Source organism: Exiguobacterium sp. s70, assembly GCF_018618315.1.
Classification (GTDB): domain Bacteria; phylum Bacillota; class Bacilli; order Exiguobacteriales; family Exiguobacteriaceae; genus Exiguobacterium; species Exiguobacterium chiriqhucha.
The window spans coordinates 401,103-457,338 of sequence record NZ_JACSLV010000001.1 but is presented as its reverse complement, the minus strand read 5'-3'; the positions used below and the strand labels follow the sequence as shown (position 1 = coordinate 457,338).

Below are 56,236 nucleotides of genomic sequence, written 5' to 3'. Positions count from 1 at the left end.
GCCGACCGGGGACGTCGTCTTCTTTTACGACGAGCGCACGTTCCGCCAAGATAAAGCTATCCGCGAGATTGAAGAGGCGAACCGGCGATGAACTGTCTCGTCTGCCGGAAACCGTTCGCCGTCCCGTGGAGCCCGGCGACGTTGTTGAAGCGAGACTGGGTCTGTCCGGACTGTGAGGGAATGTTGACGCCGCTCGTCGCGGGTTGTCCGCGCTGCGGTCACCCGACCACGGACGGGGCGACGTGTCCTGACTGTATCCGTTGGCTCGCCCTTGGCCTCGACTTGACCGTCCGTTCGCTCTTCGCTTATGACGAGGCGGGAGCGAATTGGCTCCACCGTTATAAGTTCGGCGGCGACGTCGTTCTGGCGAGACAGCTACGCAATGTGCTGCGGGCGACGCGAGAACCAGGGGTCGTCTACGTCCCGATTCCGCTCAGTGAGAAGCGGATGCGGACACGGCGTTTCAATCAGGCGGAGCTGCTCGCAAGGATGATTGGACCGACGGAGCAGGTGCTCGTCAAATCCGAGGTTTCGAGTCAGCGTGAACTTGGGAAAGAAGAAAGGCGGCACCGTACGAATCCGTTCGCTGTACAGCACTTGCCACGCTGTGGCAAAATTGTCCTCGTCGACGACGTCTATACGACGGGGACGACGCTCCATCAGGCGGCGCTCACCTTGCGCCGGGCCGGGGCGGAACAAGTTTCTGCCGTTTGCCTGTTCCGGACGCTAAACAAATTAAAAATGCGTCCGATATAAAGGACAGAGGTGAATGACTGTGGAAGCAACAACTTGTCAAACGTGCGGACGGCTGTTCATGAAACAAAGCCGCTCGCCATACTGCCCATCCTGCGCGGAAGTCGATTTCCAAAACTTCTTGAAAGTCCGGGACTTCATCCGCGAACCCGCCAACAAACAGACGACGATCGGAGCCCTCGTCGAAGCGACAGGCGTCTCCGAACTTGATATCACGCGATACATCCATGAAGGACGCCTGATCATCAAGGACAATCCGTCACTGAACATCGCCTGCATCCGTTGCGGCAATCCGACGAACCAAGGAAAGGTATGCGCGGACTGTCAGACCGACATGCAGCAAGAACTGAAAGGGCTACAAGCCACCGCCACGAAACAGAGCGTTCGCGCTTATCGTTTGGATTAACAACTGAGAAGAGGGGGGACACGTATGCGCATCGATTCTGCAAAGTGGGTACACTTACCGAACACTTACGAGAAGAAAACGCAACCTGAGACGAAGCCCGAGCTGACACACCAAACGGACCAATTATCGATATCGGCCGAAGCCCGCGCCCGATTTGAAGAACCGGTGAAACACCCGGAGCGCCTGGAAAAAATCAACGCCTTGAAGGCGGAGATTAACGCCGGGATGTATTCACGGGACGCGCGCGACATCGCCAAACGCTTTCTACAAGGATGAATGAAAGCGGGGTCCGAGGGAGACCTTCGCATAAATAAGATGGCACGGAAGCTGACTAAACAAGGGACACCCTTTCTTTAGTCGGCTCTTTTTTTGGACAAAGGAGAGACTTATGCTCACATTACATACACGTTTACTCGAACTGGCTTATGACAAAGAACGACTGCTCGTCAACGGGGATATGCCCGCTTTTAGCGCACTCGTCAAGGAAGAGGCGATGATTCTCCGACAAATCAAACAAAAAGAAGCGGAACGACTTCAAGGAACGCTCGTTTTGGACGATGAAGAGAAGGAAGCGTTACGACCGGTCGTTCTCGAGCTGAAACGGCAGAATGAACTGAACGCCGTCCTGCTCGAACAGTCGCTCCGGTATATCGAATGGCATTTGGACATGCTCATGCCAGAGGCAGATGATTTCACGTACGGTCAACAGGCGCTCGAGACGCGCTCGTTCAGCCGGGATGTATAAGGAGGAAGTTTGATGGGTTCAACATTTATGGGATTAGAAACGGCGCGACGCAGTTTAACGACGCACCAATGGGCGCTCCAGGCGACGGGGAATAACGTCGCCAACGCCTCGAATCCGGGGTACTCGCGCCAACGCTTGTCACTCGGCATGACCGAACAACTCAGCGTCAACTTCGGGGGAACGAAGGCCGGGCAGTTCGGGACTGGTGTACGCGGCGAGACGCTCGCCCGAATCCGCGATTTGATGATTGATCAGCAATACCGCGACGAGTCGGTGAAGAACGCCTACTACGCGACAAAAGAGGCGGCGTTCGGTCGGATGGAGGATATCGTCAACGAGCCTTCCGAGACAGGACTCGCCAAATCGCTCGACTTGTTCTGGGCCTCGCTCCAAGACTTGTCGGTCAACCCGGATGATGCCGGCGCACGTAGTGTCGTGCGCCAACGGGCGATGACGCTCGCGGAGACGTTCAACTACATGTCGTCCTCGCTCCAAAAAGTGCAGGCCGACCTCGCCTCAGAAGGTGACGTCGTCGTCAAGAAAGTGAACGACTTGATGACGAAAATCAGTCAGGTCAACCGTCAAATCGGGGATGCGGAGCCGCTCGGCGTGCTTCCGAATGAACTGTATGACGAGCGTGACCGCTATATGGACGAGCTCGCCCAATACATGGACTTCACACGCGTCCCGGTCGACTATACGAACGGTGAGTCGCGCGGTAACTCACAAAAAGTCGCTGAGGGCCGCATCGACATCATCGTCTCAATCAATGGCGTCGACCACAAACTCGTTGACGGCATCAACGGCACGGTCGGATCGTTCGACGGTCTCGATATGACCGATGCAAGCGGAGCGGACGTGGCACTCACGCACGCCACGATGCCGAACGGCAAATGGAAAGCGCTCGTCGAGATGTACGGCACGGACACGCCAGAATCAGGTAGCGTGAACGGCGTCTACGCGACGATGCTGAAAGACTTAGACGAGATGGCCGGCAAGTTCGCCTCGGCGTTCAACACGGCCCACAGCAACAACAGGGACGCCAAAGGAAACGCCGGCACGGCGAACTTCTTCGATGGGACGGCGAGCGCTGCGACGATTAAAGTGAGTAACGCCGTCATGAACAACCTCGACTTGATTGCCGCGTCTCAAGACGGCAATATCGGGGACGGCAGCGGGGCCCTTGCTCTGGCGAACTTGAAGTCGGCTACGCTCAGCTTCGACGGATCGGTCCAGACGGACACGTCGATCGGCAAATACTATCAGAACGTCATCGGCAACATGGCCGTCGCCGCCGACCAGAGCGGACGCCTCGCCAAGAGCACGTTCGCGCTTATGGCGAGCTCGGACCAGCGCCGCCAAGCGGTGAGCGCCGTGTCGCTCGACGAGGAGATGACGATGATGATTCAATATCAACACGCTTATAACGCGGCGGCCCGCAACATCACGGCCGTCGACGAGATGCTCGACAAAATCATCAACGGCATGGGTGTCGTAGGGAGGTAATGCTTGATGCGAGTCACACAGACGATGCTCACACAGACGAACTTGAAACATTTATCGAGCAGTTATAACAAGCTCGCCCAAGTCCAGGAACAGCTCATCAGCGGGAAACGGATTCAGAAGGCGTCCGAGGACCCGGTCGTCGCTATGCAAGGTATGCGCTACCGGACCGAGGTTCGCGAGGTCGACCAGTTCCGCCGCAACGTCAGCGAGGCGACGAGCTGGATGGACTTGACCGATTCGACGTTGAACGAAGTGACGGAAGCCGTCAAACGGATTCGTGAATTGACGACACAGGCGGCAAACGACACATACGAGTCGTCGCAGCGTCAAATCATCCAGAGTGAGGTCAATCAGTTGATTGAACACATCGGCTCGCTCGCGAACGCGAAGTCGGGCGAGAAATATATTTACAACGGCACGAAGACGGACCAGCCGCTCGTCGATATGGACGCCTTGAAGGCGTTCCTTGCCGACCCGAACGGGGACGTCAACAGCATCTACCCAGGCGGGGCACCTGCCGCGAGCGGGAAAGTCGCCTTCGAAGTATCGAAAGGCATCACCGTTCAAGTGAACATGCAGCCGGAGACGGTGTTCGGGAGCGACGTGTTCGCTGGACTCCACGACCTCGTCTCGAAATTGGCCGACCCGAACACGTCTGGTGAAGTGCTCTCGAACGAGCTCGCTGACCTCGACGTCATCGCCCAAAACTTGATTACGGAGCGGGCCGAACTCGGCGCGCGTGCCAACCGGTTAGAACTCGTCGACAACCGCCTGCAAGAACATGAGATTATCGCCAAGACAATCATGTCCGATAACGAGGACATCGACATCGAAAAAGTCATCATGGAGCTTAAGTCTCACGAGACGGTGCACCGGGCCGCACTATCGGCCGGGGCGCGTATCATCCAACCGACGCTCCTCGACTTCCTCCGGTAAGCGATGAATATCGCCCGGCTTGAGATGCGGCAGACGCAGGCCGCCATCCAAATCACGTCGAACCGGCCCCACCTCGAGATGCGGCAAGGCCGGGCCGATGTGTCGATGACGCAAGGCAAGGTCGAGATGACCCAACAGACGACAGGCGGCACGCTCGAGATTGACTCGTCGGTCGCGCGCAGTGAAAGCAACTTGAAAGCCGCACTCGAGCTCGGCCGCCACTTCGGTCAGCTCGGGGAGCAGGCAGCCCGGGAAGCGACATCGACCACGGCCCGGGACGGGGACCGGCTCATGCGCATCGAGAACGGCAACCCGATTGCCGCGATGGCCGCCGAGAAGACGAGCACCCCGTACCCGGTCGTCGACATGGACTTCATGCCGAAGTCGCTCGACCGCGTGAAGTTGACGTATACGCCGGCGGATGTCAAAATCGAGTGGAACCTGACGCCGGCACAGATTGATGTATCACTCACCCCGGCCGACATCTCGTTCACGCCATGGACGACGGACATCTCGCTCCGTCAACAGGCATCGCTCGAGATGTGGCCGGTCGGTGGCATGTATGATGAGACGCGTTGAAAGTGAGGACAACCCATGTTCATTGAGACAGACTATTTTGGCAAAATCGAAGTAAATGAAGACGAGACGATCTCGTTCGTCAGCGAGATTCCCGGGTTCCCGGAATCGAAGACGTTCGCCCTCATCCCGTACGGCGACGAGCTCCCGTTCTGGTCGCTCCAGTCGCTCGAGGATCCGGCCTGCGCCTTCGTCGTGACGAACCCGTTCTGGCACAAGTCGGACTATGCGTTCGAGTTGACCGACGGCGCGAAAGATCAGCTCGGCATCGATGAGGCGGAACACGTCTCGGTGTATGCCATCGTGACGCTCCGCGATCCGTTCGACGCCTCGACGCTCAACTTGAAGGCCCCGATCGTCATCGAGACGAAAGAGCGGCGTGGGAAGCAGGTCATCTTGGATGACGTCTACCCGGCTCGGTTCCCGCTCGGCGGTCAGAAAGAAGAGGTGCGCTGATGCTCGTATTGAAACGAAAACAAGGCGAGGCCATCCATATCGGGGACGATGTGACGCTCACCGTGCTCGCCATCGAAGGCGACCAGGTCAAGCTCGGCATCGATGCCCCGCGCCATATCGATATTCATCGCCATGAGGTGTACGTCCAGATGCAGGCCGAGAACGAATCGGCCCGCGACAGCGCCAACTTGATGAAACAGATGATGCAAAACAAGTCGGAAGCGTGAGCTTCCGGCTTTTTAGCTGTCCTAAAATTTGGATAGGGTGACATGTGTCACTTTTGTACGATAGGATAGGAGGAAAGAAATGGCGGGAGAGGACAAGGCTTGGGTCAAGTCATCAACATCTTTTTCATCAATGTCAGTATCATCTATCTCGTTTTATCGCTGGCCCTGTATCTCATGCGCCAGCTGTTGCCGATTCAGGCAGGTTCTCCTTATGCGGTCCGCATCTGGTTCGGTCTCGCCATGGGGCTCGCGGCCGTACTGTTGACGGTCAACTCGTTTCAAGTCGGAGAGGCACGGGTCGACCTCCGGATTATCCCGCTCGCGCTCTCAGGCGCCTATGCCGGACCGGTCGGAGTCGCCGTCACGATGGGGCTGACTCTTCTCGGTCGCTTCGGTCTCGACGGCATGACCGACCAATTCATCCGCTCGTTCGGCACGCTTGGCTTGTTCTTCGTGTTGTCGCTCGTGTTAAATCGACTGGTGATGCGACGCGGTCACTTGTATTCGGCCTATCTCGTATTCGGGGCCGTGCTCGTCTTGTTTCGGATTGCTGGTAATGTCCCGATCCAAGCGTTCACGACCGTGTTCTTGCCGTATTTCGTCATGACGTTCCTCGGTGGCTGGATGTGTTACTGGGTCGCGAAACAGATCGAGACGCACCTACGCATGTTCCGGCTGCACGCGCAGCGGGCGACGATTGACGAGCTGACGGGTCTCCCGAACCGCTATATGACGCTCGAACGGTTGAACGAGGTCGAGATGTCGGGTCTCCCTTGGGCGCTGTTCGTCATCGATGTCGACCGGTTCAAGCAGTTGAACGATACATATGGCCATCGGGCCGGTGACGCAGCGCTTCATCACATCGGTCAAACGTTACAGGCGAACTGTCCGCCGGACGGCTTCGTCGGGCGCTACGGCGGGGAAGAGTTTCTGATGGTGCTCGAGGATGCCGGTGACGTCCGGTTGATCGCGGACGACATCGTCACGGTCATCCGCGACACCCCGTTCTCGTTCGAAGGGATGCACATCCCGATGACGGTTTCGCTCGGGGCATCGCTCGCCGGGGCCGAGCCGGGCACGGTCGTGTTCGAACGGGCCGACGCCGCCCTTTACGCGGCGAAGACGAGCGGGCGCGATCAAGCAAAAATCGGATAAACAAAAAATCGGTCCCGGGGGGCCGATTTTTTTAGTGGATATTTTTCTTTTTGAACTGGCCGCCCCGGACGTCATGGATATTGCCGATGGCGAGGAACGCCTTCTCGTCATAGTCGTCGAGGATGTCCTTCAATTTCGTTTCTTCTAATCGACTGATGACGGTGAAGACGACTTTCTTGCCGTCGCCCGTATAGGCCCCTTCACCGTGCAAGTACGTCACGCCCCGGCCGAGCCGGTCCATAATGGCCTGACCGATGTCGTCCGGCGCCGTCGTGATGATCCACGCCGCCTTCGACTGGTCGAGCCCCTCGAGCACGATGTCAATCGTCTTGAAGGCGACGAAGTACGTGATGAGCGAGTACATCGCCCGGTCCCAGCTGAAGACGAAGCCGGCCGTCCCGAGGATGAAGATGTTGAAGAACATGACGATCTCGCCGACGGAGAACGGGAGCCGGTCCGTGAACGACACGGCCAAAATCTCGGTCCCGTCGAGCGACCCACCGGCCCGGATGACGAGGCCGATGCCGGCTCCGAGCAGGAAGCCGCCGAACACAGTCGACAACAGCAGGTCGTCCGTGAACGGTTCGATTGTATGAAGCAAAATCGTGAAGCCGGACATGAGCATGATGGCGATCAACGTGACGATGGCGAACGTCTTTCCGATTTGGCGATAGCCGAAGAAGATGAACGGCAAGTTGAACATGACGAGCCAGATGGCGAGCTTCGTCTCCGTCAAATAGGACGTGATGATCGAGACGCCGACGATACCGCCGTCGATGATTTGGTTCGGGACGAGGAACGCCTCGAGACCGATGGCGAAGATGAACGAGCCGATCAACAGGAGTAGCCCCTTGGCGAGGAGTTCGGTCGGTTTGATCGGATTGTGGACACGTTTCAAACGGAGCACTTCCTCCGGAGACGGGGAAGGCATCGGTGGACGCTGCATCGGGGGTCACTCCTTTTTCTTTTCAGTATAGCAAACCTCACACGGGATGAAGCAGAAGAGGCAGACAATCTGACACAAGTTTTTCATCGACACCGAAGATGTTATTCTACTATTTTTTTATGCTAGACTAGGAAAGTTGACATCAAAAGGAGGACGTTACTCATGAAACGTGACAATCGAGCCTGGCTCATGGGCTTTCAAATCATCATGAACATCATCGGCGGAATGATTGCGGCGTATGGCCTCGAGTCGGTGTTGATCCCGAACAGCGTATCGGACGGGGGCATCACCGGAATCAGCATCGTCGGCTCCCAACTGACGGGTATTCCGCTCGGCGTGTTCCTCGGGATTCTCAATCTCCCGTTCGTCTATCTCGGCTATAAGCAGATCGGGAAGAGCTTTGCCATCCTATCGGTCACGGGCATCGCCTCGCTCTCGGTCGGGACACTCATCATGCACCGCGTCCCGACGATCATCGATGGGGATACGCTCCTCGTCACGGTCGTCGGCGGAATCATTCTCGGGCTCGGGATGGGGCTGTCGCTCCGGAACGGGGGCGCGCTCGACGGCATTGACATGCTGGCCGTCTTGTTATCGAAGAAGTTGCCGTTCGGGACGAGCGACTTGATTCTCTTCTTGAACGTGTTCGTCTTCATCGTCGTCTCGACGGTGTTCGGCCTGCAAGGAGCGGTCCTGTCCGCTATCGCCTACTTCATCGCCTCGAAAGTGATTCATATCGTCGAGGAAGGACTGAGCGGTGCGAAGACGTTCAAAATCATTACGAGCGTACCGGACGTCATGGTCGAGACGGTGCGGGACCGGCTCGGCCGGAGCGCCACGCTCAACCAGATTCAAGGCGCGTACTCAAAAGAGTGCTACTACGAGATCACGTGCGTCATCAACCGGCTCGAGGAGCGGAAGATGAAGGAAATCATCAACCAAGTCGACCCGGAGGCGTTCGTCGTCGTGTACGAGGTGTCCGAGGTCAAAGGCGGGAATTTCCGAAAACGCGATATCCATTGAGACGAATCAAGCAGCCGGCGCTGCTTGATTTTTTTTGGTGGAGGCAGGGAAATGCGGGACGGATAGGGAACAAGTGGGGATTCAGAAAGGAGAGACCGTATGCGTCCGCTGTTATTAGGTGTGCTCGCCGCCTTGTTTTTCGCGAGCACGTTCGTCTTGAATGAATCGATGCAGGTCGGCGGGGGCAGTTGGGCGTATAGCGCCTCGCTCCGCTTTCTGTTCATGATCCCGCTGCTCATGCTCGTCGTGGCCGTCCGGGGCGGCATGCATCGGGTGCGGCGTGCCCTTACCGAGACCCCGCTCCCTTGGCTCGTTTGGGGGACGGTCGGCTTCGGCCTGTTTTACGTCCCAATCTGTCTCGCCGCTGAGGTCGCCCCGCCTTGGCTCATCGCCGGCACGTGGCAAGTGACGATTATCGCCGGGGCGCTGTTGTCACCGCTGTTCCGTCGGAGTGACGGGACGCGGGAACGGATCCCGTGGACGGCGCTCCGTTTCTCGGGACTGATTCTGTTCGGCGTCGTCTTGATGCAAGTCGAGTTCCTCGCCGATTTCGAGCCGCGCTTTCTGTGGATTGGGGTGGTACCGGTGTTGATTGCCGCGTTCGCCTATCCGCTCGGCAACCGGAAGATGATGGCCCACACCGACCTCGACGTGTTTGAGCGCATCCTCGGCATGTGTATCGGCTCGCTCCCGGTCTGGCTCCTGTTGTTCGGCTACGGGCTGACGACGGGGGCACCTACGAACTCGCAACTGACCCAGACGCTCCTCGTCGCCCTCTTGTCCGGCGTCGTCGCGACGGTGCTCTTCTTCAAGGCGACTGACCTCGTCAAACACGATATGGGGAAACTGGCCACGGTCGAGGCGACCCAGGCGCTCGAGGTGTTGTTCGCGCTCATCGGCGAGCTGATTTTCCTTCAGGCGCATTTGCCGTCCGGGTTGTCGCTCGTCGGCATCTCGCTCGTCATGGTCGGGGTCGTCCTGCATAGTCGTAGCCAATTCAACGTAAAGGAAAGTTTGGTGCCGGCGGCGAATCGATATGACAAGGAGGGATGAACATGTCCTATGGATTGATTGGGAAACTGACGGCCGTACCAGGTGAGCGCGAGACGCTACTCGCGATTTTGCTCGAGGCGGCTACGGCGATGGAACGAGAACCGACGTGCGCGGCGTACCGGGTGAACGTCTCGCTCGACGATGAGTCGATTGTCGTCTATGAGGTGTGGGCAAGTATGGAGGCGCATCAACAATCGCTGTCGCTTGAGACGACACAGACGTTGATTGGGAAGGCGAAACCGATTTTGGCCAATATCGAGCGTCTTGCCGTGTTCGAGCCAAGGAACGGTCATTAAAAAAATCCACGTCCGAGGACGTGGATGGCGGGTCATGCTTTCGTTAAGCTGCCTTTGACTTGCTCATAAAACTCGTCCATCATTCCAGTCCGGCTACCGAGCTGGCAGATGAGTTCGAGCGTCTCTTTATAGAACTTTTTGACGAGTCCTTTGTTTTTGATGCCTTCCATCGACGCCATCGTCTTGTCGAGGTTTTGGAGAATTTCTTCAATCTGATCGTCCGAGTCCGGTTTCACGACCGTCATATTGTCCGGGATTTTGACGACTTTGTCTTGCTCCTGGTGACGGAACGACGCGCCGAAGCCAAGGTTCTCGATGAACAAGTGCGGCATCACTTTCTGACCGAAGAACTGCTTATGCCATTCCGTCGCTTTCATCGTGTCCATGTCCTGTTTGAACGTGGACGCCGTCGAGACGTACTTTCTGAACAGGTCGGTCATGAACTTCTCGATGACCGGGATTTGAAGGGCGAAGACGTTCTTTAAGAGCGCGTCGAGCTGTGCGCGTGACAATTGTTGTTCGTTTGACATGTCAGTTCCTCTTTTCTATAATGCGATACTTTTATCGTATGGGATTGCGGAACGTGCGTCAACGCATCCCTAAACATTTTTTCAGAATATTTAATGATTTACGTTCATTTTGTGCGATAATCGTCTCATGGCTAGACCAAAGAGGAGTGAATCCATATGAACAAAACAATGAAGTGGGCGGTCGCGCTCGGCGTGACGGGTGCCCTCGTCGCAACGGTCGGTGTCGTTTCGTCCCGGGGGCGGACTGACGATACGACGCAGACGATCCGTGACCGTGAGCTCGGTTATGAGATCATTCTCCCATCGAAAATCGTCGAGGCGATTGAGCGCGGGGACGTCTATATCGAGAAGGCGCAGGACGTCGTCGATGTCGGCGACAAGAACAGCTACGGCACGTTCGACCTCTACTATAACGTCGAGGACGGCGACGACCAGTTGTTGTTCCATTTGGACTTGATTGACCGTGAACTATCGGAAGAGGCGTTCGCCCAGGAAGTCGGCTACGGCAACTACCTCGGTGCGAGCGACAAGACGTTCTTCTGGGTCGAACCGACCGAGGCCGTCCCGGGTGCCGAGGCGCACACGGATGAGATCACCGAACTGCTCGAGATATTACCGGAGCTTGAATTCCGGACGTTATGAGTCCGCCCGCTGCGGCGGGCTTTTTCGGTTATGCTACAATATGACGTGAGGTGATTTCATGAATTGGACAGTAGAAGAAGTGAGACAGGCAGTACAAGTAGGGGTGCTCGAGGAAGCTGTCAACGCACATGACAAGATTGACGTGAAACTTGGACACGTAGCGGTCGGTCAGAACGACTACGCCGTCTATGATGACGACACGCTCGTCGGGTATATGGTGCTTTTCCCGTATCTCCCGAACGAGTATGAAGTGAACGCGCTCGTGCATCCGGACTATCGGAAACAAGGCGTCTTCAAGGCGCTCTTTGAAACGGCGAAACAGGACGCGAAACAGAATGGCTGTGAAGCGTTCACGTTCGTCATCGATCGCAAATCGAAGGACGGCAAGGCGGTCATCGACCATCTTGGCGCGGCGTACCAGTTCTCAGAATATAACTTGGTCCTTAAAAAAGCCGAGCTGTTCTTGAAGCCGGACGAAGTGTCGCTCCGCGAGGCGACGGACGCCGACCGTTCGCTCATCATCGAGACGCTCTCTGAAGCGTTCGGCGACCCCGTCGACGTGACGGAGAACATCTATCAACAGATCGATACGCCGGACCGCGTGACGTACATCGGTGAGGTCGACGGTCGTCCGATCGGGGTCATTCGTGCCCTCCTTTCGGGCGAAGATGCCGGTAGCATCCACGCGTTCGGCGTCAAGGCGGACGAGCAAGGCAAAGGTTACGGCACGAAGATGTTGAAGCAGATGGTCCAGCAACTGTTCCGCATGGGCCGGACGAAGCTCGAGCTCGACGTCGAGACAGAGAACAAAGCCGCGCTCGAGATTTACAAGCGAGCCGGGTTCGCTGAAAACGGCGGCTATGAGTTCTATCTATTAGAACTGTGAGGTGAGACGAATGGTTCGGAATTTGAAATGGCTCGGTGCCGCGTTCGAGGCGTTCCTCGGCATCCCGGCAATCGGTGGGCTGTTCATCATCAGTATGGGCTACACACCACTCGGGTTCATGCTCGTGTTCCATATCGTCTTGCTCGTCTTATCGGTGTCGCGGCTGAAACGGACTTCAGTCGGGGCCATCGTCGGCATCACGGCGTCTGTGCTCGGGGTCATCCCGCTCATCGGCATGGTGCTACACTGGGCAGCCGCGATTGCGCTCGCGCTCGATGCACTTATGACGACGCACAACGAAGAACGTAAGACAAGTGAAGATGACCGTTATTAATCTGGACGCTCTCGGTGACGAGGGCGTTTTTTCATTGACCAAAACTTCAACTGAAAACGCTATACAAAAGCTGGGATTTGGACGATATAGTAGGTGATGAATTACACAGAGGAGGAACTCATAGTGAAGCTATTCAAAAACTTTACGACCCAACTGCTCGCTTGGATTTTGGTCACATCCTTTATCACGGGCGGAGCGGTCGGCTGGATCACGCTCTTACTGCTCACGGAGCTTGAGATGGCGAAAGGTCAGGTCATGCTCGTCGGGACGGCCGTGGCCTTGCTTATTTCAGGGATTGGTGGCGCCGTCATCTACTTGATCGCCCGTCGTCCGCTCAAAGCCATCGAATTGGCGTCGGACAAGGCGGTCGAAGTCGGAAACGGCGACTTGACGGTCGTGTTCGCGGACGAGACGACGACAGACCGTTCGGAGATGGGACGTCTGCTCCTCTCGATGGACAATATGGTCGGACACCTTCGTGAACAAGGAACGAACATGCGCTACACGGCGGACCAGCTCACCGGTTCGGCTCAAGAGATTGCGGCAGCCGTCCAAGAAGGGAATATCGCCGGCGAGAATATCCGCCAAGCGATGGACGCCTTGAACAAGATGCTTGAAGACAACGTCAACGCGACGTATAGCTCGATGGATTTGCTCGGTGCCGTCGCCCGGACGATGGAAAACATCCGTCAAGAGATGGGCTCGGCGCTTGAATCAGCAAGTGAGATGCAACAAGAAGCAGAGAGCGGTAAAGGCCTCGCCTCGTCGTCAGTCGATGCGATGCATGCGATCGCCGGTAAAGTCGAGCAGTCATCGACGCTCAACAGCAAGTTGACGGAGATGACAGGCGAAATCTCGCGCATTACGGATGTCATCAGCGATATTTCGGCGCAGACGAATTTGCTCGCCTTGAACGCGTCGATTGAAGCGGCACGGGCTGGCGAACATGGACGCGGCTTCGCGGTTGTCGCGGCCGAGGTTAAAAAGCTCGCCGAACAGACGGCGAACTCGACGCAAGAAATCACGGATTTGATTGTCGACGTCAAACGTCTCGTCGGCGACACGTCGTCTTCGATGGCGAACGTGAAAGCGGAAGTGGAGACGGGCGTCGGTCTCGTCGAGAAGGCGGGCGGTGCGTTCGCATCGATCCACAACTCGGCGAACGAAGTGTACAGCCACGTCCATTCGGTCGATGCGCTCTTGGATGAGTCGCGTGGTCAAATCGACTCGGTCGTCACGAACTCGGCCGGCATCGTCGGCATGGTCGAAGAGGCGTCACGCTACGCGACGGAAGTCACGTCAGCGGCCAGCCAACAGGCGGCGAGTCTCGGTGAAGTGAACGGCGCGATGACGGAGCTTGTTCGTGTCGCGGAGAGTTTGCAGAATGAGACGGAGCAAGTGAAGGTAGAAGTGTAAGGAGGAGCGGCCCAGTGATGGGTCGTTTTTCTATGCGATTTAAAAAGAAGTAGTCAAAATGTGTAATTATTTTTGAAAAAGACTAAACAGATGCGAGATGGCTCCGATATAGAGTATGGAAACGATAAAACGTTCCAACTAATACAAGGTGAGGGGCCGGCCTAAGCCTTGTATGCTCGGACAAATGGATTTGGAAGAGCGGAAAAAACTTAAACCTATGGAGGGAAATTACAATGATTATCAACCACAACCTTAACGCTATGAACGCACACCGCAACATGTCAGCAAACACTTCAAACGCTGGGAAAGCAATGGAGAAATTATCTTCAGGCCTTCGCATCAACCGTGCTGGCGATGACGCAGCTGGTCTTGCAATCTCTGAAAAAATGCGTGGACAAATTCGCGGTCTTGATATGGCTTCGAAAAACGCACAAGACGGTATCTCAATGATCCAAACAGCTGAAGGCGCATTGAACGAAACACATTCAATCCTTCAACGTATGCGTGAACTTGCTGTTCAAGCATCGAACGACACGAACGTAACTGTAGACCGTGATGCAATCGGTGACGAGTTGGCTGAACTTGGTAAAGAAATCACACGTATCAAGGACAACACTGAGTTCAACGAACAGACTCTTTTAGACGGTACTGCAGGTAATGCTGGTACAGTTACATTCCAAGTTGGTGCTAACAACGCACAAACTATGACTGTCGACTTCACAACTGCTGGAATCAACTTGACTGATGTTGAAACAGCTGTTGGAACGTTGACTGGAACAAGCGTAGCTGATTCAGCAACTGCTACAGCGTTGATCGATACAATCTCGACTCAAATCGAAACAGTGTCAAAAGGACGTTCACTTTTGGGGGCAACTCAAAACCGTCTCGAGCACACAATCAACAACTTAAGCACATCTGCTGAAAACCTTCAAGCTGCTGAGTCACGCATCCGTGACGTTGACATGGCGAAAGAGATGATGAACTTCACGAAGAACAACATCCTTAACCAAGCTTCACAAGCAATGCTCAGTCAAGCAAACCAACAGCCGCAAGCAGTTCTTCAACTTCTTCGTTAAGATTTATACTATTTCTTAACCAAGAAACACAAGAGTCTAATTGCAAAAATGTCCGTCCCTCGTTCTTTGAGGGACGGACATTTTTAGTATACATAAACAAATTCATTCTCTTTTAAATGATTCTTTTTAATATCTTGCCACTTATAGACGACTGACCAATACGTGCGGTTTAAATGTTGAGATATCGCAGCGTCTGTCATTCCGTTCTGTTTTGCTTGAATGATAAATTCGATTTCTTCCGTTGTGTAGTCATTTTTTGCTTTTGAGGCGATGACGGTCATGTCCGGGTGCTGGTCTCGTTCAAGCTGTAATCGATAGTCCCAATCGAGCTTTTTACGCATTGATGGAATGGCGTAAGCATAAGGGGAGAATTCGTTTAAAAAACGGATTGCTTCTTCTGTCTTCTGGATGCGTAACGTATAAAAATGTCCATCTGAGCGACGGCTTAACACGAATTGATGATGAAATGTTCGATAAATGAATTCACTTAAAACTTCGAGCTCGTCCGGATAAAAGGCTTGTAGATAGAGATAGATATGAGGTGTGATAATGATTTGATTCAGTTTAGAGCGTTTCGATTTCGTCAATGAAAGGCTGCCATCATCTAAATAAAGAGCGAGTAAAAATACGGGGTGCGTGCAATCCTTCAAGAGATGGATTGGGATACGTTTTTCGCGATTCTCATAACATTGTGTCCAGAGCCAAGTGAAAAGTTCATCTCTTCTTGAAAATAACTCTGCGCTCGTTCCAGTGGAGCGAATCTTTATTCCTTCGAAAATTCGCGGAGCGATTGACAATTTCCATTCTCGATACTCCATTTGTTTGACTGAAAAATGCTCGAGGTACTGAAGTCCCTTCCTGGGAACAGTTTTTGACTTTGTTCGAGCGATGGTTCCATCCCCCAATAATGTTCCTAATAGTAGACTTTTTTCAAATACAGTCAGTTCCTCCCAAAGCATGCTATTCTCTCCTTCACACATTGTTAGTTTGACCTCTATTCATTTGATTCCCTTTCTCTTTTATAGTTATGCCGAACACCATTACAGAAAAATGACAAGGGTCTTGAACTTCATCAATTGTTTGAGTACAAGAAGGAGTTCCTATATTGGATGATTGAAAAAGTGTATTAAAGCTTCCATTGCGAATAAGTATTCATTTTCATAAAAACTGAAAATGAGGAGATGGTAAACCGATATAGTAGGTGAGAACAATTATATGAGGAGTAGAAGCTCATGAATCCGATCATTTCTGAAGTCCGGCTTCACTTACCTTCTTCCGTCTTGCCATATGAACAAACAAAAAACGTGTTTGTCGAAGCGAATCAAGAACAGCTTGCTGGTGAAGGGATTGTCATTCTTCCGACGCCACAACACGTAACGAAATTAGAGGCAGCTGTCGAGAAGGCGAATCTTGTGTTAGAGAAACAAAGAACCGGTTTAAAGTTTATGAAACATGAAAAATTAAACGATTATTATATTCAAATTGTGGATACGAATAATGAAGTAATTCGAGAAATTCCAAGCAAGAAATCCTTAGATTTTTTTGCGGCATTCATGGAGTTTAATCAACTTTTTGACGAACGTGTATAAAGGAGGCAAACTATGACAACACCTATCCGATTCGGCGGACTTGCTAGTGGAATTGATACTGATACAATTATTAAACAATTGATGCAAGCAGAGAGAGTCCCCGTTGATAAACTTGAACAGAAAAAACAGACCACCGAATGGAAGCGTGATGCGTACCGTGAAATTAATCGATCACTCATGACACTCCGGAACAGTGCAGTCGATTTGATGTTCAGTCGAAACTTCTATGCAAAAACTTCTAGTTCATCTGATGAGTCACGCGTTTCAGTTGTAGCAGGACCATCGAGCGGTAACACAGCAATTCGTATCGAATCCGTTGGTCAGCTTGCGACAGCTGCAACCCAAGTTGTCGAACCAAAAGACAAAAATGGGAATGCAGTTACAAAGACAACAAAAGTTGCAGATATGAACTTGCAATCGGCTACTCAAGAAGTGACATTATCTACCGTTACAAAGGAATGGACACTCTCGCCAAAACCAAGAGCAGGGACAACAATCACTTTGAAAGATGCAACGAGTAATCCTATTGATGCATCAACCTATACTTACGATGAAGCGACAGGGAAAGTAACGATGAACGATGGGACAGATGTACCTATCGGAGCAACCGCAACCTATACTTCTGGTTATCAAGTGCAAATTCGTTCCGTCAGCGGTGGCGATTTTAAAACCATTCAAGTAGCAGAAGATGCTACTATGGAAAATTTAGTAACTGCTTTAAATGGAAAAGATTCAGGGATTTCCGCATTTTTTGAGCCGGTTTCTGGGAAGTTGTCACTTACTCAAAAACAAACGGGTGAAGAGGCGATTATCGAATTTGATACCACTACCAAAGCTGCTTTCGGGATTGATCCGGCAGCCGTTCCACAAAAAGGAATGAACGCTAATTTTATAGTGAATGGTATTTCCATGACACAAAGCTCGAACACTGTGACAATTGATAATATGACGATAACGTTAAAGTCGCAGTTTACGGCAGGTGAAGGTGCTGTTACTCTCTCGGCGGCAACTGACACACAGAAAGTCTTTGATAATATAAAAGCGTTTGTTGAAAAATATAATGAAACAATCGATCTTATGAATAAAAAAGTAAAAGAAGATCGTTTCCGTTCATTTGCGCCGCTCACGCAAGCACAGCGTGATGAATTGTCAGATGACGAAGTTAAAAAATGGGAAGAAAAAGCGATGAGTGGGATGTTACGAGGTGATACAATTATTCGAGGGGCAATGGACTCGCTCCGGAGTAATTGGTCAAGCACTTCGATCGCGACGAACGACACCGACATGCGCCAATTGTTTCAAATCGGTCTATCAACCGGAGCAGACTTCACAAACGGTGGGAAAATTGAGTTGAACGAAGAAAAGCTCAAAGCCGCTATCGAAAAAGATCCGGACCAAGTGTATCAGTTATTCGCCAATACGGAGAGTGGGTTACTCACACAAGTTCGTGATGCTGCAACTAGCTCACGTTCGTCGATTACTCGGATTGCCGGCGCGGAAGGCTCTGGTGCACCGACGTATTCGATGGGGCGCGAAATGACAGAAATCGATACTCGAATTAGACGGTTAAATGATTTGTTAATCGATAAAGAAAATGCCTATTACCGTCGCTTTGCAGCGATGGAAACGGCCATGAACCAGGCGAACTCACAAGCCGCCTCACTGCAACAGTTCTTAGGCGGAGGCATGTAAGAGGAGGAATTTAAATGGTATCCAACCCATATGCAGCATATCAAAATAGTGCGGTCACGACCGCAAATTCGCAAGAATTGACGCTCATGCTTTATGATGGGGCGCTCAAGTTCATGCGCCTCGCCAAACTCGCCATCGAGCAAGGGAATTCAGATTTGAAGAACACGAACATCCAAAAGACGCAAGCCATCTTCCAAGAGCTTCGTCTGACACTGAATAAAAAAATCGCAGTCTCCGCGAATTTGGATTCGCTCTATGAGTACATGTGGCGCCGTCTCGTCGATGCGAATGTCAAGAACGACACGACGATTCTCGACGAAGTGCTCGATTTCACGACGGAACTCCGCGACACGTGGAAGGAAGCGATGAAACTCGCGAAGCAAGCATGAGACCCATCGATGAGATCATCTTCAAAACACAGCGATTAAAAGATTTACTAGCGAAAGTGCCGGAAGAGCCGACATATGACACGTGGATGGATCAAATCCATGAGTTGCTCGATGACCGCGAGCAGTTGCTTGCGGCGCACGGACCGAACTTGAAGGATGCTGACCAGACGGTGATTCATCAGCTCGTCGATGATAGTCAACAGATCGCGCGTTTGATTGAGGCGGAGCATCAACGGCTCGGGATGACGCTCGGGACGGCGCGACAAGAACGGAAGACGGTCAAGTCGTACGTCGACCCGTACGAAGACGTCGACTCGAACTTCTCAGGATTATTCGATCAACAGACATGAAACAGCTCGAAGGAACGCCTTCGAGCTGTTTTTATTTATGAGGTTTTGATTTGTTGTCGCATTTTCAAAAGGATTCTGGATAGCGTGAACAAAACCAGCCCGCTCATATTAAACTTCAAGTAAACCAATAGGGCATCATGTAACGACGTCACCGGTAGAAAACCACTGAATATGACGAGCGGCAGAATCGTCACATGCATCGTGGCCCAATGAATCAGAATCTGTTTCCAGAACGACCAGCGTCGAACTTCATAGATGATACTCGTCAGACCAAGGAAGAACGCCATCCCGCCATAGACGAGCATATTATGTACACCTTCCATATTTCCATTCCACCACTGAAATGTTGCAAGCACTCCGAATAACGCGAACCACTTCACACCGCGAACGAATCCTGTTTTCAATAACGTCATCTAGATTACCCCCTTATTCATTCGTTATCATCTTTACGACTCAATGATGAAAAAGTTTCATTCCATTTGATAGGGATGCAAAGACGTCTGTTTTCGTTTAAAATCGGGTAAATAACACTGTAACCGTTGCTTCTTTTCTGGAAAGGGGAGGGAAACGAGATGAGTGAGAAAAAGGTAAAGCCTAAGTCATCGAAAAATCGTCGTTACTTCGTCTACGGTCCAGAAGGGGCGTATGATGAATATGTGGAACGTGACCCTAAACTTGAAGCGTACATCGAAGACGATGCGCCAATCGAGGACGGTCCCGATCCATATGAAGAAGAAGAGCTCAAATCACGAGGATAAGTCAGTTGAAGTCAAGGTCCAATCACGGACCTTGACTTTTATTTATTCAGGGTGACGACCCTATACGTTTTCTTACACCGGTCAGGCTAGACAATCTAGTATGCTCATCTTATCAACTACCACTCACACGAAAAAGGAGAGAAATAAGATGAATATGAAACGATATGGATTGATCCTCGCTTTACCTTTAACACTGCTTGTAGGCTGCGGGGAAGCCGATGAACTGAAGACGACAGCGACCGATACGGAGGAAGTTGTAGAGACAGAGAAGAAGGAGGAACCAGCGGCAGACACAAAAGAAGAAGCAGAAGTGCAGGAGAGTGAACTTGGTTCAAACCAAATCTTCATGAAGAACAAGGCGCTAGACATCAAAGAGACGATTGGCTCTGTCAACTTCGCCATCGATAAAGTGCAGACATCTCGACTCACGGTCAACGAAGCGTACCGCGACTCGTTTGACGGACAAGAAGAAGTGACAGTCGTCGCGATGAATGTCATCGTCGAGAATACGATTGACGACACCATCAGTTTTCATCCAAACCAAGCGACGCTCGTGACGAACACGGGCGAACAAGTGTCAGCTGACTTGTGGTTCTCGGATGACGTCGGCGGCGAGTTCCTCGGGAAAGTGAAGAAGGAAGGGAACGTCCTCTTCTTCGTCGAAGCGATGCCAGAAGAGTTAGCGGACGTGAAAGTCGTCATCGACGGACCGTCTGACGCGAACTATCAGTCGATCGGGGAATCCCGTTACGAATATACAATTAACGTCGAGAAATAAAGGAGGGCCGTACCAGGGAACTGGTGCGGCCGTTTTATGTCCAGAGTAATACCCAAAAAATTTAACGTTTACCTCGAATGCCCTTTTAAAAATGGGGAATAAGATTTATATAAGTTGGAAAAGTCTTGAGGTAAAGGAGAGGATTGGATTGAAGTCGTACGGATTCATCTTAGCCATTCCCTTGCTCGTGTTAGTCGGATGTGGAGACACGGAGCCATCATCGACTACTACCGAACCTACCAACCAAAGTGAAAGCGTTCCGTCGACAGACAGCCAAAAAGAGACGACAGAAACAGAAACCGTACAAGGTGAAGAGTTTGAAGTACAGGAAGATGAGATTGGGCGCAGTCAAATTTACATGAAGAATAGTGATTTAGGCATTGAAGAAACGATTGGGCCAATCATCTTTCAAATCGATAAGGTGCAAACGCTGCGTCTAGAAGTCGCTTCTGATTATCGTTTCTTCTTCGATGATCAAAAAGAAGTGACCATCGTTTCGTTCAATGTCATCGTCGAAAATACGAGTGATGAGACTGTCAGCTTTCACCCAAACCAAGCCAGGCTCGTCACGAACACAGGCGAACAGGTTGATGCTGACATCGTCATTTCAGAGGATGTAGGCGGAGAATTTTTAGGAAAAGTGAAGAAAGAGGGCGGCGTGCTGTTCCATGTCGAGTCGATGCCTGAAGAACTGACCGAAGTCCGCTTTGTTGTGGAGGGACCTTATAATGATCAGTTCCATAAAATTGCCGAGGAGCGATATGAATACACGATTGACGTCACCAAATAAAGAGAACGCGCATCTCCGTGATGCGCGTTCTCTTATTGTCGTTGATGCGGCAACGGAATCGTCAACACGTTCCAGTTCTCGCCGGCAAATATTTTCGCGAGATAGACAATCTGTCCAACGTGATAGCTGTAGTGCGACACTTGCTTCTCAATCGCCCAGATGACGCTCTTCTCTTCACCGCGGATGAAGACGGTCTTGCCGAGGTCTTCCGGCGTGAGACTCGAGAGCACGTCGTCCAACAGTTGCCAACGTTCGTCCCATGTCGCCATCAATTCGACGCGGGACTGTTGTTGGTCCTCGAACTCGGCGTCACGGTTTCGGTCCGGCTTCTCGCCGTCCGTCGTCAAAAAGTCGGTCCAGCGGGACTTCATGTTGTTCGAGATGTGCTGCACGATGACTGCGAGTGAGAGCGTGTCCTTCGCGAGCATGCGATGCATGTCCTCGTCGTTCACTTGTTTCAACGCGTCTTCGGCAAGCTGTTTCTGTTCCTGGAAAATCGAGCGTACCGTTTCGATATAGCGGGCTTCAAACATGGAATGACCTCCTTTGGATTCCTACTAAGCATACCTCAATCTGAACGTGATAAAAATCATTGAGAAGGAACCGTGCAAGACGCCACCGTGCGATGATCGATTCCTGGGTGCCCTGTTTAGGTTTTGACGGGAGTCATGTCACGTCTAGCTTCTTTCGGTTTTGGGGTTCACCCGTGAAGAGAACCGGCCGCGTTTGTCCGGGAGTGGATGAGCGCGTTTTTTTGTATGCTAAAAGGGAGAGCTGCGGCTCTCCCTTTTAGGCGTTTTCGATTCTAAAGTCTTCCCAGTGTGACCGGGCCTGGGTACGGATTCGCTCCGACACTTCCTTACTGCCGAGCAAGATGCCGTACCAACGCCTCGCGTCCTCATATAGACCGAGCGCGGCCGACAAGTCGGCGATTCGCAGCATGAGCTGATCGTACGGGAGGCCGGTCCGGATTTGATCCGTGTATGCCTCCTGTACCTCGTTGTACTTGTCGAGCGTCCGCTTCATCCATTCCTTCTCGGACGACTCGTCGCCCGTCAAGCGATACATCCAGACGAGGCGCATGCCGAGCATGGCGACGACGGACGGTTTTTGGCCGCTCAATTGGGCTGTCATGACGGCGAACTTGTAGAGCCGGATGACGTGCTCGGCCGAACGGTCGCCCGCGAGCGCATCGGCGTTGACCCGATTGAAGTAACCTGTCTCGAGCGCCTCACGATGTGTCTTCCTCACCTTATCGAACGAATCGTGGAAGACGAGATGACAATGACTGCAGACGGTTGGCTCATAAAAATATGGGTTGGCACCGCCGTAAGTCGTATACCCATCCTTCGCGACTTCCTGCGGCCGGATGTGGCGCGACAGAACGCGCGGCGTCTCGCTTTGTTTCAAACAATACGGACATTTCACTTTTTTCGAAAAGATATGTTCTGCCATATTCTCACCTCACACGTATACGTTGACGAGCAGGCCGCGAATTTCGCCGACTTGATTGAGGAGCGAAAGACGTGATGCTTCGCCCGAGATGACTTGATCGGTCAAGGCAAGTAGCTTCTGGTCGACCTGTTCGACGATCTTATAAATCTTGGCTCGGCCGCGACGGTTGAAGCCGCGTTTGTCCTCGAGGCGGAGTGCCGCGTCAACGGCGTCTTTCATAAAGTCTTTAATGAGTTGCTTATATTCAGCGAGCGATTCGACAGTCTGGCTCTCGGCGAGGAGCTCGCCTTTCTCGTGGATGGCCGCGATTTGGCGTTGGAAGCGCTCATGCTCGCGGTCCTCACGTTTTTGACCGATGACGTTCTGGAACGAGACGCCGGGCTCGGTGTCAGGGCGTTTCGCCTTTCCGGTGCCGTGAAGCGACTGCGTCTCCATGATGCGACGAATGTCCATAGGGATCCGTCCTTCCTTAAGTTAGTTCAATAATTGTAGCACGCCTTGCGGCAATGCGTTCGATTGGGCGATCATCGCCATGCCGGACTGGTTCAAGATGTTGAGGCGGGCGAAGTCCATCATCTCACGTGCCATATCGGCGTCGCGAATCCGTGACTCAGACGCCGTCAAATTCTCGGAACCGATTGTGACGACACTCACGTTCGCCTCCAATCGGTTTTGAATGGCGCCAAGCTTCGAACGTTCGAGTGATACCGCTTTGATGGCGTCGTCGTACTTGGCAATAGCGGTAGTAGCGCCATTCTGGGTCGTCACATCTAGTCCGTCGATTCCGAGCGCGGCGGCACGCATATCGTCGACGTTCAAGACGACGCCTTCACCGCTACCGGCCCCGAGTTGGAAGAAGAGTGTCTCATTGCCGGCGATATAGTCACCGTTCATGATTTTTTTTGAGTTGAACTCGGTCGTCTCGGCGATTCGTGTCACTTCATCCGTGAGCGCAGAAATCTCATCTTGGACGGCCTTCGTGTCGTCCTCGCTCAGCGTCCCGTTGGCGGCTTGAACCGACAGCTCACGCATCCGTTGCAGGAGGGCGTGCGTTTCGCTCATCCCGCCTTCGAGCGTCTGAGTGAGCGAGATGCCGTCAAGCGTGTTGCGTTCGGCCATCGACAGCGAGTCGAGACGGATGCGCATTTTCTCGGAGATGGCGAGCCCGGCCGCGTCGTCAGACGCCTTGTTGATGCGGATCCCGCTCGAGAGGCGGTCCATCGTCTTCTTCATCGTCGCCTGGTTGATCGTGAGCGAGGAGTAGGCTTTGAGCGCCTGTACATTATTGGTAATTTTCATAGCGGTTTCCTCCTGCAGGTACGGGTTTCAGACGAGCGTTCTCGATTGCTTCGGCCCACGTCTGGTCGAGCTCGGTCGCAAGGCCGTGAAGCTCCTCGATTTTGTCCATATCTTGTTCAATCAACGCCTCGAGGCTCGATTTAGCCATATACAAGTAAAGCTCATCGAGTTGAGCCGAGATGATCCCACCGCCGTCGTGGAGACCTTGGTGAAGCTTCGCGAGCAGTTCGCGCGCTTGGCGCAAATGGCGGTTGCGTTCGGCGATGGTCGCCGTCCTGGCGTTTGCATAATGATAGACGAGCGCGTGGAGCATCGCTTGGGTCAGCTCTTCCGGGCTCATTTCGTATAATCGGTTCGATTTCATGATGGATCTCCTTTGATAGTGTCGAGTTCTTCAATCAGTAATAGCACTTCGGCCATGACGTCATACAGTTGGGGCGGAATCGCGTCCCCGAGGTCGAGGTCAAGCAGGTGGCCAAGGAGCGAATGGTCATGCTCGATGGCGACGCCGCGCGCTCTCGCCTCATCTAAGATTTTATCGGCGACGGCACCCGTTCCGCGGGCGACGATGACCGGGGCACGGTCAATCGTCTCGTCATAGCGGACGACGGCGGCCGTCTTGCGTTTCGTCAAATCCATGCGTTGATACATAACAGCCTCCTAGATGCGGAAATCATAGCCGGTCGTCTCGAGCGTCGGGCGCTCGGTCTCCGGTCGGTCGGACTTCGTCAATGGGCGGAACTGGGTCGTCACGCTCTTGTAGCCGATCGCCTCGAGCGTCGTCTCGATCTTGCCGAGCAGGGGACGCGCGAGTGCCTCGACGGTCGGGTCATCGTGTTCGAGCGTGAGCCGGAGATTCCGGTCGATCGCTTCGAGCTTGACGCCGATCTCACCGAGCCGTGGCGTCTCGAGCCGAATATAAAGCACGCTGTTCTCCCAGTCGACTACGTCCCCGGCCTCCCGGTTTTGGATATGGACGTGAATGCCAGTGTCAATCTCTTGGACTTTCGCCGGCAAGGCGAGTATGAGCTGATGGAGCTGCCCACCGTCCAACCGGTTTAACGTCTGTTGGACTTGGAAGAACGAGGCGAGCCGTTGCGCTTCAGGTGTCGCCGCGTCGGGTTTCAATGACAACGTCGACGCCTGGACGCGCTGGGCCGTCTCTTGGATGACGCGGCCCGATAGGTTCGGGTCGACTTTGAACGACGTGACGCGCGGCAGTTCGCCGGCGCGGGTCGCCTGGTGCGGGATATATTCGAGCCGGACGTGGTTCGGCACGTAGCGGAACTCGTTCAAGCTGGCGCGCACTTCTTTGATGAGCGCGGCGCTCTCAGCCGGTTTCGTCGACAGCAGCCCGAGGGCGACGTCGAGCTTCGCCGTCATCGCGACGAGCGCCTTCTCTTGGGTCGCGCTCGTATGTAACAAGGCGTCCGTCTTTTGGATGAGTTGCGTCAAGCGGGTCGATACCGTCTCGAGTGCGGGGCGTGCCTGATGCGGGTTCGTCTCGACGAGGGCGGCGACTTGGCCGAGCTGTTTCGTGACCGTCACTTGTTCGCTTCTAAACGTGTTCGTCACGTTCGCGAGATGTGACGTCACTTCTTTGACGAGCACCGGTCGTCCGAGGACGGGCGGTAACGCCTCGCGCGGTTCGATTCGCGTCGGGCGCGGCTCCGGCAACTCGTTGATGAGCCGGTCGACCGTCTCCGGTGTCGGCGTCAAACGTTCGCTGACGGGACGCGACAGATTGACGTGCTCGATGAACCGTTCTTTCTGCGGGTACGGCGCGTCAGGTGGCGGTGGTTTCATTTGTTGTCTCGCTTCATCTAATGACGCGAGGGCGAGGTCGCGCGCGACATCACGCGGGAGCGTCGGCGCCTCGACCGTCTTCAGCCAGAGGACGGCATCGCGCATGTCGCCTTTAAAGACGGTCTCGAGCAGACGCACCGTGTCCTCGTTCATCGGCAGCCGTCCTGATTGGAGCAAACGGCTGACGGCACTCCGGACCTCGGGCGGGAGCGATGCGAGCAACGCCTGAATCTTCGTATCGAGTTTCACCGGTTGACCGCTCGGCATGTCCGGCGTCTCGGGTTCAGGTTTGACGACGATCGTCGCGATGAGCTGGCCGTCTTGTTCGGCGAGCGTCAGTTGGAACGGGTTCGTCTTCGGGAGCCCGCCCTCGAACGTGACCTCGACGTGCTCGCCATTGATTTTGACGATCCCGGAGTCGGGTCCGGTCTGTTTGACGAGCTCGGCTTTATAGATGCGATTCGTCTGGATGCCGGCTGTGACCGCGACGGCCGCGGTCATGGGGGCTTGGATTTGCATAGTTGTCACCTCGAACAATATATCGACCTCTTTTTCAAAAAGTGAAGCGAAACCGACAGAAAAAAACCTCCCGTCGAATCGACGGAAGGGTCAAGAGTTGAGCGTTGCGCTCTGGTTTAATTGTTGGAACCGAGCGACGAGTTCGCCCGTCGCTTTCAATTGATTGCGGAGGACGTATGAGGTCGCGTTCGTGGTGATCCGGTGACCGTTCTGGGTGACGACCAAACCTTTCGACTCGATCGGGTCACTCGTGATGTCACGGACGTGCGACCAGGCGTACCATTCACATTCAGGGCGCTTCGGGGACATCGTCGGGAAAAAGACGAGACCGGACGTCGGTTCGATGACGACTGGCACTTTGCCTTTGATGCCGGCGACGCGCTTGGCGACGAAGATGCGCTCCTCGATCGAACTGCTGTACTGGCGGCATGAGAGCTGCAGGAGCTGGTAGGGCCGGAGCGGGGTCGTAATCTCGGAACCGTCCTCGAGAATGACGCGCGATTGAGCGGACATCTCATAACAAGGCAGGATGGCCACCGTCCGCTTCGTAATACGGTACTTTTCCTCGGAATGGTAGGGGCGCATATGGCTGCACCGTCCTTTTCGTATTAGATTTTCAGGCTCGGCTCGCCCAAATGGCGTACAAACCTAAATCATCCCTTCCATGATATATCACAAAATATGTAAATTCAATATCTCTATATGAAAAGTAGGGAAATATAATTCCAATGTAAGCCAAAAGATGATTCATTTACAAAAATATGAGAAAGTGTTTGTCACGCTTCCAAGAAGGTGGTAAGATTACCGATAGAGGGAAAGCCTCTGTATTCTTCAATGGTGAAAGGAATGGATTTACACATGGTAGGTAAAGTAAAATGGTTTAACTCAGAAAAAGGTTTTGGATTCATCGAAGTAGAAGGCGGCAAAGACGTATTCGTACACTTCTCTGCAATCCAAACTGACGGCTACAAATCACTTGACGAAGGTCAAGAGGTAGAATTTGAAATCGTTGATGGCGAGCGTGGCCCACAAGCGGCTAACGTTACAAAATTATAATTTCAAGCCGTAAGCCGGTTCCCTCGTGGAGCCGGCTTTTTATTTTTCTTACATAGCGTCCTTCGAATCAAAATCGCGTTTAAGAACGGGCAGAACGGGTAGTTTCTTTTTATACCGCCGATTCAAGTTGAAGACGACGCAATCGGAACAAAATTGTCATTATTTTCTGATGATAACGTTTTCAAACGATTTGAATTCGGGGTATACTATAAATGAGCCACCTGGTTCCACTTTCTTTTCAGAAATGAAGCAGGAGATTCGGTCCAAATCGACGAATCATTGGGTCAAGCGGTTATTTTAAGGAGGAGTTCAGATGATTTATAACATTCGCGGCGAAAACATTGAAGTCACACCAGCTATTCAAGACTATGTCGAGAAAAAGTTGGACAAATTGACTCGGTATTTCACAACTCCTACGGATGCACAGACGGCTTACGTCAACTTGAAAGTGTACAACGAGAAGCAAAAAGTGGAAGTGACGATCCCGATGCCGAACTTGTTGCTCCGTGCTGAGGAAACAAACCTCGACATGTACGCGGCGATCGACCTCGTCGTCGATAAATTGGAACGTCAAATCCGTAAGCACAAAACGAAACTCAACCGTAAATCACGTGCCAAAGATGGCGGTATCGGCGAGTACTTCAAGTCACTCGAAGGTCCTGAGGACGTGGTCGTCTACGACGAGGACGAGGCAGAACTCGAACTCGTGCGGACGAAGCGTTTCACGCTCAAACCGATGGATACGGAAGAAGCGATTCTTCAGATGGACATGCTCGGCCACAGCTTCTTCGTCTTCTCAGACGCAGAAACGGGCAACACGAACGTCGTCTATCGTCGTAAAGACGGGAAATACGGCTTGATCGAACCAGAATAATTCAACCTTGAAACCACACGGCCCTCCAACTCGGAGGGCCGTTTCGTTTGGCCTTTCCTTGAAAGCGAGGGTCACTTCGGTTAAACTGTACATTAGGGAAAAAACATGCATTTTTCAGTGAATGCAGAGGAGATAAAGCGTATGGCGAACTTTTTGAAAGATTTATTTGCTCCACAGAAACGAGTATTGAAAAAAGCAGAAAAAGCGGCCGACCTCGTCGAGTCGTTCGCCGAACCGATTAAGGCCTTGTCTGACGAAGCACTTCAGGCGAAGTCGATTGAGTTCCGGGAGCGTTTGGACAAGGGTGAGACGCTTGATGATATCTTGCCAGAAGCGTTTGCGGTCTGTCGCGAGGCGTCTGAGCGTGTGCTCGGCATGCGCCACTACCGCGTCCAACTCATCGGGGGCTACGTGCTCCATAACGGTGACATCGCTGAGATGAAGACCGGGGAAGGGAAGACGCTCGTCGCAACTCTTCCGGTATATTTGAACGCGCTCACGGGCCGCGGCGTCCACGTCGTGACGGTCAACGAATATTTGGCCCGCCGTGACAAAGAACTCATGGAACCGCTCTACTTCGCACTCGGCCTTTCGGTCGGCCTCAACGTGTCGAACATGGACCGTGTCGAGAAGCAGGCGGCTTACAACTGTGACATCACCTATTCGACGAACAACGAGCTCGGTTTCGACTACTTGCGTGACAACATGGTCCTTTATAAAGAAGACCGTGTCCAACGCGAGCTCTACTTCACGATCGTCGATGAAGTCGATTCGATTCTCGTCGATGAAGCCCGGACCCCGCTCATCATCTCGGGTTCGGCTCAAAAATCGACAGAGCTCTACACACGGGCCGATGCCTTCGTCCGCACGCTCAAAATCGAGGACGACTACACGGTCGACGTGAAGACGAAGTCGGTCCTCCTCACGGACAAAGGGGTCGACCTCGCCGAGAAGTTCTTCGGCATCGACAACTTGTTCGCGATCGAGCACGTCTCGGTCAACCACCACGTCGGGCTCGCCCTTCGTGCCAACGCCGTCATGCATCATGACGTCGACTACATGGTCCGTGACGGCCAAGTCATGATCATCGACCAGTTCACCGGTCGGGTCATGGACGGACGCCGCTACTCGGAAGGGTTGCACCAGGCGATCGAAGCGAAAGAAGGCGTCGAGATTCAGCGTGAATCGATGACGCTCGCGACGATCACGTACCAGAACTACTTCCGTATGTATGAGAAGCTGGCCGGGATGACCGGAACGGCGAAGACAGAGGAAGAAGAGTTCCGTAACATTTACAACATGCAAGTCGTGACGATCCCGACGAATAAACCGATCCTTCGGGAAGACCGTTCGGATCTCATTTTCAAATCGATGGACGGCAAGTTCAAAGCCGTCGTCGAAGAAATCATGGCAGCCCACGCGACGGGACAACCGGTCCTCGTCGGGACGGTCGCCGTCGAGACGTCGGAGCATTTGAGTAAGCTTCTCTCGAAGAAGAAAATCAAACACGAAGTCTTGAACGCGAAGAACCACGCCCGTGAGGCCGAAATCGTCGAGAACGCCGGCCAAAAAGGTTCGGTCACGATCGCGACGAACATGGCCGGACGCGGAACCGACATCAAGCTCGGCCAAGGCGTCATCGAGCTCGGCGGATTATATATCGTCGGGACCGAGCGCCACGAGTCACGCCGGATTGACAACCAGCTCCGTGGACGGGCCGGACGACAAGGGGACCCGGGTAAATCCCAGTTCTACTTGTCACTCGAAGATGAGCTCATGCGCCGCTTCGGGACGGACAGCCTCCAGAACATGATGGAGCGCCTCGGCATGGACGACACGCAACCGATCGAGAGCCGTATGGTCTCGAAAGCGGTCGAGTCGGCCCAGAAACGTGTCGAAGGGAACAACTATGACGCTCGGAAACAGCTCCTCGGTTACGATAACGTCATGGCCGACCAACGGAAAGTCATGTACAAAGACCGGGCCAGCATCCTCGAGAACGAATCGGTCACGGACATCGTCCGTTCGATGATTCAAGAGACGGTCGAGACGGGCGTCGCGCAATATACGCCGCTCGAGCTCGTGCCTGAAGAGTGGAACATCGACGAGCTCGCGCACTGGGCCAACCAGACGCTCGCCCTCGAGCAGCCGGTCGAAGGCAAGGACTTCTACGGCAAAGAGCGCGAAGAGATCATCGAGCTCTTGAGCGAACGCACGACCGCGCAGTATGAGGCGAAACGCCAACTCGCGCCGCCGGAACGCTTCAACGAGTTCGAGAAGATCATCGTGCTCCGTGCCGTTGACTCACACTGGATGGCACACATCGACCACATGGACCAACTCCGTCAAGGGATTCACTTGCGTGCCTACGGACAGAACGACCCGCTCCGCGAGTATCAGGCGGAAGGCGTCAACATGTTCGACGCGATGAACGTGGCCATCTCCGAAGAAGTGACCGGCTTCGTGCTCCGTGCCGAAGTCGGCGACAACCTCCGACGCGAGAAAGTCGTCGAGGAGGAAGTGGCGGTGTCTGGCAAGGACGACACGCCGCTCAAGAAAAAGCCGGTCCGTCGTACGGAAGACCAACGGCTCGGGCGCAACGACCCGTGCTGGTGTGGTTCAGGCAAGAAGTTCAAAAACTGCCACGGCAAACAACAGGCTTAATTTTGAAAGAGGCGAGTCCGCTCGCCTCTTTCCTACGGAAAGGTGACCTACACTATGGAAATTTCAGATATTCGCAACGAACTCGAGGCGATGGCGAAACGCCTCGAGAATTATCGCCAATCGCTCAACCTGACAGAGAAGCAGGCCCGCATCGCCGAGCTCGAGAACGAGATGACGTACCCAGACTTCTGGGACAGCCAAGAGAAGGCGCAGAAAGTCATCGACGAGTCGAACGCGCTCAAAGCGATGGTCGACAAATACCAAGAGCTCGCCGATGGGCATGAAGACGGCGAAGTCACGCTCGAACTGATCAAAGAAGAGCCGGACGCCGAGATGCAAGGTGAATTAGGAGAGATGGTCACGGCGCTCAAGGCCGATTTCGACGCGTTCGAACTCGAAATCCTCTTGAACGGACCGTACGACGCCAACAACGCAATCCTCGAGCTTCACCCGGGGGCGGGCGGTACCGAGTCGCAAGACTGGGCCTCGCTCCTGCTTCGGATGTACCAACGCTTCGCGGACAAGCAAGGCTGGAAAGTCGAGACGGTCGACTATCTGCCGGGCGAAGAAGCTGGCGTCAAGTCGGTCACGCTCCGCATCGTCGGGCATAACGCCTACGGCTACTTGAAGGCGGAGAAAGGGATTCACCGTCTCGTCCGCATCTCGCCGTTCGATTCGTCGGGCCGCCGCCATACGTCGTTCGTTTCGTGCGACGTCATGCCGGAATTCAATGACGACATCGAAATCGAAGTGAAGACCGAAGACCTCCGGATCGATACGTACCGCGCGTCAGGCGCCGGCGGTCAGCACATTAACACGACCGACTCGGCCGTCCGGATCACGCACGTGCCGACGGGCGTCGTCGTCTCGTGTCAAGCTGAGCGTTCGCAAATCAAGAACCGCGAAGCAGCGATGAAGATGCTCAAGGCAAAACTGTATCAACGCGAACTCGACGAGCAGCAACGCAAGCTCGATGAGATCCGCGGCGAGAAGACAGACATCGGTTGGGGCAGCCAAATCCGTTCGTACGTCTTCCACCCGTACGCGATGGTCAAGGACCACCGCACGAGTTATGAAGTCGGGAACACGAGCGGCGTCATGGATGGCGACATCATGGGCTTCATCGACGCTTACCTCCGCAAGACAAATATGTGATGCAAGTGGCTCAAGGACTGACGTCTTTGGGCCACGTTGTATGTAGAGGAGAAAACCTTTAATGAAGCAAATCGTCAAAGACTATATCTATTTACTGACCGGGTCCGTCTTCGTCGCCTCGGCGTTCAGCTTGTTCCTATTGCCGAACAACCTCGCCTCGGGCGGCGTCAGCGGGATCTCAATCATCACGTACGAGCTGTTCAACATCTCGCCAGGGGCGTTCCAGCTCGTGTCGAACGTCTTGCTCCTCCTCGTCGGCTGGATGATTCTTGGGCTAGGCTTCGGCGTGAAGTCACTCGTCGGGTCGATTTTTTTACCGGGCGTGATCTTATTTTATGAAGCGATTGACGCGGGTGCGGCCGTCAATGACACATTGCTCGCGGCCATTTTCGGCGGGGCCGGTGTCGGCATCGGTCTCGGGCTCATCTTTCGGGGACGGGCCTCGACCGGTGGGATGGATTTGCTCGCGCAAATCTTACATAAGTTCACCCACATCCCGCTCTACCTCTGTATCGCCATTCTCGACGGGGCGGTCGTCCTCGTCGCTGCTGTCACGTTCTCGTTCACGACGGGACTGTATGCACTGATCGCCCTCTTCATTACGATCAAGATGATCGACTTCGTCCAGCTCGGCTTCACGCAGGACAAGATGGCGTATGTCATCTCAGAGAAACGGGACGTCATCACGCGCGCCGTCTTCGATGAGCTCGACCGGGGCGCGACGGAGATTCAAGCAATCGGGGCGTATTCGCGACTCGAGCGCCCGATGCTCCTCGTCGTCGTCCGCCAGAACGAAGTGAGCCGGCTGAAAGAAATCATTCGCCGCATCGATCCTGATGCGTTCCTCATCTTCAGTGAGGCGCACGAGGTGATGGGGCAAGGGTTCACGTCGGACAAACGCTATATCAACGTTCCCTAAGTTGTGGAATCTTTGTGTATTTTTCGTGAGTTAGGTTAGAAAGCGGTTCATAACGGCTATAATGGTAAAAGTAGGTTATTTCTACAACTTAGGAGGGGAACCCTATTATGAAGAAATGGATGATGGCGATTGGACTTGGCGCCATGCTCACGCTCGGTGCGTGCGGCGGTGGCGATGAAGAAGAGTCGACGAGCAACGGGGACGGCGCCAACACGGCGTCGGTCGACGCGGAAGCGGTCTACGCACAAAACTGTGCGGCATGTCACGGCGCAAATCTAGAAGGAATGAGCGGTCCGAAACTAGCGGACGTCGGTTCACGTCTATCTGCCAGTGAAATTGAAGAAGTCATCAAAAACGGGAAAGGCGCTATGCCTGCGAACGTGATTGAGGACGAAGAAGAAATCACGGCTGTCGCCGCTTGGCTCGCCGAGAAAAAATAATCATGGGGAACCACGAGGAGACTCGTGGTTTTTTTGTTTCCTTCAATCTCGACTGAATCTGGATCGTCAGTGATTGAAGCAAGGGAGTCGCGAACGCGGATAGCTTTTGAATGTGCGTTTCATTATCTGTGTCCGAGTCGTGAAATCTGTCTTCAACACGACAATTTCACACCGAACTCAATCCAACTGAAACATTCCTGTAATGGTTATTTAAAAGTCCGATTGCTATAATTGTAGGCGCTTGAACTATATCGTCTGTCGCCTTTTTCGGACGGGTGGGCACGAACAGGGTCCCTTGACAGGACGAGTGCTTATCGTGTAGAACAGAGGCTAGACGAAAATATTCACTTAACTAACTAATCCAGTCTTCGTCATAGATGCATGAAACGTGATAGATGCATGAAAAATATATAAAAAGGGTAGGGAATACGTTATGATCTCGATGCAAAAAGTCAGCAAAGTATATCCAAACGGCGTCGTCGCCGTCGATGACCTCGAGTTAGAGATTCAAGACGGCGAGTTCTTATACGTCGTCGGACCATCCGGCGCCGGGAAATCGACGTTTATGAAGATGATTTATCGGGAGGAGAAACCGTCGAGCGGTCTTCTTTTGATTGACGGGATTGACGTCGGCAAGTTGAAAAACCGCCACGTCCCGAAATTACGCCGTCAACTCGGCGTCATCTTCCAAGACTATAAGTTGTTACCGTCACTCACGGTATATGAGAACGTCGCGTTCGCTCTCGAAGTCGTACAGGCCGACACGAACACGATGCGCAAGCAGGTCATGGACGTGTTGAACCTTGTCGGACTGAAACACAAGGCGCGCAACTATCCGGATGAACTATCGGGTGGGGAGCAACAGCGTGTGTCGATCGCTCGTGCCATCGTCAATAAGCCAAAGCTCATCATCGCCGACGAGCCGACGGGTAACTTAGACCCGGACACGGCTTGGGGCATCATGGAAGTGTTCCAAGAGATTCACCGTCGCGGTGCAACCATCGTCATGGCGACCCACAACCGTGATATCGTCGACAAGATCCGCCATCGCGTCATCGCGATCGAGAACGGGAAAGTCGTACGCGATGAAGAGAAAGGAGCATATGGCTATGATATTTAAAAGTGGATTACGTCATCTGCGCGAAGGGTTCAAGGGAACACTACGCAACGGTTGGATGACATTCGCGGCCATCAGTGCCGTTACCATCACCTTGTTACTCGTCGGGGTATTCGCCCTCGTCATGTTCAACGTCAATGAGATTTCAGAGAACGTCGAGAGCGACGTCGAGATTCAAGTATTCGTTACCCGGACCGCGGAGGAAACGAACGTCGAGAAGCTCGGTGAGAACTTAGAGCAGATTCCAGGCGTCGAATCGGTCACGTTCAGCTCGAAAGAGGATGAACTGGAGAACTTCCGCAACCAACTTGGGGAAGATGCGAACGCCTACGGGACGGTCGAGAAGGACAACCCGCTCCACGACCGCTATATCGTCAAAGCGTCAGACCCGCTCAACACGGAGAAGGTCGCTGATGCGGTGCAATCGCTTGCTAACGTCGATAAGGTCACATATGGACAGGACTATATCGACAAGATGTTCGCCTTCTTCAACGGGATTCGCATCGGCGGACTCGTATTGATCGTCGGTCTCACGCTCATGGCGATGTTCCTCATCTCGAACACGATCAAGATGACGATTTTCTCACGCCGTCGCGAAATCGAGATCATGCGTCTCGTCGGAGCGAAAAACAGCTTCATTCGCTGGCCGTTCTTCATCGAAGGACTTCTCCTCGGTGTATTCGGTGCGCTCATCCCGATCGCGGTCATCTACTTCGGTTATGATGTCGCATATAGTGCTTTACAACCATCGCTAGATCAACTGAATAGTGATATATTTAAATTGATTGATCCATCGATTTTGACGACGCAAGTGTCACTCGTCCTCTTAGCGCTCGGTGCCTTCATCGGGATCTGGGGTTCGACGACATCGCTCGGTCGATTCTTGAAAGTCTAATCTAATTTAAATATGAGGAGGAGTTGGCGGATGAAACGTTCGCTTGCGCTTGGATTGAGTTTGACGCTACTTGCCTCGCCTGTATGGGCGACGGAGAAAGACACGCTGAAAGCACGACAAGATCGTTTATCCAATCAATTGGAGGAATCCAAGAAAGCGCAAGACGAGACGGACGCCGAGCTCGAAGTCACCGAGGCGGAACGTGATGCGGTCACGACAGAAATCCGTGCCGTCAATGAACGTCTCGAAGGCTTAAGTGAACAGATCGCCGTCCAACAGGAAGAAGCGGACGCGGCGCGCACCGAGCTCGAGGAAACCCGTGATCAACTCACTGCCCAAGGGCAGTACCTCGAAAGCCAGAAGGCGCTCCTTAGTGAGCGTCTTCGTGTGCTTCAAGTACATGAGGACCAGTCCTATCTCCAAGTCGTCTTCGAGTCCCGTTCATTCGGAGACTTCGTAACGCGGCTCTTGACCGCGCAGACGATTGCCGATCAGGACCGGGACCTCATACATAGTTACATGAGTGAAGTCGAGCGGCTCGAAGCGCTCGAAGCACGGCAGCGGACCCAGCTCTCGTTCCTTAAACAGAAAGAGCGGGAACTCGTCGTGACGAAACAGGCGCTCGACGTCGCCGCCGAACAAAAGCAGGGTTTGTTGTCGGAACTGAACGAACAAGTCGAACTACTGGAGCTTGAGAAGATGAGCCGTGAAGAAGAACAGGCGCTCATGAGTGAGCAGAGCCGGATCATCGCCGGTCAACTCGAAGCAATCGCCCAAGCGGAGCGGGAAGCCGCCGCCCGCGCCGAGGCCGAAGCGAAGGCCAAGGCACAAGCAGAAGCGCAGGCAAAAGCCGAGGCAGAGGCGAGAGCACGAGCTGATGCCAAAGCGGAAGCGGACAAGCGGGCAGACGACAAAGCGCCAACCGCCCCAGCGCCTGCTCCAACAACCCCACCGCCTGCGGAAACCCCGACGAACGTGACGGGACCGGCGACCTCGTTCGTGCGGCCGGTATCCGGCTACGTATCGAGCCCGTTCGGCCCTCGGCAAAACCCGCTCACGGGAGTGGCGGAGTCGCACCGTGGCATCGATCTCGTCAATGCGACCGGGACACCGATCGTCGCGGCGGCACCAGGCATCGTCATCAAGGCGGCCCCGGCGACCGGTTACGGCAACGTCGTCTTCGTGTCCCATATCGTCGGCGGGGAAGTATGGACGACCGTCTATGCCCATCTTGACGCGATTACGGTCACGTCAGGGCAAACGGTCGGAGCCGGACAGACCGTCGGTACGCTCGGCAGCACGGGCTGGTCGACAGGCCCGCATCTCCACTTCGAATTACATCGCGGACAATGGGCGCCAGGGCAACCGAATGCGGTCGACCCGGGTCCATACATCGGTTACTGATGAGACGGACGTGTTCCAAATTTCTGGAACACGTCCGTTTTTCTGAACTTTTTGCTATACTGGATGAAAGACTGACAAAGAGAAATGAGGGACTACCCGTGAAAAATACAACCGCAGGATTACTAGCCGGTGCCACGTTCGTCGCCGGTGCCGGTGCTGGGCTCGCGACGATGGCGTTCACCGATACAGCGTTACCGATTCAACCGAAAGCGGAAGGCTGGGACAAAGTCGACCAAGTCCGACAATTGATCGAGACGCATTCGTTAAAGGATATCTCGGAAGAAGACTTGTTGACCGGTGCCCTCGACGGGATGACGGGAGCGCTCGACGACCCGTACTCGGACTTCCTCGACGCCGAAGAGACGTCACAGTTCACTGACTCGATTGAGTCGAGCTTTGAAGGAATCGGCGCGACTTTGGAGAAGAAAGGAGAAGACATCTTAATCGTCGCTCCAATCAAAGGCGCACCAGCCGAAGAGGCGGGTCTCCGAGCTGGAGACGTCATCACGGCGGTCGACGGGGAATCGATTGAAGGGATGGCCGTCGAAGAGGCGGTCCAACTCATCCGTGGCGAGAAAGGGACCGTCGTCACGCTCACGATCCGTCGCGGCGGCCAAGAGGCCGACTATGAGATTACACGCGATACGATTCCGATCGAGACCGTCTATTCAGAAGTGAAAGAACAGGACGGCAAGAAAATCGGCTATATCGAGGTGACCCAGTTCTCTGAGCCGACGGCCGATGAGTTTTTGGAGCAGCTTGAGACGCTCGAGTCAGAAGACATCGATAGCCTTATCATCGACGTGCGCGGGAACCCAGGTGGCTTGCTTCCGGCCGTCATCGAGATGACCGAAGGGTTCGTCCCGACGAATAAACCGGTCGTCCAAATTGAGAACGCGGACGGGGAACGCGAGTCGCAGAGCGGCCGCGCCCGAGAAGCGAAGCCGTACGACTTGTTCGTCTTGACGGACGAAGGATCGGCGTCGGCATCTGAGATTTTGGCTGGGGCGCTCAAAGAAGGGGCCGGTGCAACGATTATCGGCAACAAGACTTTCGGAAAAGGGGTCGTCCAGACGGCGTTCGATTTAGAGGACGGCAGCAACTTGAAGCTGACGACGAGCAAATGGCTCACGCCGGACGGCAATTGGATTAACGAGAAAGGCATCGAGCCGGACGTCGAGGTCAATCAACCGGATTACTTCGGGGTGAACCGCATCCTCGCCGACACGGACTCGCTCAAAGTCGGCGACTACGGCGAGGCGGTGTCGAACCTGCACACGGTCTTGTCGGGCATCGGCTATGAGCCGGGCGGACAGCCAGGATATTACGGCGACACGATGGCCCGCGCCGTCAGCGACTTCCAAGCCGACAACAATTTGCCGGAAGACGGGGTCGTCAATGAGGCGACGGCGTCGGCGCTCGAGTCACGCTTGCTCGAGGTGATTCAAGATGAGGCGAACGATGCCCAATTGAACCGAGCGCTCGAAGAAGCTGCAAAATAAGGATTAGGGAAAGGATTGGACAAGTGTGGACGTTCTACGAATGAGTTTTACTGCTTTGTTGACCTTGATCGGTAGTCCGCTACTCTGGGCGACACTCGTCGCCCTCGCTTACATATCCATGACGCGCATCAAACGGGAGCGAGGCATGTTCCGCTCACGGCGACGTTCGCCGAAGTCGGACTGGCGCCATTTTGTGTGGCCGAGCCTGTTGCTCGCCGTCATCGGTTCAGCCGCATTGATTTTGCTCGAGACGACCGTCAACTGGGAATGGCTCGTGACGTTCAGCGTGCTGTATGCGCTCATCGTCTTGACGATGCACCCACGTTTCAGCAGCCCGGCGTTCCCGTTCCTCCTCATGCTGACGGCGGTCGCGTTGCGTGACGTCGTCGACTACGGCGCCGTCTCGGGCTGGATGGACCGGCTATCCGAGGTCGAGTGGCCGGTATATGCGCTCGTGTTCGGCGTCGTCACATTGGCGGAAGCGATTCTCTTACGTTGGAACGGGTCGATTGAAACATCACCGACGCTCATCTTGTCCAAACGAGGCCAGTTCATCGGCGGACACGTCGTCAAACGGCTTTGGTTTTTCCCGCTCGTCGTCTTTTTGCCACCGTCGTTCGGTCTCGACATGCCGGTGCCGGTCATCTTGCCGATCCCAATCGGGGTCAGCCTGTTATCGACCGGGGCCTTGCCAGGGACGCTCCTCGGTCGCCTGAGCCTGTATCGCGGCTTGCTCGCGCTCGTCGCCCTCGGTTTGTTCGGGGCGTCGTACGTCATCGACGTGCCGTATGCGGCCTATGGATTGCTCGTCGTGTTCGTCTTGTATGAGCTAGCGCTTCAAATGATCAAGCGAGAGAACCGCGGGACGACACCAGTGTTTATCAATGGCAACCGGGGCGCGGTCATCATCGACACGCTCCCGGGTTCGCCAGGTGAATCGATGCAGCTCATCCCGGGCGAGTCGATTTATAAAGTGAACGGGACGGTCATCACGGGCGGGAGCAGCTTCTATGAGGCGCTCCAGCTCCATAAGCCGTACATCAAGCTCGAGGTGCTCAACTTGAACGGAGATATCCGTTTCGTGCAACGGGCGATGTATGAGACTGACCCGCACGAGCTCGGCATCTTGTTCGTCGCCGAGCCGGCGAGTCCGCGTCTGCGGTTACGGAAATTATAAAAGGGAGCATCCTTGGCGGATGCTCCCTTTCGTGCGTTCGATTAAAGTTCAAGTTTCGATGGTTTGAAGCCCATCGTCGCTTCGACGGCGTGTTGCCAGCCTTTATACAGATTTTCGCGGTGTGCCTCGTCCATGTTCGGTTCGAACTGGTGGTCGAGTTTCCACTGCTGTTTAATCTCAGCTTGGTCTTTCCAGAACCCGACGGCGAGTCCGGCGAGGTAGGCGGCACCGAGGGCCGTCGTCTCGCTCACTTCCGGACGTTCGACCGGCACGTTCAAGATGTCCGCTTGGAACTGCATGAGGAAGTTGTTGTTGACCGCACCACCATCGACGCGGAGTGTCTTCAACTCGATGCCAGAATCTTGTTCCATCGCCGTCAAGACGTCGCGCGTCTGATAAGCGAGTGATTCGAGCGTCGCCCGGACGAAGTGTTCTTTCTCCGTACCGCGTGTGAGGCCGAAGATGGCACCGCGGACGTCCGAGTTCCAGTACGGGGCACCGAGACCGACGAAGGCAGGGACGACGTAGACGCCGTCAGTCGTTTCGACACGGTTGGCGTACTGTTCCGTATCTTTCGCCGACTTGAGCATGCGGAGTCCGTCACGGAGCCATTGGATGGCCGAACCAGCGACGAAAATCGATCCTTCGAGTGCGTATTCGACTTTGCCGCCGTAACCCCAAGCGATCGTCGTGAGCAACCCGTGGTCCGATTTAACGGCTTCTTCGCCCGTGTTCATGAGCATGAAGCAACCTGTCCCGTACGTATTTTTCCCTTCGCCAGACTCAAAGCAAGCTTGACCGAAGAGGGCAGCCTGTTGGTCACCGGCCGCACCGGCAATCGGGACTTCGAAGCCGAAGAAGTGGTATGGGATCGTGTTGGCATATACTTCACTCGACGGTTTGACTTCTGGGAGCATCGATTTTGGTACCGTCAAAATCTCGAGGAGCTCATCGTCCCACTTCTGCTCATAGATGTTGTACATGAGCGTCCGTGAGGCGTTCGAGTAATCGGTGACGTGGGCGTGACCGCCTGAGAGTTTCCAGATGAGCCATGTGTCGATTGTCCCGAAGAGGAGGTCGCCGGCTTCCGCTTTCTCGCGCGCACCTTCGACGTTGTCGAGAATCCATTTGACTTTCGTTCCTGAGAAGTAGGCGTCAATCAAGAGGCCTGTCTTGTCGCGGAACAAGTCCCCGTGTCCGGCCGCGTTCAGCTCGTCACAGATGCCAGCCGTTTGCCGCGATTGCCAGACGACCGCGTTATAGACTGGGCGTCCTGTCGACTTCTCCCAGACGACAGCCGTTTCCCGTTGGTTCGTGATTCCGATGGCCGCGATCTCTTTTGGATCGATATCAGCCGACCCGAACGCCTCGGCCATGACGGCGAGGACAGAACCCCAAATCTCGTTAGCGTTATGCTCGACCCAGCCCGGTTTCGGGAAGTATTGTTTGAACTCACGTTGCGCGACTGTGACGATTTTCCCGTCATGGTCGAAGATGATGGCCCGTGAGCTTGTCGTTCCTTGGTCAAGTGCTAAGATATAACGTTTTTCTTTCTCCATATGAGAGTGCCTCCTTAGAAATTAGAAAGATTATGGGACAAGAATGCCGTAAACCAATGCGGCGATGACCGCCCCGATGATTGGTCCGACGACCGGAATCCATGAATAGCCCCAGTCCGACGTCCCTTTGCCTTTGATTGGAAGAATCGCATGCGCAATCCGCGGCCCGAGGTCACGTGCCGGGTTGATGGCATATCCCGTTGTACCACCAAGTGAGAGACCGATCGAGACAACGAGGAAACCGACGATGAGCGGATTCAAGCCGTCCGTGAACGTGTTGGCCCCGAATGACAAAATTCCGAAGACGAGAACGAACGTACCAATGATTTCCCCGATCAAGTTGAACGGCGTGCTACGAATCCCTGGTGCGGTCGAGAAGGTGGCCAGTTTGGCACCCGGATCGTCGGTCACATCATAGTGCGGTTTGTAGTGCACGAACACGAGGACGGCCCCGATGAACGCCCCGATAAACTGTGCCAAGATGTAGGCTGGCACATCAGCCCAAGGGAATGAGCCTGCTGTCGCGAGCCCGACCGTGACGGCAGGGTTCAAGTGCGCCCCTCCGTAGATTCCGGCTGCGTATACCCCGATCATAACGGCGAAGCCCCAACCGAACGTGATGACGACCCAACCTGCGTTCTCCGCTTTCGAATGACGGAGGACGACGCCGGCGACGACACCGTTACCGAGCAAGATGAGTAGCATTGTACCAATAATTTCGCTGACGAATGCTGACATGTGATACTCCCTTCCTTCCATATTAAATTTGGCTTACCACTTCATTATATGCCCCAAATGTAAGCGTTTCAAAACCGAATATGCAAAAAAAGCCACTTTTCTTATGAAAAGTGGTTTTGATTGACAATACGCCGTTTGAAGTCGAGTCCAATCCCGACAAGAAAAGCGAGCAGGACCGCCAAACTGACGTACGCGAGCGGCGCATAGACGGCGGCACCAAGATCGAGCGCGATTGAGGTGATGACGGCCATATACAACCAGGCGAGTCGGTTAGAGATCTCTTTATCGTGATAGCGATTCGTGAGCGTGGCGCCGAACGGGGCCCCGATGAAAGCGCCGATGACCAACGCGAGCGGTGTCACGTAGTCGAGCGACAGCGATGGGAGATAACCGACGAGTCCGCCGAGCGAGATGAACAGGACGGCAGCCAGGCTCGTCCCGACCCCGCGATGTGTCGAGAAGCCGAGCCAACTGACGAGGAGCGGGACGATGATGAAACCGCCACCGATACCGAGCAGCGCCGACAACAGCCCGGCCATCATCCCGATGACGAGGGCGGCAAGCAGCGATGATTTTTTCGGCTTCTGCGGTTTAGATGTTTTCTTTAATAGCGTAACGGCAAAATAAGATAGGATAGCCAGATAAAATAGATTGAGCAACCAGTCATACGTGCCCGAGATTGAGAGGACGAGCCGGCTCGACAGCTGCGCCGTGACTGCACCGGCCAAGCCGACCGTGATGCCTGTTGACCAGGACACGTTGCCGAGCGACGTATGTTTCTTGGCGCCGGACAGGCTCGTCCCGACGACGAATAGGAGCGACGTGGCGACGGCCTCGGCCGCCGAATATCCACTAAAGAGCAACACTGGGACGATGATGACCCCGCCGCCGATGCCGAAGAAGCCGGACAAGGCGCCGACGACGGCACCGAGCGGGATAAAGAGAAGCGACCACATGACGACCAACTCGTTTCTGTTTAGATTCACTCTCCATGATAACGAAAAGCGGAACGATTTGGGAAGCGTGTCAGAAGCGAATATTTGTTCGTGTATGTGATATAATCAAGCCAATATGCAAGGTAAAGAAAGCGAGGAATATACATGGATAAGATTAGCGTTCCGTTCGACTTACATTCAGAATATAAGCCGGCCGGCGACCAACCGGAAGCGATTCGTCAGCTCGTCGAAGGAATCAATCGCGGCGACCGGTATCAGACGTTGCTCGGTGCGACCGGCACCGGGAAGACGTTCACCGTATCGAACGTCATCCAAGAAGTGAAGAAGCCGACGCTCGTCTTGGCCCACAACAAGACGCTCGCCGGACAGCTCTACTCCGAGTTCAAAGAGTTCTTCCCGAACAACGCCGTCGAATACTTCGTCAGTTATTACGACTACTATCAGCCGGAGGCGTATGTGCCGTCGACCGACACGTTCATCGAGAAAGATGCCTCGATTAACGATGAGATCGATAAACTCCGCCACTCGGCGACATCGGCCTTGTTCGAGCGGGACGACGTCATCATCGTCGCCTCCGTCTCCTGTATTTACGGTCTCGGTAACCCGGAAGAGTATAACAGTCTCGTCTTAAGTCTCCGCGTCGGCAAAGAGATGGGGCGCGACCAGATGCTCCGCAAACTGATCGACATTCAATATGAACGGAACGATATCGATTTCCAGCGCGGCCGTTTCCGTGTCCGCGGGGATGTCGTCGAGATTTTCCCGGCGTCACGTGACGAGCAGTGCTTGCGCGTTGAGTTTTTCGGTGACGAAATCGACCGCATCCGCGAGATGGACCCACTCACCGGAGAGATTATCGCCGACCGGGAGCACGTCTCGATCTTCCCGGCGTCCCACTTCGTCACTCGTGACGAGAAGTTGCAAAAAGCAATCGTCAACATCGAGGCCGAGCTCGAACAGCAGCTCGAAAAGTTCCGCGAAGAAGGCAAACTGCTTGAAGCACAGCGCCTCGAACAACGGACGAACTATGACCTCGAGATGATGCGCGAGATGGGCTACTGTTCAGGCATCGAGAACTATTCACGTCATTTGAACTTGACGGAGGCAGGGGCGACGCCGTACACGCTCATCGACTACTTCCCGAAAGACTTCTTGCTCATCGCTGATGAGTCGCACGTGACGCTCCCGCAAGTGCGCGGCATGTACAACGGCGACCAGGCCCGGAAACAAGTGCTCGTCGACCACGGTTTCCGTCTGCCTTCGGCCAAAGACAACCGACCACTCAAGTTCGACGAGTTCGAGAAGAAATTGTCGCAAGCGATCTTCATCTCGGCGACACCGGGTCCTTACGAGCTTGAACATACACCGAACATGATCGAACAGATCATTCGGCCGACGGGTCTACTCGACCCGACAATCGAGATTCATCCGATTAAAGGACAGATCGACTACTTGATGGATCAGATTCGCGACCGCATCAAACAGGACGAACGCGTCCTCGTGACGACGCTCACGAAAAAGATGGCCGAGGATTTATCGGACTATCTGCGTGAAGCGGGCATCAAGGTCAACTATATGCACTCGGAAATCAAGACGCTCGAGCGGATTGAGATTATCCGTGACCTGCGTCTCGGGAAATACGACGTCCTCGTCGGAATCAACTTACTGCGGGAAGGACTAGACATCCCGGAAGTGAGTCTCGTCACGATTCTAGACGCCGACAAGGAAGGGTTCCTCCGTTCGGACCGATCGCTCATTCAGACGATCGGGCGGGCGGCGCGGAACTCGAACGGGCACGTCATCTTGTTTGCTGATAAGATGACCGACTCGATGACGCGCGCGATTGAAGAGACCGACCGTCGTCGCTCGATTCAAGAAGCTTATAATGAAGAACACGGCATCACGCCGCAGACGATCCGCAAAGAAGTACGCGGCGTCATCCGCGCGACGGTCGACGCCGAGGAGGATGTGCTCGAATCACTCAGCTCGATGAAGCCGGCTGAACGTGAGGAAGCCATCGCCAAGCTAGAAGAAGAAATGAAACAAGCGGCCCGCGACCTCCAGTTCGAACGGGCGGCCGAATTGCGTGACTTAATCTTGGAGTTGAAGGTAGGGAATTAAATGGCTGAAAAGAAAAATGCGATCGTCATCAAAGGGGCGCGCGTCAACAACTTGAAAAACATTGATATCGATATTCCACGGGACCAGCTCGTCGTCTTGACGGGCTTGTCCGGTTCCGGTAAATCGTCACTCGCGTTCGACACCATCTACGCCGAGGGGCAGCGCCGTTACGTCGAGAGTTTATCGGCCTACGCCCGCCAGTTCCTCGGACAGATGGACAAGCCAGACGTCGATACGATTGAAGGGCTGAGCCCGGCCATCTCGATCGATCAGAAGACGACGAGCCGTAACCCGCGCTCGACCGTCGGGACGGTGACGGAAATCTATGACTACTTGCGTCTTTTGTTCGCCCGCATCGGGAAACCGGTCTGTCCGCGTCACGGTATCGAAATCTCGAGCCAGACGATTTCACAGATGGTCGACCAAGTGATGGAGCTGCCGGAGAAGACGCGCCTGCAAATCCTGGCGCCAATCGTCTCGGGCCGCAAAGGGACGCACGTCAAAGTGTTCGACTCGCTCAAAAAGGAAGGGTTCGTCCGCGTCCGTGTCAATGGCGAGACGATTGAACTGACCGATGAGATCGAGCTCGATAAGAATAAGAAACATTCAATCGAAGTCGTCGTTGACCGTCTCGTCGTTCGCGCTGACGTCGAAGGTCGTCTTGCTGACTCGCTCGAGACGGCGCTTCGCCTTGCCGACGGTCGGGCCATCATCGATAAGATGGACGGCACCGAGCTCCTGTTCAGCGAACATCACGCTTGTCCGATTTGTGGGTTCTCGATCGGCGAACTTGAGCCGCGCATGTTCTCGTTCAACTCACCGTTCGGCGCCTGTCCGACGTGTGACGGGCTCGGTACGAAACTCGACGTCGACCCGGAACTCGTCATCCCAGACCCATCGAAGACGCTGAAGGAAGGCGCAATCGTCGCTTGGCAGCCGACGAGTTCGCAGTATTATCCGCAACTGCTCGCCTCGATGTGTAAACACTTCGACATCGACATGGATGTGCCGTTCGAACGCCTGTCCAAGCGGGACCAAGACCTCGTCTTGCACGGAACGGATGAAGAGTCGTTCTTGTTCCGTTATGAGAACGATTTCGGACAAGTCCGGACGAACACGATCTTCTTCGAAGGGGTGCTCCGTAACATCGAGCGCCGCTATAAAGAGACGACGTCCGATTATATCCGTGAACAGATGGAGACGTACATGGCGACCCACGCCTGTCCGACATGTAGCGGCTACCGTTTGAAAGAAGAGACGCTCGCCGTCAAAATCACGGGTCACCATATCGGCCAAGTGACGAACTTGTCGGTCGTCAACGCCATCGACTTGTTCGATTCAATCATGACGGAACTGAGCGAGAAAGATATCGCCATCGCCCGTCTCATCTTGCAAGAGATTTGCGAGCGGCTCAGCTTCTTGAACAACGTCGGTCTCGACTATTTGACGCTCTCTCGCGCCGCCGGGACACTCTCGGGCGGGGAAGCACAGCGGATTCGTCTCGCCACGCAAATCGGTTCGCGGCTCACGGGCGTGCTATACGTCCTCGATGAACCGTCAATCGGGTTGCACCAACGAGACAACGACCGCTTGATTGCGACGCTCAAACAGATGCGCGATATCGGCAACACGCTCATCGTCGTCGAGCACGACGAGGATACGATGATGGCAGCCGATTATTTGATCGACATCGGACCGGGCGCCGGCGAACACGGTGGAGAAGTCATCGCCGCCGGGACGCCGAAGCAGCTCATGAAGAACCGAAAGTCGCTCACGGGCCAATATCTGTCCGGTAAGAAGTTCATCCCGCTCCCGGCCGAACGCAAAGTGCCGGACGAGCGCTTCTTGAAAATCTTGAAGGCGGAAGAGAACAACTTGAAAGGGGTCGATGTCTCGATTCCGCTCGGCATGTTCATTGCCGTCACTGGTGTCTCCGGTTCCGGGAAATCGACGCTCATCAACGAGATACTGTATAAATCGCTCGCCCATCACATCAACCGGGCCAAGGCGAAGCCAGGGAAGCATAAGAAGATTGAAGGACTCGACCATATCGATAAAGTCATCGATATCGACCAGTCGCCAATCGGACGGACGCCACGGTCGAACCCGGCGACGTATACCGGCGTATTCGATGATATCCGTGACGTGTTCGCGTCGACGAACGAGGCGAAGATGCGCGGCTATAAGAAAGGCCGCTTCAGTTTCAACGTCAAGGGCGGACGCTGCGAGGCGTGCCGCGGGGACGGAATCATCAAAATCGAGATGCACTTCTTGCCGGACGTCTACGTCCCGTGTGAAGTGTGTCACGGGAAACGCTATAACCGCGAGACGCTCGAAGTGAAGTACAAAGGCAAGACGATTGCCGACGTGCTCGATATGACGATTGAAGAAGGGCTCGACTTCTTTGACAAGATTCCGAAAATCAAGCGCAAGATTCAGACGATTTATGACGTCGGTCTCGGCTATATGAAACTTGGACAACCGGCGACGGAACTGTCGGGCGGGGAAGCGCAACGCGTCAAGCTCGCCTCTGAGCTCCATAAGCGATCGACCGGCAAGACGATTTATATTTTGGACGAGCCGACGACAGGACTTCATGTCGATGATATCGCCCGGTTGTTGAAAGTGCTGCAACGCCTCGTCGAGAACGGGGACACGGTACTCGTCATCGAGCATAACCTCGACGTCATCAAATCGGCCGACTACTTGATCGACCTCGGACCTGAGGGCGGTGACGGTGGCGGTACAATCGTCGCGACCGGCACTCCGGAAGAAGTCGCTGAAGTGGCTGCCTCGTATACGGGCAAGTATTTGAAGCCGGTGTTAGAACGGGATTCGGCCCGAGCGAAACCAAAAGCAGGAAAACGGAAGTAAGGTATAGAAATGATGAGAAACGGGAACATGATTGACGTGTAACCAAATCGAAGGGGGAAACGAACAGTGAAACAAGAAATGCGTGAACTGATTCTCCAGCAAGTGAAAGATGGAAAGCTGACGATTGAAGAGGGCATGACCCAACTCGAACGACTGGAACGGCTCGAACCGGAGCGCGTCCAAGCGCTCGAGGAACGTCAAGAGACGGAGAAGGTCGATGCGTATTCGGTCGAGTCGCTCACGACGAAACTGACGTCGGCCGTCGAAGGACTCGTGACGAAACTTCGTGACAGCGACTTCACGTTCAGCTCGAACTTCGGACCGGAAGTGACATATTCGAAATCGTTCCCGTTCACCGGGAAAGACATCTCGCTCGACTTGTTCAACGCCTCGGCGACCATCGTCTCATCGGACAACGATGAGTGCGAACTGATCGTCACCGGCCGTCCGCTCCGTCAACAAGACGCGGACAAGGCGCTCGAACAGCTCCAGTCGGCGGTCAAGCACTCGGTCATCGGCGACCGTCTCGTCGTGTCGCTCCGTGACAAGCTCGTCCGCGCCCACGTCGAACTGTACGTCCCGCATCATCATTTCGATCACCTGCACGTGCAGACGCTCAACGGGGAAGTCCGTGCGGACGGCCTCGATGTTGAGAGCGTCCGCATCCAGACGGCGAACGGCCGGGTCGTGCTCCATGATGTGCACGCCTCAGAGCTGCTCCTCAATACGGGGAACGGTACGGTCGAGGTCGAAGCGGTCGAGTCAGAACTCGTCCACGTCCGGACCGGCAACGGTGCCGTCATCGTGAACGGGAAATATGACAAGGCATCGCTCAAGACCGGCAACGGGAATATCCGGGCCGAACTCGCGACGGCCCGTCCGGCCAAGTTCGAGCTCGTCTCGCTCGCCGGCAACATCCGCCTCGTCTTACCACACGGCGTTGAGGTCGAAGGGGAACTCGAGACGAACTTCGGTGGTCTCCACTGTAACTTGGACGAGCTCGAGTTGATCCGTGACCGGAAAGACGTCGCCCAACGTCGTCTTGAATTCTTGTCGGGACGCGGTCAGACCCCGCGCATCGAAGTCGAGGCCGGAACACGTACCGGTACGATCGACCTCGAACACGGCTCGCTCCACACACCGTCGACGTTCCTCGAAGAGGACAAGCATGAACCGGTGGAACCGATCGACCCGGTCGACCCGGTCAATCCGGCCGACTTGAACAACCCGTTCCATCAGCAATGACCGACAACCCGAAGGCCTCTCGCCTTCGGTTTCTTTTAACTCTACAGACGAGGAGGGACGGGATGAAGCGATTTGTGTCAACGTACGGATGGATGATGATTGCGGTGCTGTTGCTCGGCGGATGTGACGACGAACAGCGCATCGTCAGTGGGAACGAGCCGGCAGGCGACGAAGCGATTGCCATCGCCTGGGCGTATGTGACCGCGCGAAACTGGCAGGAGCCCGCAATCGATGCGGGTGCGAGTGCCGAGGTACATCGTGTCACGGTCGATGATGGCTATGAACTGTTAGACGATACGTATACGGGGACCGAGGCGCTCGCCGTCTCGTTCGAAGCGGACCCGAACAGTAGCGTCGGCGTCCCGACGATTTTGGTCGCACCGGAGTCGAACATCGTGGTCGGTTATTTGCCGGGCGAATGAGACACCCATGACAAAACCCGAAGGCGAATACCTCCGGGTTTTTGTCGTGTCATAGATTCATTTGATACTCCATCTGTTCCCAATCCATCATTTGACCGTCATACAGCGTGAATGAGCCGATGATAAACAGGATAAATAGGACTGGTCCGGCGATAAGCAAGAAGATTCCGAGATACCGCATCTTCTTCGATCGGTTCCAATAGAAGATGATGGCGACGATCATCGATAAGAGCGACCCGGACAAGAACAAGCCGACGATGTTCAAGATGAACAACAGCAAGATCGTCTCGTTCTTCGTCGCCGCATACTCGCGCCACATGTCAAATAGTGATTTGACCAAGTAGACGAGCGCCGCAATCCCAACGATAAAAATAAAGACAATGGCAATCCAAAATAGTGAATTCATTTCATTTCACCTCCCTATTCGTCTATACCCGTTCTACGGAATTCCCACAATTTAGTTTCATCTCTTTTTTTCGACACGGTTCAGCTCACTTTCGTTGACGCTTCTCAAGAAGAGCTATGATACAATAATGAGCGTGAAAGGGGCAGATTACTCATGCAAAATATCGTACGCACGGCTCAACTCGTTGAGCGCTTCAAACTTCAAGTCATCGCCGGGGAAGAGGGACTGCACCGTCCTGTCGCCACACCGGACCTCAGTCGACCAGGACTCGTCCTTGCCGGCTACTATACCCACTATGCGAAAAATCGGCTTCAAGTGCTCGGGAAGACCGAGCTCACGTTCTATGCGAGCTTGTCGGAAGAGAGCCGCCGCGAGCGGGCGAAGATTTTATGCACGGAATTGACACCGGGCATCCTCATCACGCGCGGCTTCGACATCCCGAAAGAGATTGAACAAGAAGCCGAGGCGGCGAACGTTCCGCTCATGCGCACGAACGCGGTCACGACGTCAATCGAGTCACAAATCACGAACTTCCTCGAGATGGAACTCGCACCGATGACGGCGATGCACGGCGTGCTCGTCGACATCTACGGCGTCGGCGTGCTCATCAAAGGGCAGAGCGGCGTCGGGAAATCCGAGACCGCCCTCGAACTCGTCAAGCGGGGCCACCGTCTCGTCGCCGATGACTCGGTCGAGATTCGCCAGACCGGGGACCAATTGCTCGTCGGTTCAGCGCCGAAGCTGATTCGTCACTTGCTCGAGATTCGCGGAATCGGCATCATCGACGTCATGACGTTGTTCGGCGCCGGTGCCGTCCGTTCGCACAAGAAAATCAGCTTGATCATCAACCTCGAGAACTGGGATGCGGGCAAAGTATATGACCGCGTCGGGCTCGATCACAACACGATGAAAATCATCGACAGTGAAGTGCCGATTTTGACGATTCCGGTCCGTCCGGGACGTAACTTGGCTGTCATCGTCGAAGTCGCGGCGATGAACTACCGTCTGCAGAACATGGGCATCAACACGGCCGAAGAGTTCGCGGAACGGCTCGCGAACGCCATCCATGACAACGAAGGAGACATGGAATAATGGTAGAGCCAACATTTGACCGCGTCGCGTTTGAGATCGGGTCACTCCCGATTTATTGGTACGGCATGATTATCGCCTTCGGGGCGATGCTCGGCCTCGTTCTCGCCTTGTTCGAGGCGAAGCGCCTCAATTATGATTCAGAACGGGTCGTCGACGTCATCATCTGGTCGATTCCGATCAGCATCGTCTTCGCCCGAATTTACTACGTCATCTTCCAATGGGACTACTATAGTCAGAACCTCGGCCAAATCATCGACATCCGTCAAGGCGGCATCGCCATTCACGGGGCCATCTTCGGGGCGCTGCTCGTCGTCGTCATCTATTGCATGCGCAAGTCGATGTCGTTCTGGAAGATCACGGACATCCTCGCACCGTCGCTCTTACTCGGACAAGCGGTCGGACGCTGGGGCAACTTCATGAACCAAGAGGCGCACGGTGCCGAGACGACGAGCCGTTTCTTGAAAGAGACGCTCTTCCTCCCGGACTGGATCGTCAATCAGATGTATATCGACGGGGCCTACTATTTGCCGACGTTCTTGTTCGAGAGCGTCTGGAACATCATCGGCGTCATCTTGCTCGTCGTATGGCGTATGGTCGGTAACCCGCCGCGCGGCTATATCTTCTTGTCGTATCTCGTCTGGTACTCAATCGGTCGCTTCTATATCGAAGGACTGCGGACCGATAGCTTGATGGCCGGTGATCTCCGGACGGCACAACTCGTCTCGATCGCGATGATTGTGTTCGGTATCGTTATGATGATTATCCGCCGCAAAGCGAAACGATACGACGACCCTTCAGAGAAAGGACTGTTTGATTGATGGATACCCTTTTATTCGATTTGGATGGTACGTTGCTCGATACGAACCCGCTCATCATCGCGAGCTTCCGTCACACGCTCGGGTATTACTTCCCAAACGAGACGTATCGCGACGAGGACATTTTCCCGTTCATCGGACCGACGCTCGAGAAGTCGTTCAAAGCGCTCAATGAGCCGGAATGGAAAGAGATGCAGGCGTTCTATCGCAGCTTCAACATCGCGATGCACGACCAACTCGTCGCCGAATATCCGGGTGTGATCGAAGGGTTGTACCGCCTTCACGCCAAAGGATACAAGATGGGCGTCGTCACATCGAAAGGCCGTCCCGTCGTCGAGCAAGGCTTGCGTTTGTTCAACATCGACCATTTGTTTGACGTCGTCATCACGGCCGACGATGTCGTCCATGAGAAACCGCATGCCGAACCGGTCGAGCGGGCGCTCCGCGCGCTTGGGTCGACGGCGGACCGCGCCGTCATGGTCGGCGATAATGACACGGACATCTTCAGCGGCAAGAACGCCGGCACGAAGACGGTCGCCGTCGGCTGGGCGTTGAAAGGCCGCGCGTTTTTAGAAGCGCTCGAGCCGGACGTCATCATCGACTCGATGGAACATTTTGAGGCGTGGCTCGACGAGGTCACGGTCCATGCGTAAGACGGAACGGTTTCGTCTCGACGGGCCGAACCCGCTCTGGCAGATGTATCGGACGATTCGTTTCCTGCGCGTCTTCAAGAACACGACCGTCGTCTTGATTGGCCGCTACTTCCCATCCGTCAAAGCGAAACGCTGGTTGTACCGGACGTTCCTCGGCATGGAAATCGGGGAGTATAGCGCGCTCGCCCTCATGGTGACACCGGACGTCATGTTCCCGGAGCGAATCTCGATCGGCCGTAATACGGTCATCGGGTTCAATTCGACGATTCTCTGTCACGAGTACCTCGTGGACGAGTACCGAATCGGGGATGTCCGCATCGGGGACGAGGTGTTGATCGGGGCGAACGTGACGATCCTTCCTGGCGTCACGATCGGCGACCGGGCTGTCATCGGTGCCGGTGCCGTCGTGCATCGCGACGTCCTGCCCGGAGAGCGCGTCGTTGGCGCAAAGCTCCAAACCATCGACACAAAATAGACACAATTTAGCGCGAAATCATTTTGAGGTCAAGACATGTTCGTCCTCATAAAATTACTAGAGCGGTATCACTTTTTTTAAAGGGGATGCCGCTTTTTTGTGTCTGTGGGCGCTGACACGAAACCCTCATGTTTTTGTCAAAAAGCATTTAGTGGACCTAGCAAAATATATTCATTATAGAAGGAATATAGTCCCGATTTTTTTTAAGTTTTTCAGTTGCCCTCACTGATTGAGTGCGGTATTCTTAACCCTGCAACTAAAAAAAGATTTAGAGATGATGTGGAGGATTTAGAATATGGAAGCGAACTATGAAGCAGTAATGACGCTACCCGAACCAGAATCTCCGCTCGCCGCGGAGCTCCACTACTATAGAGGTCGTCGTGCGTTACGTGAAGGTCGCCTAGATGAAGCGACTTTTTTCATGGCTGAAGCCACTGCCGCTGCAGCACACCGCGTCGACTATCACAAACAGTACGCTGAACTGTTATTTGAAGTAGGGGAGATCTACCACGCTAATGACGTGTGGAAACGGGTGCTTGAACTCGATGAAACGTCAACAGAGGCCTTATATCACCTTGCGAGCAACTGCGCCTATATCTCTTTATATGAAGAAGCAGCGATGTATGCGAACCGATACCTCGAAGTCGAGGCACACGGACGCTACGCGGACTCGGTCCAATCCCTGTTAGAACTGATTGAACTCGAACAAGAACTCGAAGATGACGAAGAAGACGAGCTGATCACGTGGCACACCGAGGCCCAACAGCATATCGACAAAGGCCGCCTGTTCGCCGCCAAGTCGACGCTCGAACGGTTAATCGATCGCTATCCGCGCTTTTGGCCGGCGTTCAACAACTTGGCCGTCGTCAATTTCTATCTCGGCAACGATGACGCGGCGTTCGAGACGCTCGAGTACGTGCTCGACGAGAACCCGGGTAACTTGCATGCGCTCTTGAACACGATTCTGTTGTTGCATGAAGCCGGACAATCAGAGGCAGCGCTCCAACTGTCGGTCCCACTGACACGTGTCCGTCCGCTCCAGTTCGATTTACGCTACAAACTCGCCACGACGCTCGCGCTCGTCGGTCAATACGACCGCGCGTACGAAGAACTCCGCCTGTTGAAAGAACGCGGATTCCGTGGGGATTCACTGTTCGGGCATTGGCTCAGCGTATCCGCCTACAAGACCGGGCGTCTTGAAGAAGCGGCTACCTATTTGAACAGTGACGAGTTGAAACAATTCGAAGAGAAGAGCCCGTACGACATCCGCGACAATCTCGAGTTCCGCTCGGCGCTCGTCCAAGGATTGCGCCAAGAAGAAGACGCGGCTCGAATCGAAATCATCCGAATCATCTCGAAGCTCGCCGATGACGAGGCGTTCGAAGCGCTCGCGTTGACGAGCGGCATCACCGACAACGAGACGGTGCTTGCGTTCGCTGAGAAGTGCCGGGCCGAGATTTGCCAGGCCCCGTTCACAGGCGATGTCCGTATCGCTCGGGCGTATGACGCGCTCCTGCTTGCCGAGACGGAAGTGTCGGAAGCAGAACAGATGAGCCTCGACGGCGACTTTTATGAACGGTTCGCGCTCTTGCTGCTCGCCGGTGCATCATTCGAGGACACAACGGCATCGGCCGCTGCCCTCGTCTGGATGTTCTATGCGAAACGGGACGCTCTCGTCCTCGACGACTGTGCCGACGCGTTCGGTATCGATGTCGAGACGCTCACGGAGACGATCCGTTCGTTTAAACAAACACTTGAACAAGCATAAAGATAGACGATACCTCCCTAGGTTTCTTATACTGAAGTCAATCAATTTCATGCAGAGGTGGAATCACTATGACAGAAGAAAAAATCTATGACGTCATTATCATCGGGGCCGGCCCAGCCGGAATGACGGCGGCACTTTACGCGTCGCGTGCCAACTTATCGACACTTATGATCGAACGCGGCATCCCAGGTGGACAGATGGCGAACACGGAAGATATCGAAAACTATCCGGGCTATGACAGCATCCTCGGTCCAGACTTGTCTCAAAAAATGTTCGATCACTCGAAAGCGTTCGGTGCGGAGTACGCCTATGGCGACGTCCAAAGCATCTCGGACGAGACAGAGTATAAAGTCGTCCACGCCCACAACCGCGACTATAAAGCGCGGGCCATCATTCTCGCCTCAGGCGCGCAATACAAGAAAATCGGTGTCCCGGGCGAAGAAGAGCTCGGCGGCCGCGGTGTCTCGTACTGTGCGGTCTGTGACGGAGCATTCTTCAAAGGCAAGAACTTGTTCGTCATCGGTGGCGGTGACTCGGCAGTCGAAGAAGGCGTGTTCTTGACGCGTTTCGCTGAGAAAGTCACGATCGTCCACCGTCGCGACGAGCTTCGCGCGCAAAAGATTCTTCAAAAACGGGCGTTCGACAACCCGAAAATCGACTTCATCTGGAACCACACGCTCAAAGAGATCGTGGAAGCGGACGGAAAAGTCGGTGGGGCGCGTCTCGTCAGCACGGTCGACGGAACCGAGTCGGACCATGAGATCGATGGCGTGTTCATCTATATCGGCATGAACCCGATCACTGGTTTCGTCAAAGACCTCGGCATCACGAACGAGCAAGGCTATATCGTCACGAACGAAGCGATGGAGACGACGATCCCTGGGATTTTCGCAGCCGGAGACGTTCGCGACAAGACGCTCCGTCAAGTCGTCACCGCGACGAACGATGGGTCGATTGCCGCTCAAAACGCGCAACACTATATCGAGGGACTCCTCGAGGCGTTGCACGAACAAAACGCGTGACTAGAGACAGAAGGGATTGCGGGCGACCGCAATCCCTTCTCTTTTTTTCAGGCGTTCGTTATACTAAAGACAGAAGAGAGCTACACACACGGCTCGGTTGTCAATTTTAAGGGGGCGTCAGTGACATGGAAGACTTTAAAGGATTAGAAGAATTGATTATCATCAGCGGGATGAGCGGGGCCGGGAAATCGGTCGCCATGAACAGCTTTGAGGACCTCGGCTATTTTTGCGTCGATAACTTGCCGCCGGTACTATTGCCGCAATTGATTGACGTCATCAGCTCGGTCCGGCCCAAAATCGCCGTCGCCATCGATACGCGCACGCGCGACTTCATCGACAGCCTGTTCATCGTCATCGACGACTTGGAACAGAAGAACGTGCACCCGCACTTGCTCTATCTCGACACACGGGACGAAGTGCTCGTGCGCCGCTACAAAGAGACGCGCCGGTCGCATCCGCTCGCCCCGGAAGACGCGCCGCTCGTCGGCATCGGTCTCGAG

General features: G+C 54.3%; 64 protein-coding genes (2 of these 64 only partly in view). 48 read left to right on the top strand and 16 right to left on the bottom strand.

Translation table 11 applies throughout. The features are described 5' to 3' along the window. The 11 genes from KNP84_RS02340 to KNP84_RS02290 all read left to right on the top strand — a co-directional run. Positions 1-91: the final stretch of a helicase-related protein gene (locus tag KNP84_RS02340; protein ID WP_215114139.1), read on the top strand. It extends 1,067 nt beyond the left edge of the window; only the last 91 of its 1,158 coding nucleotides appear in the window; its start codon lies beyond the left edge, outside the window; its stop codon occupies positions 89-91. Continuing rightward, positions 88-756 carry a ComFC family protein gene (locus KNP84_RS02335; RefSeq protein ID WP_215114138.1) on the top strand — a complete coding sequence of 223 codons (669 nt, stop codon included), beginning with the start codon at positions 88-90 and terminating at the stop codon, positions 754-756. The genes KNP84_RS02340 and KNP84_RS02335 overlap by 4 nt, the downstream gene beginning before the upstream one ends. Positions 757-814: 58 nt before the next feature. After that, complete coding sequence (locus tag KNP84_RS02330; RefSeq protein ID WP_021066555.1) at positions 815-1,159, top strand: hypothetical protein; 345 nt, start codon at positions 815-817, stop codon at positions 1,157-1,159. A 24-nt stretch (positions 1,160-1,183) separates the two neighbouring features. Next, positions 1,184-1,435, top strand: coding sequence for a flagellar biosynthesis anti-sigma factor FlgM (locus KNP84_RS02325; RefSeq protein WP_215114137.1), 252 nt, complete (start codon positions 1,184-1,186; stop codon positions 1,433-1,435). A 112-nt stretch (positions 1,436-1,547) separates the two neighbouring features. After that, positions 1,548-1,904, top strand: a complete 357-nt coding sequence (flgN, locus tag KNP84_RS02320) for a flagellar export chaperone FlgN (RefSeq protein ID WP_215114136.1) — start codon at positions 1,548-1,550, stop codon at positions 1,902-1,904. A 12-nt stretch (positions 1,905-1,916) separates the two neighbouring features. Next, positions 1,917-3,410: a flagellar hook-associated protein FlgK gene (gene flgK, locus KNP84_RS02315; protein WP_215114135.1), complete on the top strand. Its 1,494-nt coding sequence runs from the start codon at positions 1,917-1,919 to the stop codon at positions 3,408-3,410. A 6-nt stretch (positions 3,411-3,416) separates the two neighbouring features. Further along, complete coding sequence (gene flgL / locus KNP84_RS02310; RefSeq protein WP_058764211.1) at positions 3,417-4,346, top strand: flagellar hook-associated protein FlgL; 930 nt, start codon at positions 3,417-3,419, stop codon at positions 4,344-4,346. 3 nt (positions 4,347-4,349) lie between these two features. Beyond that, a complete protein-coding gene (locus KNP84_RS02305) occupies positions 4,350-4,925 on the top strand; it encodes a DUF6470 family protein (protein ID WP_215114134.1) in 576 nt (191 codons plus the stop codon). 15 nt (positions 4,926-4,940) lie between these two features. Continuing rightward, entirely contained in the window at positions 4,941-5,378 is a 438-nt protein-coding gene (gene fliW / locus KNP84_RS02300; RefSeq protein ID WP_215114133.1) for a flagellar assembly protein FliW, read from the top strand. Next, the gene (gene csrA / locus KNP84_RS02295) at positions 5,378-5,605 is read left to right on the top strand and encodes a carbon storage regulator CsrA (protein WP_021066562.1); all 228 of its coding nucleotides are present in this window, start codon (positions 5,378-5,380) and stop codon (positions 5,603-5,605) included. The genes fliW and csrA overlap by 1 nt, the downstream gene beginning before the upstream one ends. A gap of 99 nt (positions 5,606-5,704) precedes the next feature. Next, positions 5,705-6,760, top strand: coding sequence for a GGDEF domain-containing protein (locus KNP84_RS02290; protein WP_251131107.1), 1,056 nt, complete (start codon positions 5,705-5,707; stop codon positions 6,758-6,760). A 31-nt stretch (positions 6,761-6,791) separates the two neighbouring features. On the opposite strand, the gene KNP84_RS02285 is transcribed toward KNP84_RS02290, so the two are convergent. Further along, positions 6,792-7,706: a YitT family protein gene (locus KNP84_RS02285; RefSeq protein WP_214716470.1), complete on the bottom strand. Its 915-nt coding sequence runs from the start codon at positions 7,704-7,706 to the stop codon at positions 6,792-6,794. A 162-nt stretch (positions 7,707-7,868) separates the two neighbouring features. On the opposite strand from KNP84_RS02285, the gene KNP84_RS02280 reads away from it, so the two are divergent. The 3 genes from KNP84_RS02280 to KNP84_RS02270 all read left to right on the top strand — a co-directional run bounded on the left by KNP84_RS02280 (position 7,869) and on the right by KNP84_RS02270 (position 10,078). Next, the gene (locus KNP84_RS02280; RefSeq protein WP_215114132.1) at positions 7,869-8,729 is read left to right on the top strand and encodes a YitT family protein; all 861 of its coding nucleotides are present in this window, start codon (positions 7,869-7,871) and stop codon (positions 8,727-8,729) included. A gap of 99 nt (positions 8,730-8,828) precedes the next feature. Continuing rightward, a complete protein-coding gene (locus tag KNP84_RS02275; protein ID WP_215114131.1) occupies positions 8,829-9,782 on the top strand; it encodes a DMT family transporter in 954 nt (317 codons plus the stop codon). A gap of 2 nt (positions 9,783-9,784) precedes the next feature. Beyond that, a complete protein-coding gene (locus KNP84_RS02270) occupies positions 9,785-10,078 on the top strand; it encodes a putative quinol monooxygenase (protein WP_215114130.1) in 294 nt (97 codons plus the stop codon). 32 nt (positions 10,079-10,110) lie between these two features. Here the strand turns inward: KNP84_RS02270 and KNP84_RS02265 are convergent, their stop codons facing one another. Beyond that, positions 10,111-10,608: a hypothetical protein gene (locus KNP84_RS02265; protein ID WP_029595011.1), complete on the bottom strand. Its 498-nt coding sequence runs from the start codon at positions 10,606-10,608 to the stop codon at positions 10,111-10,113. 156 nt (positions 10,609-10,764) lie between these two features. Here KNP84_RS02265 and KNP84_RS02260 point away from each other — a divergent pair, with 156 nt between their 5' ends. The 5 genes from KNP84_RS02260 (at position 10,765) to KNP84_RS02240 (ending at position 14,962) form a co-directional block, all read left to right on the top strand. Further along, a complete protein-coding gene (locus KNP84_RS02260) occupies positions 10,765-11,250 on the top strand; it encodes a hypothetical protein (RefSeq protein WP_215114129.1) in 486 nt (161 codons plus the stop codon). 58 nt (positions 11,251-11,308) lie between these two features. Then, positions 11,309-12,136: a GNAT family N-acetyltransferase gene (locus KNP84_RS02255; RefSeq protein WP_215114128.1), complete on the top strand. Its 828-nt coding sequence runs from the start codon at positions 11,309-11,311 to the stop codon at positions 12,134-12,136. A gap of 10 nt (positions 12,137-12,146) precedes the next feature. Then, complete coding sequence (locus KNP84_RS02250; protein ID WP_251131106.1) at positions 12,147-12,470, top strand: hypothetical protein; 324 nt, start codon at positions 12,147-12,149, stop codon at positions 12,468-12,470. A 123-nt stretch (positions 12,471-12,593) separates the two neighbouring features. After that, positions 12,594-13,886, top strand: coding sequence for a methyl-accepting chemotaxis protein (locus tag KNP84_RS02245; RefSeq protein WP_215114126.1), 1,293 nt, complete (start codon positions 12,594-12,596; stop codon positions 13,884-13,886). 233 nt (positions 13,887-14,119) lie between these two features. Then, complete coding sequence (locus KNP84_RS02240) at positions 14,120-14,962, top strand: flagellin (RefSeq protein WP_021066574.1); 843 nt, start codon at positions 14,120-14,122, stop codon at positions 14,960-14,962. A gap of 83 nt (positions 14,963-15,045) precedes the next feature. On the opposite strand, the gene KNP84_RS02235 is transcribed toward KNP84_RS02240, so the two are convergent. Further along, positions 15,046-15,921 carry a hypothetical protein gene (locus KNP84_RS02235; protein WP_215114125.1) on the bottom strand — a complete coding sequence of 292 codons (876 nt, stop codon included), beginning with the start codon at positions 15,919-15,921 and terminating at the stop codon, positions 15,046-15,048. Between the two features lie 273 nt (positions 15,922-16,194). Here KNP84_RS02235 and KNP84_RS02230 point away from each other — a divergent pair, with 273 nt between their 5' ends. From KNP84_RS02230 to KNP84_RS02215, 4 genes are read left to right on the top strand one after another with little or no spacing between them, the layout of a single operon-like run. Beyond that, the gene (locus KNP84_RS02230) at positions 16,195-16,551 is read left to right on the top strand and encodes a flagellar protein FlaG (protein WP_215114124.1); all 357 of its coding nucleotides are present in this window, start codon (positions 16,195-16,197) and stop codon (positions 16,549-16,551) included. A gap of 12 nt (positions 16,552-16,563) precedes the next feature. Next, complete coding sequence (fliD, locus tag KNP84_RS02225; RefSeq protein WP_215114123.1) at positions 16,564-18,243, top strand: flagellar filament capping protein FliD; 1,680 nt, start codon at positions 16,564-16,566, stop codon at positions 18,241-18,243. Positions 18,244-18,257: 14 nt separating this feature from the next. Continuing rightward, entirely contained in the window at positions 18,258-18,632 is a 375-nt protein-coding gene (gene fliS / locus KNP84_RS02220; protein WP_021065398.1) for a flagellar export chaperone FliS, read from the top strand. After that, positions 18,629-18,982, top strand: a complete 354-nt coding sequence (locus tag KNP84_RS02215; protein WP_215114122.1) for a flagellar protein FliT — start codon at positions 18,629-18,631, stop codon at positions 18,980-18,982. The genes fliS and KNP84_RS02215 overlap by 4 nt, the downstream gene beginning before the upstream one ends. Before the next feature lie 35 nt (positions 18,983-19,017). Here KNP84_RS02215 and KNP84_RS02210 read toward each other — a convergent pair whose 3' ends face one another. Beyond that, complete coding sequence (locus tag KNP84_RS02210) at positions 19,018-19,395, bottom strand: DUF3021 family protein (RefSeq protein WP_215114121.1); 378 nt, start codon at positions 19,393-19,395, stop codon at positions 19,018-19,020. A 159-nt stretch (positions 19,396-19,554) separates the two neighbouring features. Here KNP84_RS02210 and KNP84_RS02205 point away from each other — a divergent pair, with 159 nt between their 5' ends. From KNP84_RS02205 to KNP84_RS02195, 3 genes are all read left to right on the top strand, one after another. Next, positions 19,555-19,740: a hypothetical protein gene (locus tag KNP84_RS02205; RefSeq protein WP_215114120.1), complete on the top strand. Its 186-nt coding sequence runs from the start codon at positions 19,555-19,557 to the stop codon at positions 19,738-19,740. A gap of 148 nt (positions 19,741-19,888) precedes the next feature. Next, entirely contained in the window at positions 19,889-20,518 is a 630-nt protein-coding gene (locus KNP84_RS02200; protein WP_215114119.1) for a DUF4352 domain-containing protein, read from the top strand. Between the two features lie 91 nt (positions 20,519-20,609). Then, a complete protein-coding gene (locus tag KNP84_RS02195) occupies positions 20,610-21,308 on the top strand; it encodes a DUF4352 domain-containing protein (RefSeq protein ID WP_251131104.1) in 699 nt (232 codons plus the stop codon). A gap of 32 nt (positions 21,309-21,340) precedes the next feature. Here KNP84_RS02195 and KNP84_RS02190 read toward each other — a convergent pair whose 3' ends face one another. From KNP84_RS02190 to KNP84_RS02155, 8 genes are all read right to left on the bottom strand, one after another. Continuing rightward, positions 21,341-21,841 carry a DUF1572 family protein gene (locus KNP84_RS02190; RefSeq protein ID WP_215114118.1) on the bottom strand — a complete coding sequence of 167 codons (501 nt, stop codon included), beginning with the start codon at positions 21,839-21,841 and terminating at the stop codon, positions 21,341-21,343. Positions 21,842-22,097: 256 nt separating this feature from the next. Next, positions 22,098-22,763, bottom strand: a complete 666-nt coding sequence (locus KNP84_RS02185) for a DUF2225 domain-containing protein (RefSeq protein WP_215114117.1) — start codon at positions 22,761-22,763, stop codon at positions 22,098-22,100. 9 nt (positions 22,764-22,772) lie between these two features. After that, positions 22,773-23,216, bottom strand: coding sequence for a YaaR family protein (locus KNP84_RS02180; RefSeq protein ID WP_215114116.1), 444 nt, complete (start codon positions 23,214-23,216; stop codon positions 22,773-22,775). 21 nt (positions 23,217-23,237) lie between these two features. Further along, positions 23,238-24,062, bottom strand: coding sequence for a flagellin N-terminal helical domain-containing protein (locus tag KNP84_RS02175; protein ID WP_215114115.1), 825 nt, complete (start codon positions 24,060-24,062; stop codon positions 23,238-23,240). Further along, entirely contained in the window at positions 24,046-24,426 is a 381-nt protein-coding gene (locus KNP84_RS02170) for a flagellar protein FliS (RefSeq protein ID WP_215114114.1), read from the bottom strand. The genes KNP84_RS02175 and KNP84_RS02170 overlap by 17 nt, the downstream gene beginning before the upstream one ends. Further along, the gene (locus KNP84_RS02165) at positions 24,423-24,713 is read right to left on the bottom strand and encodes an EscU/YscU/HrcU family type III secretion system export apparatus switch protein (RefSeq protein ID WP_021065408.1); all 291 of its coding nucleotides are present in this window, start codon (positions 24,711-24,713) and stop codon (positions 24,423-24,425) included. Before KNP84_RS02165 ends, KNP84_RS02170 begins: the two co-directional genes overlap by 4 nt. Positions 24,714-24,722: 9 nt before the next feature. Then, a complete protein-coding gene (locus KNP84_RS02160) occupies positions 24,723-26,387 on the bottom strand; it encodes a hypothetical protein (protein ID WP_251131103.1) in 1,665 nt (554 codons plus the stop codon). A gap of 90 nt (positions 26,388-26,477) precedes the next feature. Then, the gene (locus KNP84_RS02155) at positions 26,478-26,972 is read right to left on the bottom strand and encodes a competence protein ComK (RefSeq protein ID WP_029595033.1); all 495 of its coding nucleotides are present in this window, start codon (positions 26,970-26,972) and stop codon (positions 26,478-26,480) included. 273 nt (positions 26,973-27,245) lie between these two features. Between KNP84_RS02155 and cspD the strand changes: the two genes are divergently transcribed. The 11 genes from cspD to KNP84_RS02100 all read left to right on the top strand — a co-directional run bounded on the left by cspD (position 27,246) and on the right by KNP84_RS02100 (position 39,590). Further along, on the top strand, positions 27,246-27,443 hold the full coding sequence (gene cspD / locus KNP84_RS02150) for a cold-shock protein CspD (protein WP_021065411.1): 198 nt from the start codon (positions 27,246-27,248) through the stop codon (positions 27,441-27,443). 313 nt (positions 27,444-27,756) lie between these two features. Continuing rightward, entirely contained in the window at positions 27,757-28,317 is a 561-nt protein-coding gene (hpf, locus tag KNP84_RS02145) for a ribosome hibernation-promoting factor, HPF/YfiA family (protein WP_021065412.1), read from the top strand. Between the two features lie 141 nt (positions 28,318-28,458). Then, entirely contained in the window at positions 28,459-30,981 is a 2,523-nt protein-coding gene (secA, locus tag KNP84_RS02140; RefSeq protein ID WP_058764159.1) for a preprotein translocase subunit SecA, read from the top strand. A 54-nt stretch (positions 30,982-31,035) separates the two neighbouring features. Beyond that, entirely contained in the window at positions 31,036-32,136 is a 1,101-nt protein-coding gene (gene prfB, locus KNP84_RS02135) for a peptide chain release factor 2 (RefSeq protein ID WP_021065414.1), read from the top strand. A 61-nt stretch (positions 32,137-32,197) separates the two neighbouring features. Next, positions 32,198-33,055, top strand: a complete 858-nt coding sequence (locus tag KNP84_RS02130) for a YitT family protein (protein ID WP_021065415.1) — start codon at positions 32,198-32,200, stop codon at positions 33,053-33,055. Between the two features lie 107 nt (positions 33,056-33,162). Then, positions 33,163-33,495 carry a cytochrome c551 gene (gene cccB, locus KNP84_RS02125; protein WP_029595036.1) on the top strand — a complete coding sequence of 111 codons (333 nt, stop codon included), beginning with the start codon at positions 33,163-33,165 and terminating at the stop codon, positions 33,493-33,495. A gap of 433 nt (positions 33,496-33,928) precedes the next feature. Beyond that, on the top strand, positions 33,929-34,615 hold the full coding sequence (gene ftsE / locus KNP84_RS02120) for a cell division ATP-binding protein FtsE (protein ID WP_021065417.1): 687 nt from the start codon (positions 33,929-33,931) through the stop codon (positions 34,613-34,615). Beyond that, positions 34,605-35,507, top strand: coding sequence for a permease-like cell division protein FtsX (ftsX, locus tag KNP84_RS02115; RefSeq protein ID WP_215114112.1), 903 nt, complete (start codon positions 34,605-34,607; stop codon positions 35,505-35,507). The genes ftsE and ftsX overlap by 11 nt, the downstream gene beginning before the upstream one ends. A gap of 30 nt (positions 35,508-35,537) precedes the next feature. After that, positions 35,538-36,911: a murein hydrolase activator EnvC family protein gene (locus KNP84_RS02110; protein WP_214826805.1), complete on the top strand. Its 1,374-nt coding sequence runs from the start codon at positions 35,538-35,540 to the stop codon at positions 36,909-36,911. Positions 36,912-37,009: 98 nt separating this feature from the next. Then, entirely contained in the window at positions 37,010-38,413 is a 1,404-nt protein-coding gene (locus tag KNP84_RS02105) for a S41 family peptidase (RefSeq protein ID WP_021065420.1), read from the top strand. Between the two features lie 40 nt (positions 38,414-38,453). Beyond that, the gene (locus tag KNP84_RS02100; RefSeq protein ID WP_031199785.1) at positions 38,454-39,590 is read left to right on the top strand and encodes a PDZ domain-containing protein; all 1,137 of its coding nucleotides are present in this window, start codon (positions 38,454-38,456) and stop codon (positions 39,588-39,590) included. Between the two features lie 41 nt (positions 39,591-39,631). Here the strand turns inward: KNP84_RS02100 and glpK are convergent, their stop codons facing one another. From glpK to KNP84_RS02085, 3 genes are all read right to left on the bottom strand, one after another. Continuing rightward, on the bottom strand, positions 39,632-41,149 hold the full coding sequence (glpK, locus tag KNP84_RS02095) for a glycerol kinase GlpK (RefSeq protein WP_058764147.1): 1,518 nt from the start codon (positions 41,147-41,149) through the stop codon (positions 39,632-39,634). A gap of 30 nt (positions 41,150-41,179) precedes the next feature. Beyond that, positions 41,180-41,887, bottom strand: coding sequence for an MIP/aquaporin family protein (locus KNP84_RS02090; protein WP_029334585.1), 708 nt, complete (start codon positions 41,885-41,887; stop codon positions 41,180-41,182). A 101-nt stretch (positions 41,888-41,988) separates the two neighbouring features. Continuing rightward, complete coding sequence (locus KNP84_RS02085) at positions 41,989-42,843, bottom strand: sulfite exporter TauE/SafE family protein (protein WP_251131137.1); 855 nt, start codon at positions 42,841-42,843, stop codon at positions 41,989-41,991. A gap of 144 nt (positions 42,844-42,987) precedes the next feature. On the opposite strand from KNP84_RS02085, the gene uvrB reads away from it, so the two are divergent. From uvrB to KNP84_RS02065, 4 genes are all read left to right on the top strand, one after another. After that, on the top strand, positions 42,988-44,964 hold the full coding sequence (gene uvrB, locus KNP84_RS02080; protein ID WP_021065425.1) for an excinuclease ABC subunit UvrB: 1,977 nt from the start codon (positions 42,988-42,990) through the stop codon (positions 44,962-44,964). Further along, positions 44,965-47,838: an excinuclease ABC subunit UvrA gene (gene uvrA / locus KNP84_RS02075; protein ID WP_214801306.1), complete on the top strand. Its 2,874-nt coding sequence runs from the start codon at positions 44,965-44,967 to the stop codon at positions 47,836-47,838. Between the two features lie 66 nt (positions 47,839-47,904). Next, positions 47,905-49,083, top strand: a complete 1,179-nt coding sequence (locus KNP84_RS02070; RefSeq protein WP_021065427.1) for a DUF4097 family beta strand repeat-containing protein — start codon at positions 47,905-47,907, stop codon at positions 49,081-49,083. 62 nt (positions 49,084-49,145) lie between these two features. Continuing rightward, on the top strand, positions 49,146-49,505 hold the full coding sequence (locus tag KNP84_RS02065) for a hypothetical protein (RefSeq protein WP_215114110.1): 360 nt from the start codon (positions 49,146-49,148) through the stop codon (positions 49,503-49,505). 49 nt (positions 49,506-49,554) lie between these two features. Here the strand turns inward: KNP84_RS02065 and KNP84_RS02060 are convergent, their stop codons facing one another. Then, a complete protein-coding gene (locus KNP84_RS02060) occupies positions 49,555-49,911 on the bottom strand; it encodes a hypothetical protein (protein ID WP_215114109.1) in 357 nt (118 codons plus the stop codon). A 153-nt stretch (positions 49,912-50,064) separates the two neighbouring features. Here KNP84_RS02060 and hprK point away from each other — a divergent pair, with 153 nt between their 5' ends. From hprK to rapZ, 7 genes are all read left to right on the top strand, one after another. Then, positions 50,065-51,003 carry an HPr(Ser) kinase/phosphatase gene (hprK, locus tag KNP84_RS02055; protein ID WP_021065430.1) on the top strand — a complete coding sequence of 313 codons (939 nt, stop codon included), beginning with the start codon at positions 50,065-50,067 and terminating at the stop codon, positions 51,001-51,003. Continuing rightward, entirely contained in the window at positions 51,003-51,821 is an 819-nt protein-coding gene (gene lgt / locus KNP84_RS02050) for a prolipoprotein diacylglyceryl transferase (protein WP_214715950.1), read from the top strand. The genes hprK and lgt overlap by 1 nt, the downstream gene beginning before the upstream one ends. Further along, complete coding sequence (ppaX, locus tag KNP84_RS02045; RefSeq protein ID WP_214801312.1) at positions 51,821-52,471, top strand: pyrophosphatase PpaX; 651 nt, start codon at positions 51,821-51,823, stop codon at positions 52,469-52,471. The genes lgt and ppaX overlap by 1 nt, the downstream gene beginning before the upstream one ends. Beyond that, entirely contained in the window at positions 52,464-52,946 is a 483-nt protein-coding gene (locus KNP84_RS02040; protein ID WP_214801314.1) for an acyltransferase, read from the top strand. The genes ppaX and KNP84_RS02040 overlap by 8 nt, the downstream gene beginning before the upstream one ends. 295 nt (positions 52,947-53,241) lie before the next feature. Then, positions 53,242-54,714 carry a tetratricopeptide repeat protein gene (locus KNP84_RS02035; protein WP_251131102.1) on the top strand — a complete coding sequence of 491 codons (1,473 nt, stop codon included), beginning with the start codon at positions 53,242-53,244 and terminating at the stop codon, positions 54,712-54,714. A gap of 68 nt (positions 54,715-54,782) precedes the next feature. After that, positions 54,783-55,736, top strand: a complete 954-nt coding sequence (gene trxB, locus KNP84_RS02030) for a thioredoxin-disulfide reductase (RefSeq protein WP_215114108.1) — start codon at positions 54,783-54,785, stop codon at positions 55,734-55,736. Positions 55,737-55,861: 125 nt separating this feature from the next. Continuing rightward, on the top strand, positions 55,862-56,236 hold the 5' end (the start) of the coding sequence (rapZ, locus tag KNP84_RS02025; protein ID WP_128124256.1) for an RNase adapter RapZ. It continues 498 nt past the right edge of the window; 375 of the gene's 873 nt are visible here — the first part of the coding sequence; its start codon is at positions 55,862-55,864; the stop codon falls past the right edge of the window.

Bases quoted from the DNA above. Each gene is read 5' to 3' on its own strand.
- prfB (WP_021065414.1), top strand. From the start codon at position 31,036: ATGGAAATTTCAGATATTCGCAACGAACTCGAGGCGATGGCGAAACGC.
- KNP84_RS02060 (WP_215114109.1), bottom strand. From the start codon at position 49,911: ATGAATTCACTATTTTGGATTGCCATTGTCTTTATTTTTATCGTTGGG.
- KNP84_RS02175 (WP_215114115.1), bottom strand. From the start codon at position 24,062: ATGAAAATTACCAATAATGTACAGGCGCTCAAAGCCTACTCCTCGCTC.
- glpK (WP_058764147.1), bottom strand. From the start codon at position 41,149: ATGGAGAAAGAAAAACGTTATATCTTAGCACTTGACCAAGGAACGACA.
- KNP84_RS02065 (WP_215114110.1), top strand. From the start codon at position 49,146: ATGAAGCGATTTGTGTCAACGTACGGATGGATGATGATTGCGGTGCTG.
- KNP84_RS02100 (WP_031199785.1), top strand. From the start codon at position 38,454: ATGAGTTTTACTGCTTTGTTGACCTTGATCGGTAGTCCGCTACTCTGG.
- KNP84_RS02210 (WP_215114121.1), bottom strand. From the start codon at position 19,395: ATGACGTTATTGAAAACAGGATTCGTTCGCGGTGTGAAGTGGTTCGCG.
- lgt (WP_214715950.1), top strand. From the start codon at position 51,003: ATGGTAGAGCCAACATTTGACCGCGTCGCGTTTGAGATCGGGTCACTC.
- KNP84_RS02040 (WP_214801314.1), top strand. From the start codon at position 52,464: ATGCGTAAGACGGAACGGTTTCGTCTCGACGGGCCGAACCCGCTCTGG.
- hprK (WP_021065430.1), top strand. From the start codon at position 50,065: ATGCAAAATATCGTACGCACGGCTCAACTCGTTGAGCGCTTCAAACTT.
- KNP84_RS02215 (WP_215114122.1), top strand. From the start codon at position 18,629: ATGAGACCCATCGATGAGATCATCTTCAAAACACAGCGATTAAAAGAT.
- ftsX (WP_215114112.1), top strand. From the start codon at position 34,605: ATGATATTTAAAAGTGGATTACGTCATCTGCGCGAAGGGTTCAAGGGA.
- KNP84_RS02090 (WP_029334585.1), bottom strand. From the start codon at position 41,887: ATGTCAGCATTCGTCAGCGAAATTATTGGTACAATGCTACTCATCTTG.
- KNP84_RS02180 (WP_215114116.1), bottom strand. From the start codon at position 23,216: ATGGACATTCGTCGCATCATGGAGACGCAGTCGCTTCACGGCACCGGA.
- KNP84_RS02325 (WP_215114137.1), top strand. From the start codon at position 1,184: ATGCGCATCGATTCTGCAAAGTGGGTACACTTACCGAACACTTACGAG.
- ftsE (WP_021065417.1), top strand. From the start codon at position 33,929: ATGATCTCGATGCAAAAAGTCAGCAAAGTATATCCAAACGGCGTCGTC.
- KNP84_RS02160 (WP_251131103.1), bottom strand. From the start codon at position 26,387: ATGCAAATCCAAGCCCCCATGACCGCGGCCGTCGCGGTCACAGCCGGC.
- KNP84_RS02285 (WP_214716470.1), bottom strand. From the start codon at position 7,706: ATGCAGCGTCCACCGATGCCTTCCCCGTCTCCGGAGGAAGTGCTCCGT.
- fliD (WP_215114123.1), top strand. From the start codon at position 16,564: ATGACAACACCTATCCGATTCGGCGGACTTGCTAGTGGAATTGATACT.
- KNP84_RS02255 (WP_215114128.1), top strand. From the start codon at position 11,309: ATGAATTGGACAGTAGAAGAAGTGAGACAGGCAGTACAAGTAGGGGTG.
- secA (WP_058764159.1), top strand. From the start codon at position 28,459: ATGGCGAACTTTTTGAAAGATTTATTTGCTCCACAGAAACGAGTATTG.
- KNP84_RS02230 (WP_215114124.1), top strand. From the start codon at position 16,195: ATGAATCCGATCATTTCTGAAGTCCGGCTTCACTTACCTTCTTCCGTC.
- KNP84_RS02155 (WP_029595033.1), bottom strand. From the start codon at position 26,972: ATGCGCCCCTACCATTCCGAGGAAAAGTACCGTATTACGAAGCGGACG.
- cspD (WP_021065411.1), top strand. From the start codon at position 27,246: ATGGTAGGTAAAGTAAAATGGTTTAACTCAGAAAAAGGTTTTGGATTC.
- fliW (WP_215114133.1), top strand. From the start codon at position 4,941: ATGTTCATTGAGACAGACTATTTTGGCAAAATCGAAGTAAATGAAGAC.
- KNP84_RS02305 (WP_215114134.1), top strand. From the start codon at position 4,350: ATGAATATCGCCCGGCTTGAGATGCGGCAGACGCAGGCCGCCATCCAA.
- KNP84_RS02335 (WP_215114138.1), top strand. From the start codon at position 88: ATGAACTGTCTCGTCTGCCGGAAACCGTTCGCCGTCCCGTGGAGCCCG.
- KNP84_RS02260 (WP_215114129.1), top strand. From the start codon at position 10,765: ATGAACAAAACAATGAAGTGGGCGGTCGCGCTCGGCGTGACGGGTGCC.
- KNP84_RS02170 (WP_215114114.1), bottom strand. From the start codon at position 24,426: ATGAAATCGAACCGATTATACGAAATGAGCCCGGAAGAGCTGACCCAA.
- KNP84_RS02275 (WP_215114131.1), top strand. From the start codon at position 8,829: ATGCGTCCGCTGTTATTAGGTGTGCTCGCCGCCTTGTTTTTCGCGAGC.
- KNP84_RS02200 (WP_215114119.1), top strand. From the start codon at position 19,889: ATGAATATGAAACGATATGGATTGATCCTCGCTTTACCTTTAACACTG.
- KNP84_RS02185 (WP_215114117.1), bottom strand. From the start codon at position 22,763: ATGGCAGAACATATCTTTTCGAAAAAAGTGAAATGTCCGTATTGTTTG.
- KNP84_RS02205 (WP_215114120.1), top strand. From the start codon at position 19,555: ATGAGTGAGAAAAAGGTAAAGCCTAAGTCATCGAAAAATCGTCGTTAC.
- flgK (WP_215114135.1), top strand. From the start codon at position 1,917: ATGGGTTCAACATTTATGGGATTAGAAACGGCGCGACGCAGTTTAACG.
- ppaX (WP_214801312.1), top strand. From the start codon at position 51,821: ATGGATACCCTTTTATTCGATTTGGATGGTACGTTGCTCGATACGAAC.
- KNP84_RS02035 (WP_251131102.1), top strand. From the start codon at position 53,242: ATGGAAGCGAACTATGAAGCAGTAATGACGCTACCCGAACCAGAATCT.
- trxB (WP_215114108.1), top strand. From the start codon at position 54,783: ATGACAGAAGAAAAAATCTATGACGTCATTATCATCGGGGCCGGCCCA.
- flgN (WP_215114136.1), top strand. From the start codon at position 1,548: ATGCTCACATTACATACACGTTTACTCGAACTGGCTTATGACAAAGAA.
- KNP84_RS02130 (WP_021065415.1), top strand. From the start codon at position 32,198: ATGAAGCAAATCGTCAAAGACTATATCTATTTACTGACCGGGTCCGTC.
- hpf (WP_021065412.1), top strand. From the start codon at position 27,757: ATGATTTATAACATTCGCGGCGAAAACATTGAAGTCACACCAGCTATT.
- uvrA (WP_214801306.1), top strand. From the start codon at position 44,965: ATGGCTGAAAAGAAAAATGCGATCGTCATCAAAGGGGCGCGCGTCAAC.
- csrA (WP_021066562.1), top strand. From the start codon at position 5,378: ATGCTCGTATTGAAACGAAAACAAGGCGAGGCCATCCATATCGGGGAC.
- KNP84_RS02190 (WP_215114118.1), bottom strand. From the start codon at position 21,841: ATGTTTGAAGCCCGCTATATCGAAACGGTACGCTCGATTTTCCAGGAA.
- cccB (WP_029595036.1), top strand. From the start codon at position 33,163: ATGAAGAAATGGATGATGGCGATTGGACTTGGCGCCATGCTCACGCTC.
- KNP84_RS02085 (WP_251131137.1), bottom strand. From the start codon at position 42,843: ATGTGGTCGCTTCTCTTTATCCCGCTCGGTGCCGTCGTCGGCGCCTTG.
- uvrB (WP_021065425.1), top strand. From the start codon at position 42,988: ATGGATAAGATTAGCGTTCCGTTCGACTTACATTCAGAATATAAGCCG.
- KNP84_RS02165 (WP_021065408.1), bottom strand. From the start codon at position 24,713: ATGTATCAACGCATGGATTTGACGAAACGCAAGACGGCCGCCGTCGTC.
- KNP84_RS02250 (WP_251131106.1), top strand. From the start codon at position 12,147: ATGGTTCGGAATTTGAAATGGCTCGGTGCCGCGTTCGAGGCGTTCCTC.
- KNP84_RS02240 (WP_021066574.1), top strand. From the start codon at position 14,120: ATGATTATCAACCACAACCTTAACGCTATGAACGCACACCGCAACATG.
- KNP84_RS02280 (WP_215114132.1), top strand. From the start codon at position 7,869: ATGAAACGTGACAATCGAGCCTGGCTCATGGGCTTTCAAATCATCATG.
- KNP84_RS02265 (WP_029595011.1), bottom strand. From the start codon at position 10,608: ATGTCAAACGAACAACAATTGTCACGCGCACAGCTCGACGCGCTCTTA.
- KNP84_RS02235 (WP_215114125.1), bottom strand. From the start codon at position 15,921: ATGCTTTGGGAGGAACTGACTGTATTTGAAAAAAGTCTACTATTAGGA.
- KNP84_RS02110 (WP_214826805.1), top strand. From the start codon at position 35,538: ATGAAACGTTCGCTTGCGCTTGGATTGAGTTTGACGCTACTTGCCTCG.
- KNP84_RS02330 (WP_021066555.1), top strand. From the start codon at position 815: ATGAAACAAAGCCGCTCGCCATACTGCCCATCCTGCGCGGAAGTCGAT.
- KNP84_RS02195 (WP_251131104.1), top strand. From the start codon at position 20,610: ATGGGGAATAAGATTTATATAAGTTGGAAAAGTCTTGAGGTAAAGGAG.
- fliS (WP_021065398.1), top strand. From the start codon at position 18,258: ATGGTATCCAACCCATATGCAGCATATCAAAATAGTGCGGTCACGACC.
- KNP84_RS02270 (WP_215114130.1), top strand. From the start codon at position 9,785: ATGTCCTATGGATTGATTGGGAAACTGACGGCCGTACCAGGTGAGCGC.
- flgL (WP_058764211.1), top strand. From the start codon at position 3,417: ATGCGAGTCACACAGACGATGCTCACACAGACGAACTTGAAACATTTA.